Annotated in this window: 72 protein-coding genes and 3 tRNA genes (2 of these 75 only partly in view); 40 read left to right on the forward strand and 35 right to left on the reverse strand. The window is 63.3% G+C overall.

The window, feature by feature from the left end:
* A protein-coding gene (locus tag IVB13_RS39380) for a hypothetical protein (protein ID WP_018454403.1) crosses the window boundary here: on the forward strand, positions 1 to 40 show its 3' portion. Its footprint begins 131 nt before the window's first position; 40 of the gene's 171 nt are visible here — the last part of the coding sequence; the start codon falls outside the window, past its left edge; the stop codon is at positions 38 to 40.
* 27 nt (positions 41 to 67) lie between these two features.
* Here IVB13_RS39380 and IVB13_RS39385 read toward each other — a convergent pair whose 3' ends face one another.
* Positions 68 to 589 carry a MarR family transcriptional regulator gene (locus IVB13_RS39385; protein WP_018454402.1) on the reverse strand — a complete coding sequence of 174 codons (522 nt, stop codon included), beginning with the start codon at positions 587 to 589 and terminating at the stop codon, positions 68 to 70.
* Positions 590 to 643: 54 nt separating this feature from the next.
* On the opposite strand from IVB13_RS39385, the gene IVB13_RS39390 reads away from it, so the two are divergent.
* Both IVB13_RS39390 and IVB13_RS39395 read left to right on the forward strand, forming a co-directional pair.
* A complete protein-coding gene (locus IVB13_RS39390) occupies positions 644 to 1,123 on the forward strand; it encodes a carboxymuconolactone decarboxylase family protein (RefSeq protein WP_018454401.1) in 480 nt (159 codons plus the stop codon).
* A gap of 21 nt (positions 1,124 to 1,144) precedes the next feature.
* Positions 1,145 to 1,642 (forward strand): cupin domain-containing protein, encoded by a 498-nt coding sequence (locus IVB13_RS39395; RefSeq protein ID WP_026232727.1) that lies wholly within the window; start codon positions 1,145 to 1,147, stop codon positions 1,640 to 1,642.
* A 30-nt stretch (positions 1,643 to 1,672) separates the two neighbouring features.
* Here IVB13_RS39395 and IVB13_RS39400 read toward each other — a convergent pair whose 3' ends face one another.
* From IVB13_RS39400 to efp, 3 genes are all read right to left on the reverse strand, one after another.
* On the reverse strand, positions 1,673 to 2,659 hold the full coding sequence (locus IVB13_RS39400) for a DUF808 domain-containing protein (protein WP_018454399.1): 987 nt from the start codon (positions 2,657 to 2,659) through the stop codon (positions 1,673 to 1,675).
* 83 nt (positions 2,660 to 2,742) lie between these two features.
* Positions 2,743 to 4,365 carry a M23 family peptidase gene (locus tag IVB13_RS39405; RefSeq protein WP_247492736.1) on the reverse strand — a complete coding sequence of 541 codons (1,623 nt, stop codon included), beginning with the start codon at positions 4,363 to 4,365 and terminating at the stop codon, positions 2,743 to 2,745.
* Between the two features lie 23 nt (positions 4,366 to 4,388).
* Positions 4,389 to 4,955 carry an elongation factor P gene (gene efp, locus IVB13_RS39410; protein ID WP_026232726.1) on the reverse strand — a complete coding sequence of 189 codons (567 nt, stop codon included), beginning with the start codon at positions 4,953 to 4,955 and terminating at the stop codon, positions 4,389 to 4,391.
* A 162-nt stretch (positions 4,956 to 5,117) separates the two neighbouring features.
* Between efp and epmA the strand changes: the two genes are divergently transcribed.
* The 3 genes from epmA to IVB13_RS39425 are packed head-to-tail and all read left to right on the forward strand — an operon-like array spanning position 5,118 to position 7,568.
* Positions 5,118 to 6,182, forward strand: a complete 1,065-nt coding sequence (epmA, locus tag IVB13_RS39415; RefSeq protein WP_018454396.1) for an EF-P lysine aminoacylase EpmA — start codon at positions 5,118 to 5,120, stop codon at positions 6,180 to 6,182.
* The gene (locus IVB13_RS39420; protein WP_026232725.1) at positions 6,179 to 7,273 is read left to right on the forward strand and encodes a lysine-2,3-aminomutase-like protein; all 1,095 of its coding nucleotides are present in this window, start codon (positions 6,179 to 6,181) and stop codon (positions 7,271 to 7,273) included. The genes epmA and IVB13_RS39420 overlap by 4 nt, the downstream gene beginning before the upstream one ends.
* Positions 7,274 to 7,316: 43 nt before the next feature.
* A complete protein-coding gene (locus IVB13_RS39425) occupies positions 7,317 to 7,568 on the forward strand; it encodes a hypothetical protein (RefSeq protein ID WP_018454394.1) in 252 nt (83 codons plus the stop codon).
* Between the two features lie 54 nt (positions 7,569 to 7,622).
* On the opposite strand, the gene IVB13_RS39430 is transcribed toward IVB13_RS39425, so the two are convergent.
* The 7 genes from IVB13_RS39430 to IVB13_RS39460 form a co-directional block, all read right to left on the reverse strand.
* Positions 7,623 to 8,708, reverse strand: coding sequence for a 3-deoxy-7-phosphoheptulonate synthase (locus IVB13_RS39430; protein WP_018454393.1), 1,086 nt, complete (start codon positions 8,706 to 8,708; stop codon positions 7,623 to 7,625).
* A gap of 235 nt (positions 8,709 to 8,943) precedes the next feature.
* Entirely contained in the window at positions 8,944 to 9,522 is a 579-nt protein-coding gene (locus tag IVB13_RS39435) for an HdeD family acid-resistance protein (RefSeq protein WP_026232724.1), read from the reverse strand.
* A 74-nt stretch (positions 9,523 to 9,596) separates the two neighbouring features.
* A complete protein-coding gene (locus IVB13_RS39440; RefSeq protein ID WP_018454391.1) occupies positions 9,597 to 10,637 on the reverse strand; it encodes a PrsW family glutamic-type intramembrane protease in 1,041 nt (346 codons plus the stop codon).
* A gap of 570 nt (positions 10,638 to 11,207) precedes the next feature.
* Positions 11,208 to 11,480, reverse strand: a complete 273-nt coding sequence (locus IVB13_RS39445; RefSeq protein WP_018454389.1) for a hypothetical protein — start codon at positions 11,478 to 11,480, stop codon at positions 11,208 to 11,210.
* 104 nt (positions 11,481 to 11,584) lie between these two features.
* Positions 11,585 to 12,211 carry a pilus assembly protein PilZ gene (locus tag IVB13_RS39450; RefSeq protein ID WP_018454388.1) on the reverse strand — a complete coding sequence of 209 codons (627 nt, stop codon included), beginning with the start codon at positions 12,209 to 12,211 and terminating at the stop codon, positions 11,585 to 11,587.
* A 165-nt stretch (positions 12,212 to 12,376) separates the two neighbouring features.
* Positions 12,377 to 13,024 carry a hypothetical protein gene (locus tag IVB13_RS39455; RefSeq protein WP_018454387.1) on the reverse strand — a complete coding sequence of 216 codons (648 nt, stop codon included), beginning with the start codon at positions 13,022 to 13,024 and terminating at the stop codon, positions 12,377 to 12,379.
* Between the two features lie 99 nt (positions 13,025 to 13,123).
* Positions 13,124 to 13,198 (reverse strand) — tRNA-Glu (locus IVB13_RS39460).
* 224 nt (positions 13,199 to 13,422) lie between these two features.
* Here IVB13_RS39460 and IVB13_RS39465 point away from each other — a divergent pair.
* The 3 genes from IVB13_RS39465 to IVB13_RS39475 are packed head-to-tail and all read left to right on the forward strand — an operon-like array spanning position 13,423 to position 14,155.
* On the forward strand, positions 13,423 to 13,677 hold the full coding sequence (locus IVB13_RS39465) for a PilZ domain-containing protein (protein ID WP_007591415.1): 255 nt from the start codon (positions 13,423 to 13,425) through the stop codon (positions 13,675 to 13,677).
* A 58-nt stretch (positions 13,678 to 13,735) separates the two neighbouring features.
* Positions 13,736 to 13,981, forward strand: coding sequence for a hypothetical protein (locus IVB13_RS39470; protein ID WP_018454386.1), 246 nt, complete (start codon positions 13,736 to 13,738; stop codon positions 13,979 to 13,981).
* Between the two features lie 6 nt (positions 13,982 to 13,987).
* Positions 13,988 to 14,155 (forward strand): hypothetical protein, encoded by a 168-nt coding sequence (locus IVB13_RS39475; protein WP_018454385.1) that lies wholly within the window; start codon positions 13,988 to 13,990, stop codon positions 14,153 to 14,155.
* Between the two features lie 109 nt (positions 14,156 to 14,264).
* Here IVB13_RS39475 and IVB13_RS39480 read toward each other — a convergent pair whose 3' ends face one another.
* The 3 genes from IVB13_RS39480 to IVB13_RS39490 all read right to left on the reverse strand — a co-directional run bounded on the left by IVB13_RS39480 (position 14,265) and on the right by IVB13_RS39490 (position 16,276).
* Entirely contained in the window at positions 14,265 to 14,903 is a 639-nt protein-coding gene (locus IVB13_RS39480; protein WP_247338025.1) for a glutathione S-transferase, read from the reverse strand.
* Positions 14,904 to 15,196: 293 nt separating this feature from the next.
* A complete protein-coding gene (locus IVB13_RS39485) occupies positions 15,197 to 15,649 on the reverse strand; it encodes a VOC family protein (RefSeq protein ID WP_247338024.1) in 453 nt (150 codons plus the stop codon).
* A gap of 228 nt (positions 15,650 to 15,877) precedes the next feature.
* Positions 15,878 to 16,276, reverse strand: coding sequence for a VOC family protein (locus IVB13_RS39490; protein WP_018454382.1), 399 nt, complete (start codon positions 16,274 to 16,276; stop codon positions 15,878 to 15,880).
* Positions 16,277 to 16,564: 288 nt separating this feature from the next.
* On the opposite strand from IVB13_RS39490, the gene IVB13_RS39495 reads away from it, so the two are divergent.
* The gene (locus IVB13_RS39495) at positions 16,565 to 16,765 is read left to right on the forward strand and encodes a hypothetical protein (protein WP_018454381.1); all 201 of its coding nucleotides are present in this window, start codon (positions 16,565 to 16,567) and stop codon (positions 16,763 to 16,765) included.
* Positions 16,766 to 16,770: 5 nt separating this feature from the next.
* The gene (locus tag IVB13_RS39500; RefSeq protein ID WP_018454380.1) at positions 16,771 to 17,040 is read left to right on the forward strand and encodes a hypothetical protein; all 270 of its coding nucleotides are present in this window, start codon (positions 16,771 to 16,773) and stop codon (positions 17,038 to 17,040) included.
* Between the two features lie 628 nt (positions 17,041 to 17,668).
* On the opposite strand, the gene IVB13_RS39505 is transcribed toward IVB13_RS39500, so the two are convergent.
* Entirely contained in the window at positions 17,669 to 17,884 is a 216-nt protein-coding gene (locus IVB13_RS39505; RefSeq protein ID WP_026232720.1) for a DUF3072 domain-containing protein, read from the reverse strand.
* A gap of 160 nt (positions 17,885 to 18,044) precedes the next feature.
* On the opposite strand from IVB13_RS39505, the gene IVB13_RS39510 reads away from it, so the two are divergent.
* The gene (locus IVB13_RS39510) at positions 18,045 to 18,260 is read left to right on the forward strand and encodes a hypothetical protein (RefSeq protein ID WP_018454377.1); all 216 of its coding nucleotides are present in this window, start codon (positions 18,045 to 18,047) and stop codon (positions 18,258 to 18,260) included.
* A gap of 168 nt (positions 18,261 to 18,428) precedes the next feature.
* Positions 18,429 to 18,809 (forward strand): hypothetical protein, encoded by a 381-nt coding sequence (locus tag IVB13_RS39515; RefSeq protein WP_018454376.1) that lies wholly within the window; start codon positions 18,429 to 18,431, stop codon positions 18,807 to 18,809.
* A gap of 22 nt (positions 18,810 to 18,831) precedes the next feature.
* Here IVB13_RS39515 and IVB13_RS39520 read toward each other — a convergent pair whose 3' ends face one another.
* From IVB13_RS39520 to IVB13_RS39540, 5 genes are all read right to left on the reverse strand, one after another.
* Positions 18,832 to 19,341, reverse strand: a complete 510-nt coding sequence (locus tag IVB13_RS39520; protein WP_018454375.1) for a hypothetical protein — start codon at positions 19,339 to 19,341, stop codon at positions 18,832 to 18,834.
* 220 nt (positions 19,342 to 19,561) lie between these two features.
* On the reverse strand, positions 19,562 to 19,738 hold the full coding sequence (locus tag IVB13_RS39525) for a hypothetical protein (protein ID WP_007610124.1): 177 nt from the start codon (positions 19,736 to 19,738) through the stop codon (positions 19,562 to 19,564).
* 169 nt (positions 19,739 to 19,907) lie between these two features.
* Positions 19,908 to 20,180, reverse strand: a complete 273-nt coding sequence (locus tag IVB13_RS39530) for a hypothetical protein (RefSeq protein ID WP_247338023.1) — start codon at positions 20,178 to 20,180, stop codon at positions 19,908 to 19,910.
* A 176-nt stretch (positions 20,181 to 20,356) separates the two neighbouring features.
* Entirely contained in the window at positions 20,357 to 20,659 is a 303-nt protein-coding gene (locus IVB13_RS39535) for a hypothetical protein (protein WP_018454373.1), read from the reverse strand.
* 245 nt (positions 20,660 to 20,904) lie between these two features.
* Positions 20,905 to 21,090: a hypothetical protein gene (locus tag IVB13_RS39540; RefSeq protein WP_007591378.1), complete on the reverse strand. Its 186-nt coding sequence runs from the start codon at positions 21,088 to 21,090 to the stop codon at positions 20,905 to 20,907.
* Between the two features lie 408 nt (positions 21,091 to 21,498).
* On the opposite strand from IVB13_RS39540, the gene IVB13_RS39545 reads away from it, so the two are divergent.
* Together IVB13_RS39545 and IVB13_RS39550 are read left to right on the forward strand one after the other, a co-directional pair.
* Entirely contained in the window at positions 21,499 to 21,795 is a 297-nt protein-coding gene (locus IVB13_RS39545; RefSeq protein WP_007591377.1) for an HU family DNA-binding protein, read from the forward strand.
* A gap of 136 nt (positions 21,796 to 21,931) precedes the next feature.
* Complete coding sequence (locus tag IVB13_RS39550; RefSeq protein ID WP_018454372.1) at positions 21,932 to 22,108, forward strand: DUF2934 domain-containing protein; 177 nt, start codon at positions 21,932 to 21,934, stop codon at positions 22,106 to 22,108.
* A gap of 252 nt (positions 22,109 to 22,360) precedes the next feature.
* Here the strand turns inward: IVB13_RS39550 and IVB13_RS39555 are convergent, their stop codons facing one another.
* Positions 22,361 to 22,588, reverse strand: coding sequence for a hypothetical protein (locus IVB13_RS39555; protein WP_018454371.1), 228 nt, complete (start codon positions 22,586 to 22,588; stop codon positions 22,361 to 22,363).
* A 287-nt stretch (positions 22,589 to 22,875) separates the two neighbouring features.
* Here IVB13_RS39555 and IVB13_RS39560 point away from each other — a divergent pair, with 287 nt between their 5' ends.
* From IVB13_RS39560 to IVB13_RS39570, 4 genes are all read left to right on the forward strand, one after another.
* Entirely contained in the window at positions 22,876 to 23,025 is a 150-nt protein-coding gene (locus IVB13_RS39560) for a hypothetical protein (RefSeq protein ID WP_018454370.1), read from the forward strand.
* Between the two features lie 250 nt (positions 23,026 to 23,275).
* On the forward strand, positions 23,276 to 23,404 hold the full coding sequence (locus IVB13_RS40285; protein WP_018454369.1) for a hypothetical protein: 129 nt from the start codon (positions 23,276 to 23,278) through the stop codon (positions 23,402 to 23,404).
* A gap of 211 nt (positions 23,405 to 23,615) precedes the next feature.
* Positions 23,616 to 23,996 carry a hypothetical protein gene (locus IVB13_RS39565; protein ID WP_018454367.1) on the forward strand — a complete coding sequence of 127 codons (381 nt, stop codon included), beginning with the start codon at positions 23,616 to 23,618 and terminating at the stop codon, positions 23,994 to 23,996.
* Between the two features lie 195 nt (positions 23,997 to 24,191).
* Positions 24,192 to 24,389: a hypothetical protein gene (locus IVB13_RS39570; RefSeq protein ID WP_247405207.1), complete on the forward strand. Its 198-nt coding sequence runs from the start codon at positions 24,192 to 24,194 to the stop codon at positions 24,387 to 24,389.
* On the opposite strand, the gene IVB13_RS40290 is transcribed toward IVB13_RS39570, so the two are convergent.
* A complete protein-coding gene (locus IVB13_RS40290) occupies positions 24,386 to 24,511 on the reverse strand; it encodes a hypothetical protein (protein WP_256464728.1) in 126 nt (41 codons plus the stop codon). The two genes, IVB13_RS39570 and IVB13_RS40290, sit on opposite strands and share 4 nt — an antisense overlap.
* Positions 24,512 to 24,589: 78 nt before the next feature.
* Positions 24,590 to 24,820, reverse strand: coding sequence for a hypothetical protein (locus IVB13_RS39575; RefSeq protein WP_026233438.1), 231 nt, complete (start codon positions 24,818 to 24,820; stop codon positions 24,590 to 24,592).
* A gap of 277 nt (positions 24,821 to 25,097) precedes the next feature.
* On the opposite strand from IVB13_RS39575, the gene IVB13_RS39580 reads away from it, so the two are divergent.
* Positions 25,098 to 25,391 (forward strand): hypothetical protein, encoded by a 294-nt coding sequence (locus IVB13_RS39580; RefSeq protein WP_026233439.1) that lies wholly within the window; start codon positions 25,098 to 25,100, stop codon positions 25,389 to 25,391.
* 67 nt (positions 25,392 to 25,458) lie between these two features.
* Here IVB13_RS39580 and IVB13_RS39585 read toward each other — a convergent pair whose 3' ends face one another.
* Complete coding sequence (locus IVB13_RS39585; protein WP_018457755.1) at positions 25,459 to 25,623, reverse strand: hypothetical protein; 165 nt, start codon at positions 25,621 to 25,623, stop codon at positions 25,459 to 25,461.
* Positions 25,624 to 25,897: 274 nt separating this feature from the next.
* On the opposite strand from IVB13_RS39585, the gene IVB13_RS39590 reads away from it, so the two are divergent.
* The 4 genes from IVB13_RS39590 to IVB13_RS39605 all read left to right on the forward strand — a co-directional run bounded on the left by IVB13_RS39590 (position 25,898) and on the right by IVB13_RS39605 (position 28,275).
* Positions 25,898 to 26,659 (forward strand): NAD-dependent protein deacetylase, encoded by a 762-nt coding sequence (locus IVB13_RS39590; protein WP_018457756.1) that lies wholly within the window; start codon positions 25,898 to 25,900, stop codon positions 26,657 to 26,659.
* 198 nt (positions 26,660 to 26,857) lie between these two features.
* Positions 26,858 to 27,490 carry a cold-shock protein gene (locus IVB13_RS39595; protein WP_018457757.1) on the forward strand — a complete coding sequence of 211 codons (633 nt, stop codon included), beginning with the start codon at positions 26,858 to 26,860 and terminating at the stop codon, positions 27,488 to 27,490.
* A gap of 111 nt (positions 27,491 to 27,601) precedes the next feature.
* A complete protein-coding gene (locus tag IVB13_RS39600; RefSeq protein ID WP_018457758.1) occupies positions 27,602 to 28,087 on the forward strand; it encodes a DUF192 domain-containing protein in 486 nt (161 codons plus the stop codon).
* 111 nt (positions 28,088 to 28,198) lie between these two features.
* Positions 28,199 to 28,275: transfer RNA gene (locus IVB13_RS39605), tRNA-Pro, on the forward strand.
* 336 nt (positions 28,276 to 28,611) lie between these two features.
* Here IVB13_RS39605 and IVB13_RS39610 read toward each other — a convergent pair.
* Positions 28,612 to 28,770 (reverse strand): hypothetical protein, encoded by a 159-nt coding sequence (locus IVB13_RS39610; protein ID WP_018457759.1) that lies wholly within the window; start codon positions 28,768 to 28,770, stop codon positions 28,612 to 28,614.
* A 308-nt stretch (positions 28,771 to 29,078) separates the two neighbouring features.
* Here IVB13_RS39610 and IVB13_RS39615 point away from each other — a divergent pair, with 308 nt between their 5' ends.
* Positions 29,079 to 29,273 (forward strand): hypothetical protein, encoded by a 195-nt coding sequence (locus tag IVB13_RS39615; RefSeq protein WP_018457760.1) that lies wholly within the window; start codon positions 29,079 to 29,081, stop codon positions 29,271 to 29,273.
* A 40-nt stretch (positions 29,274 to 29,313) separates the two neighbouring features.
* Here the strand turns inward: IVB13_RS39615 and IVB13_RS39620 are convergent, their stop codons facing one another.
* Entirely contained in the window at positions 29,314 to 30,483 is a 1,170-nt protein-coding gene (locus tag IVB13_RS39620) for an OpgC domain-containing protein (RefSeq protein WP_018457761.1), read from the reverse strand.
* Between the two features lie 260 nt (positions 30,484 to 30,743).
* On the opposite strand from IVB13_RS39620, the gene IVB13_RS39625 reads away from it, so the two are divergent.
* The 3 genes from IVB13_RS39625 (at position 30,744) to IVB13_RS39635 (ending at position 32,301) form a co-directional block, all read left to right on the forward strand.
* Positions 30,744 to 31,049 carry an ETC complex I subunit gene (locus tag IVB13_RS39625; RefSeq protein ID WP_007591346.1) on the forward strand — a complete coding sequence of 102 codons (306 nt, stop codon included), beginning with the start codon at positions 30,744 to 30,746 and terminating at the stop codon, positions 31,047 to 31,049.
* Positions 31,050 to 31,242: 193 nt separating this feature from the next.
* Positions 31,243 to 31,728, forward strand: coding sequence for an Lrp/AsnC family transcriptional regulator (locus IVB13_RS39630; protein ID WP_007591345.1), 486 nt, complete (start codon positions 31,243 to 31,245; stop codon positions 31,726 to 31,728).
* 273 nt (positions 31,729 to 32,001) lie between these two features.
* Positions 32,002 to 32,301: a DUF3551 domain-containing protein gene (locus tag IVB13_RS39635; RefSeq protein WP_018457763.1), complete on the forward strand. Its 300-nt coding sequence runs from the start codon at positions 32,002 to 32,004 to the stop codon at positions 32,299 to 32,301.
* A 72-nt stretch (positions 32,302 to 32,373) separates the two neighbouring features.
* Here the strand turns inward: IVB13_RS39635 and IVB13_RS39640 are convergent, their stop codons facing one another.
* On the reverse strand, positions 32,374 to 33,402 hold the full coding sequence (locus IVB13_RS39640) for an AraC family transcriptional regulator (protein WP_018457764.1): 1,029 nt from the start codon (positions 33,400 to 33,402) through the stop codon (positions 32,374 to 32,376).
* 113 nt (positions 33,403 to 33,515) lie between these two features.
* Here IVB13_RS39640 and IVB13_RS39645 point away from each other — a divergent pair, with 113 nt between their 5' ends.
* From IVB13_RS39645 to IVB13_RS39660, 4 genes are read left to right on the forward strand one after another with little or no spacing between them, the layout of a single operon-like run.
* Positions 33,516 to 34,688, forward strand: coding sequence for an isovaleryl-CoA dehydrogenase (locus IVB13_RS39645; protein ID WP_018457765.1), 1,173 nt, complete (start codon positions 33,516 to 33,518; stop codon positions 34,686 to 34,688).
* A gap of 24 nt (positions 34,689 to 34,712) precedes the next feature.
* On the forward strand, positions 34,713 to 36,317 hold the full coding sequence (locus IVB13_RS39650; RefSeq protein WP_018457766.1) for a carboxyl transferase domain-containing protein: 1,605 nt from the start codon (positions 34,713 to 34,715) through the stop codon (positions 36,315 to 36,317).
* A 4-nt stretch (positions 36,318 to 36,321) separates the two neighbouring features.
* A complete protein-coding gene (locus tag IVB13_RS39655) occupies positions 36,322 to 38,325 on the forward strand; it encodes an acetyl/propionyl/methylcrotonyl-CoA carboxylase subunit alpha (protein ID WP_247405212.1) in 2,004 nt (667 codons plus the stop codon).
* 1 nt (position 38,326) lies between these two features.
* Positions 38,327 to 39,238 carry a hydroxymethylglutaryl-CoA lyase gene (locus tag IVB13_RS39660; RefSeq protein ID WP_018457768.1) on the forward strand — a complete coding sequence of 304 codons (912 nt, stop codon included), beginning with the start codon at positions 38,327 to 38,329 and terminating at the stop codon, positions 39,236 to 39,238.
* 45 nt (positions 39,239 to 39,283) lie between these two features.
* Here IVB13_RS39660 and IVB13_RS39665 read toward each other — a convergent pair whose 3' ends face one another.
* Genes IVB13_RS39665 through dctP form a run of 3 tightly spaced genes read right to left on the reverse strand, consistent with a single transcriptional unit; the run spans position 39,284 to position 42,212 of the window.
* A complete protein-coding gene (locus tag IVB13_RS39665; protein WP_007591317.1) occupies positions 39,284 to 40,642 on the reverse strand; it encodes a TRAP transporter large permease in 1,359 nt (452 codons plus the stop codon).
* The gene (locus IVB13_RS39670; RefSeq protein ID WP_247296812.1) at positions 40,639 to 41,193 is read right to left on the reverse strand and encodes a TRAP transporter small permease; all 555 of its coding nucleotides are present in this window, start codon (positions 41,191 to 41,193) and stop codon (positions 40,639 to 40,641) included. Before IVB13_RS39670 ends, IVB13_RS39665 begins: the two co-directional genes overlap by 4 nt.
* Positions 41,190 to 42,212, reverse strand: a complete 1,023-nt coding sequence (gene dctP, locus IVB13_RS39675; RefSeq protein WP_247338018.1) for a TRAP transporter substrate-binding protein DctP — start codon at positions 42,210 to 42,212, stop codon at positions 41,190 to 41,192. Before dctP ends, IVB13_RS39670 begins: the two co-directional genes overlap by 4 nt.
* A 319-nt stretch (positions 42,213 to 42,531) precedes the next feature.
* On the opposite strand from dctP, the gene IVB13_RS39680 reads away from it, so the two are divergent.
* Positions 42,532 to 42,774 (forward strand): pentapeptide MXKDX repeat protein, encoded by a 243-nt coding sequence (locus IVB13_RS39680; protein WP_007591301.1) that lies wholly within the window; start codon positions 42,532 to 42,534, stop codon positions 42,772 to 42,774.
* 139 nt (positions 42,775 to 42,913) lie between these two features.
* Here IVB13_RS39680 and IVB13_RS39685 read toward each other — a convergent pair whose 3' ends face one another.
* On the reverse strand, positions 42,914 to 43,261 hold the full coding sequence (locus tag IVB13_RS39685) for a DUF6481 family protein (protein WP_018457771.1): 348 nt from the start codon (positions 43,259 to 43,261) through the stop codon (positions 42,914 to 42,916).
* A gap of 267 nt (positions 43,262 to 43,528) precedes the next feature.
* On the opposite strand from IVB13_RS39685, the gene IVB13_RS39690 reads away from it, so the two are divergent.
* The 3 genes from IVB13_RS39690 to IVB13_RS39700 all read left to right on the forward strand — a co-directional run bounded on the left by IVB13_RS39690 (position 43,529) and on the right by IVB13_RS39700 (position 45,081).
* Entirely contained in the window at positions 43,529 to 43,765 is a 237-nt protein-coding gene (locus IVB13_RS39690) for a hypothetical protein (RefSeq protein ID WP_018457772.1), read from the forward strand.
* A 76-nt stretch (positions 43,766 to 43,841) separates the two neighbouring features.
* Positions 43,842 to 44,090 (forward strand): hypothetical protein, encoded by a 249-nt coding sequence (locus IVB13_RS39695; RefSeq protein WP_018457773.1) that lies wholly within the window; start codon positions 43,842 to 43,844, stop codon positions 44,088 to 44,090.
* Between the two features lie 184 nt (positions 44,091 to 44,274).
* A complete protein-coding gene (locus IVB13_RS39700) occupies positions 44,275 to 45,081 on the forward strand; it encodes a hypothetical protein (RefSeq protein WP_247338017.1) in 807 nt (268 codons plus the stop codon).
* Between the two features lie 109 nt (positions 45,082 to 45,190).
* Here IVB13_RS39700 and IVB13_RS39705 read toward each other — a convergent pair whose 3' ends face one another.
* Entirely contained in the window at positions 45,191 to 45,352 is a 162-nt protein-coding gene (locus IVB13_RS39705; protein ID WP_018457775.1) for a hypothetical protein, read from the reverse strand.
* Positions 45,353 to 45,596: 244 nt separating this feature from the next.
* Between IVB13_RS39705 and IVB13_RS39710 the strand changes: the two genes are divergently transcribed.
* On the forward strand, positions 45,597 to 45,746 hold the full coding sequence (locus tag IVB13_RS39710) for a hypothetical protein (RefSeq protein ID WP_018457776.1): 150 nt from the start codon (positions 45,597 to 45,599) through the stop codon (positions 45,744 to 45,746).
* Between the two features lie 334 nt (positions 45,747 to 46,080).
* Here IVB13_RS39710 and IVB13_RS39715 read toward each other — a convergent pair whose 3' ends face one another.
* Positions 46,081 to 46,308 (reverse strand): DUF2171 domain-containing protein, encoded by a 228-nt coding sequence (locus IVB13_RS39715; protein ID WP_018457777.1) that lies wholly within the window; start codon positions 46,306 to 46,308, stop codon positions 46,081 to 46,083.
* 148 nt (positions 46,309 to 46,456) lie between these two features.
* Between IVB13_RS39715 and IVB13_RS39720 the strand changes: the two genes are divergently transcribed.
* Complete coding sequence (locus IVB13_RS39720) at positions 46,457 to 47,740, forward strand: hypothetical protein (RefSeq protein WP_026233440.1); 1,284 nt, start codon at positions 46,457 to 46,459, stop codon at positions 47,738 to 47,740.
* Between the two features lie 15 nt (positions 47,741 to 47,755).
* Positions 47,756 to 48,121 carry a hypothetical protein gene (locus tag IVB13_RS39725; RefSeq protein WP_247338016.1) on the forward strand — a complete coding sequence of 122 codons (366 nt, stop codon included), beginning with the start codon at positions 47,756 to 47,758 and terminating at the stop codon, positions 48,119 to 48,121.
* 63 nt (positions 48,122 to 48,184) lie between these two features.
* On the opposite strand, the gene IVB13_RS39730 is transcribed toward IVB13_RS39725, so the two are convergent.
* Together IVB13_RS39730 and IVB13_RS39735 are read right to left on the reverse strand one after the other, a co-directional pair.
* Entirely contained in the window at positions 48,185 to 48,403 is a 219-nt protein-coding gene (locus tag IVB13_RS39730) for a hypothetical protein (protein WP_018457780.1), read from the reverse strand.
* Between the two features lie 179 nt (positions 48,404 to 48,582).
* A tRNA-Arg gene (locus tag IVB13_RS39735) sits at positions 48,583 to 48,659 on the reverse strand.
* 402 nt (positions 48,660 to 49,061) lie between these two features.
* Between IVB13_RS39735 and IVB13_RS39740 the strand changes: the two genes are divergently transcribed.
* Positions 49,062 to 50,695 carry the start of an alpha-2-macroglobulin gene (locus tag IVB13_RS39740; RefSeq protein WP_247405220.1) on the forward strand. 3,571 nt of this gene lie beyond the right edge of the window, so the window shows 1,634 of its 5,205 coding nt (coding positions 1–1,634); it begins with the start codon at positions 49,062 to 49,064; its stop codon lies off the right edge, out of view.

Raw genomic sequence — 50,695 nt, forward strand, 5'->3', positions numbered from 1 at the left:
CCCGGATTCGGACGGTGGCGACGGCGGAGGCGGCGACTAGGTCCCGCCAGCGGCAAGCGCGCTTCGCCTAGTCCTCCTGCAAATCGGCCGCGATGCCTGCGAGCCAGCGGCGAATGCTTGCCTCGGCCTTGACATCGAGCCCGGCGGCCAGCCGCTTCTCCAACGCAATCACCCTTTCCCGGCACGCTTTCAAAAGCGCCGTGCCGCGCGGAGTCAGCGTCCATTGCTGGATGCGGCCGTGGACGGGATGCGGCGTCATCACAATCGCGCCGTCACGCTCGAGATTGCGGATGATGACGCCGACGGTCTGGGGCGTCAGAAAGGTGAGGCGGGCAACGTCGGCGCCCGAGAGGCCCGGATAGGCGTTGAGCATGGTCAGCACCGCGAATTGCGGTGAGGTGACACCGAGATCGGCGAGCGACCGCTCCATCGTCAGACGGACTGCGGCGTGGGCCTGGCGCAAGAGATAGCCGAGATAGCCTTGCTCGCCGCGCTTGCCTTCCCCTGGGGCTGGCACGCGCACGGCGTCAGGCTTGGCAGTCTTGCGCCGGGATTTCGATCTCGTGATACTGGGCGACTTGCGCAACATGTAAGTGCTCTTATAAGATGTAAGCGGTCTTACAATACCACGAGGTGAACGGCAATGTCACACGCCCGCAGCGAATACGAGGATTTCAAGAAGATCGCGCCGGATGCGTATGAGCTGGTGCTGGCGCTCGGCCAGGTGGCGGCCAAGGCCGGTCTCGACAAGCAGCTTCTCGAACTGGTCAAGCTCCGGGCATCGCAGATCAACGGCTGCGCCTTCTGCGTGCAGCATCACATCCTGCTTTCGGAGCGGATCGGCGTGCCCGTCGACAAGCTCAATTTGGTCGTGGTCTGGCGCGAGGCGCCGATCTTTTCCGCGCGCGAACGTGCCGCGCTGGCCTGGACCGAGGCGCTGACCTGCCTGCCCGACGGAGTCGGCGAGGGCGTGTATGCCGAGGCGAGCCGTGAATTCTCCGAGACCGAACTGACTTACCTGACCTCTGCGGTTGCCTCGATCAACGTCTGGAATCGTTTCGGTGCGGCGTTTCGCTGGACACCGGCGAAGCGACCGGTCGCAGCGAATGCGGCGGCATCCTGATTGCAACGAAGGGAGATCGTGATGACGGTAGTAAGTTTGCCCACCACATTGGCGCCATCGCGTTCGATGGCGATCGCCGTCGTCGGCGGGCTTGCGTGCGCGCTTGCGATCGGCAAGGCGTTGCCGGTGACGATGGACACCATTTCCGGCGCACTCGCGCCGCTCTGCGCCACCGCCGCCGAAAGCTCGCCGCTGGACAAGGTCGAGCCGATCGACTCCTACGCGCTGCCGAACGTGCCGGGCAAGCGCGTCACCATCGTGCGCGTGTTCTACGGCCCTGGCGGGTTCTCGCGGCCGCATCGTCACGCAGGATCCGTCACCGCCTACATAACCAAGGGCAAGATCCGCTCCCAGCTCGGCGGCGGCCCGGTCGAGACGTTCGGCCTCGGCCAGTCCTTCTTCGAGCCGCCCGGCTCGACGCATCTGGTCTCGGCCAATGCCAGCACCACGGAGCCGGCGGAATTGATTGCCGTGTTCGTGGCGGACGAGGGCGCGCAACTCACGACGTTGCTGGAGTAGCCGGCACCCGCAATCTGCAGCCGCTTTTGTTCAGGTCGGCTGCGATCGCTTCAGACGTTTCCATAGCGGTGAAAGACCGTATGTGACGGCCGGTATCGCAACTGCGCCGACAAGGAGCCCAATAACGCCTGAAATGGCTGCCTCGACCGCCCATCCGACGGTGCCGGCAATGGAGGGAAGGCGGTGCGCGGCAGCCTCGGTCGCGGCATGAACCGTATGGCCGACTACCGGTGGGCCGTATTGTTCGATGCCGTGCAGGATGATGCCGCCACCGACCCAGATCATCGCGGCGGTGCCGATGGTGCTCAGCACCGCCAGGAAGACAGGCATGCCGCGGACCAGCGCACGTCCAAGCAATCGGATTGCGCCGCCAACAAGCGAGGCGCCGTCATACCGCGCAAGGGCCAGGCCGACATCGTCCGCCTTCACGATCAAGGCGACCACGCCGTAGACTCCAACAGTGATGAAAATGGCGACGAGTGCGAGCACGAGCGCCTGGGTCCAGATGCTGCCCGCCGGGACGGCCGCCAGCGTGATCGCCATGATCTCCGCCGACAGGATGAAATCCGTTTTGATGGCGCTTGCGACTTTCTTGTCCTCGACCGACCGCGCGTTCAATGCAATTGGCTGGGGCTGGGCTTCGTGGTGGCGCGCATCATGCGGCATCGCGGCTTCGAGCACCTTCTCGGTGCCCTCATAGCACAGAAAGGCGCCGCCCAGCATGAGCAGCGGCGTGACCGCGGCGGGAAGGAAATAACCAAGCAACAGGGCAATGGGCAGCAGGATCAGCAATTTATTGCGCAGCGACCCAACCGCAATCTTGCCTACGATCGGCAGTTCGCGTTTCGAGGCAAAGCCGATCACGTAGTTCGGCGTGACGGCTGCGTCATCGATGACCACGCCAGCCGCCTTTGCTCCCGCCTTGGCCGTTTGGCCCGCGACATCGTCGAGCGAGGCTGCCGCCACCTTTGCGATCGCTGCGATATCGTCGAGAAGACCAATCAGTCCGACACTCATCAACCCAGTTCCTTCGGCCTTCCATCGGGCGGTGTGTGCGACAACACGCTTTTGCACTGCCTGGCAATGGAAGGAGCAAGCCGTTAGTTCTCGTCGCCGCCCGATCCCTCGCGCAGGTCCGGCTTGAGCACGTCCTCCGGCAGCGCATGCGCCACAGGCTGTGGCGTGCCGGCGATCTCCGGGCCGACCTCGCGGCCGCGGGCGTGGATCAGGCGCTCATAGGCGGAGACCAGCGTGACGTAAGGACTGACCCAGATCCAGCCGTCGCGGGTGAACACTTGCACGTCGAAATGCAGGTGCATCGAGGTGCCGGCGGGATGGTCGAGATAGTTCGAGACCACGCCGATCTTCTCGCCCTCCGATACGATGCGGCCATTGAGCAGGCCATCGGCGTTCAGCGCCTGCGGGTTCATATGCATGTAGCGGAAGCGAATGTGCTCGCTCCGGCTGTTGATTTGCAGCGTCACAGCCTGGTCCTTGGAAGCGCGTATAACCCTCGCATCCCGCACGGCGACGACGGCGCGCTGCTTGGGATCACAGGCTTGGCGGCCTTCACCAGGCGGTGGGCACTCGGCCGCGCGGATGTCCTCGCCCTGATGGCCATAGCCGCCGCCGCATTGCCAGACCTCGAAACTCCGGGATTCGCAGAAATTGTCGCGCCAGGGATAGGCGGTCGTGCTCTCGATCTTGTCGCGCTTGGCATAGGATTGCGAGTGCACGAACGCGGGCGCCTTCTCGAGAGGAAACCGGATCTGTGCGTAGGCCATCACGTCGGGATGGCCGCCCTGCTTGCGATAGCCGGTGTTCGGGATGATGTCGCCGCTCGGCCTGTAGGTGAAGTCCGGGGAGCGTACCGTGGGACGATCGAGAATGTTGGAAGCGATGTCCGTGAGCGGCCGCATGCGCTGGCCGCCCGCCACGCGCAGCGCCTTCAGGAAGCGCTCGGCGATCGGATAGGCCTCCTTGCAGGCAAGCCGCCGCGGCTTGGCAACGCTGTCGAGGCATTGGATCGACACCACATAGGCGACGCCGAAACGGGTGAAAGCGTAGCGCATATAGCCTTCCCGGATGAACTTGCGCAGGTCCGGGTAGAGCGCCGCGAGCGGTTTGACCGGCTCGCCCTTGCCGCCCGAGGGATCGGCAATGTCATAGACCAGCGCCGAGCCCGTGATCTGCACCTCGACCGGCCTTGCGAAGACCCGGCTCGGCATGCCGTCTCCGGTACCAGGCTCGAACGAAAAGGTCGCGCTGTAGCCGGCGGGACCTGCATCGAACAGGTCGACGGAATTGAAGTCAGCCTGGTAGCGCGACAGCGCGACGGTCGCCGGCGCGCCATTGAGCCGAGCTTCGAGATACGCGGCAGCGTCGAACGGCAGCAGCACGGGCACGGAGCTGCGGGCGATGCCGGTGAAGAATTGCGAGGAGATCGCGTTGAGCTGCACCAGCGCCGGCATCGCGCGCGGATCGTAGCGCGGCACCGAACGACGGGGTGCGAAGATGAAGTCTTCCGCGGCCCGGGGATGGACGTTGATTTCGGTGCGGAGCTGGTCAAGCGCCGCGCGCCAATCGACGCGCAGCGCCGTGAGTGAGGGGCTGCGGAACTCATCCGCAGCAAGTGGAGAGGCAATGAGGAGCGAAAGCGACGCCAGAAGTTGCGAGACGAAGCGGAAACTTTTCCCAACCACTGTCTCGCCCCCCGGCGGCACCTGTTGCGCTCGCTTTGGTCCCGTCAGTCCTTGGCACGCTCGGAGTAGGAGCCGTCTTCGGTCATCACGACGATTCGGGTGCCGACGGCGATGTGCGGCGGCACCGTGGTGCGAACGCCATTCGAGAGCACGGCGGGCTTGTAGGACGAGGAGGCGGTCTGCCCCTTGGTCACGGGCTCGGTCTCGATCACTTCCAGCGTCACGCGCTGCGGCAGGGCGATCGATACCGGGTTGGAACCGTGCAGCGATAGCTTGACCGTCATGCTCTCCTGAAGATAGGCCGCCGCATCGCCGATCACATCCTTGGACACCTGGACCTGGTCATAGGTCTCCGGGTTCATGAAGTGATAGCCGTCACCATCTTCATACAGGAAGGTGTAGTTGCGCTCTTCGATTGTGGCCTTCTCGACCTGATCGGTGGTCTTGTAGCGCTCGGAGATCTTTACCCCGTCCGAGATTCGGCGCATTTCGATCTGGCTGACCGGGGTGCCCTTGCCGGGATGGATGTTCTCGGCGGTCACGACGACATATAGCTTGCCGTCTTGCTCGATCACGTTGCCCTTGCGAATAGAACTGGCGATGACTCTCAAAGCTGTATTTCCTGCTTGCTTGGCCCGGCTCGGGCCAGGACGTGGTCAAATTGATGGGGGACCTGGGGCCCCAAATCAGACCGCGGCACCCGTTTCGGGCCGCAACATACTGGTTTTGCCGTTGGATGCCAGCATTTTGCTGGCTTGCGGGACAGCCGGTTAATGGCTGGGGACAAGCCGATGTCGCCGTTCTGGTCCCCCTCGCGGCATCTCGACCGCCGGCCCTTCTTGCAGGCCAGGGGAGCCATCACTGGGGCTCTACGGGGATTTTTCGTCGAGCAGGGCTTCGTCGAGGTCGAAACCTCCGTTCTCCAGGTCTCCCCGGGCAACGAGACCCACCTGCACGCCCCCCGGACCGAGATCATGCGGCCCGACGGCAGCCGTGTGAGCCGATATTTGCGGACCTCGCCGGAATTCGCCTGCAAGAAGCTGCTGGCGGCCGGGGAGACCCGGATTTTCGAGTTCGCCCGGGTGTTCCGGGACCGTGAGCGCGGCGACCTGCATTTGCCCGAATTCACCATGCTGGAATGGTACCGGGCAGGCGCGCCCTATGACGCCATCATGGCCGACTGCGTCGTCCTCATCGCCCGCGCGGCCCAGGCGACCGGTATCGGCGCCTTCACCTTCCGCGGCCGGACCGCAGATCCTTTCGCCGAGCCGGAGCTTGTGACGGTTGCCAGCGCCTTCGAGCAGTTTGCGGGAATCGACCTGCTTGCGACCATTTCCGGCGGCGAGGGCGACCGCGCCGCGCTCGCGCGGTCAGTTGCCGGCAAGGTCCGCGTGGCCGAGGATGACACCTGGTCCGACATCTTCAGCAAGGTTCTGGTCGAGCATGTCGAGCCGCATCTGGGGCAGGGCCGTTTGACCATTCTGTTCGAATACCCATCTCCAGAGGCGGCACTGGCGCGCGTGAAGGCGGGCGATCCCCGAGTCGCCGAGCGGTTCGAGGTCTATGCCTGCGGTGTCGAGCTCGCCAACGGTTTTGGCGAACTGACCGACGCCGAGGAGCAGCGCAAGCGCTTCACGCAATCCATGGCAGAGAAGCAACGCCGCTACTGCGAAGCCTATCCGCTGGACGAGGACTTTCTGGCCGCGGTCGCGGCGATGCCGGAGGCGAGCGGCGTCGCGCTCGGATTCGACCGCCTGGTAATGCTGGCGAGCGGCGCATCGCGAATTGATCAGGTGGTGTGGACGCCGCCTGCAAATGAAACGTTGAGCGAGACATGATGAAGAGCAATCTTGCGCGCACATTGCGCGAGCCGGCCGAACTTGTGGCCGAGCAGCTGGTGTCAGCCACAGCGCTGCCGGTGCTCGATCGCATTGCCGCACGCTATGCGGTTGCGATCACGCCGGCGCTGGTCGATCTGATCGACAGGTCCGATCCCGACGATCCCATTGCGCGCCAATTCGTTCCGACTGCCGCAGAGCTGGAGATGCAGCCGGGCGAGAATGCAGATCCGATCGGCGATCATTCGCACTCGCCGGTTCCCGGGATCGTGCATCGTTATCCCGACCGCGTGCTGTTCAAGCTCGTTCACGTCTGCGCGGTCTATTGCCGCTTCTGCTTCCGCCGCGAGATGGTCGGACCCGGCAAGGAGAACGCGCTCTCGGACGCCGCCTATCGCGCGGCGATCGACTACATCCGCGCGCACAGCGAGATCTGGGAGGTGATCCTGACCGGGGGGGATCCCCTGATGTTGTCGCCTCGGCGGATGGGCGAGATCATGGCCGATCTGGCCGGAATCGATCACGTCAAGATCATCCGCCTTCACACCCGCGTGCCGGCGGCCGATCCCGCGCGCATCAGCGACGAGATGGTGGCGGCGCTCAAGGCCGAAGGCGCCACCACCTGGGTGGCGCTGCATGCCAACCATGCGCGCGAACTGACGGGGCCCGCGCGTGCCGCCTGCGCGCGGCTGGTCGATGCCGGAATTCCCATGGTAAGCCAGTCCGTGCTTTTGCGCGGCGTCAATGACAACGCAATCGCTCTTTCGGATTTGATGCGAGCTTTCGTCGAATGCCGGATCAAGCCCTATTATCTGCATCACGGTGATCTCGCGCCCGGCACGGCGCATCTGCGAACGACACTCGCCGAGGGGCAGCATTTGATGCGGCAGCTGCGCGGACGGGTGTCAGGACTGTGTCAGCCCGACTATGTCATCGACATCCCCGGCGGTGCCGGCAAGTCGCCGGTGGGGCCGAATTACGTGTTGCCGATGCAAAATACCGCACCTGATGCGGGTGATGCGGCATCGGAAACGCGCTATCGTATCGTGGATTATTGCGGCGACGTTCACCTCTATCCGCCCGAGACCTGATTGGTCGTGATGGAGATGCTGGCCCGAGGAATGGAGAAGCAAAATGAGAAGCATCATCCTAGCACTGTCGCTTCTGACGGTGTTCGGCAGCGCCGGCTTCGCGCAAACGGGAAGCAAGGGATCGACGACCTCGGGACAATCGGCGGGTTCTTTGCCGCCTGCGCCCGTCGGTCATCGGCAGCCGCGCGCTGGCGACGTGCCAAGTGAGAAGAACCTGAGCGACCCGAACGATCCCCTCAGCAAGGAAAATCAGGCGCTCGACAAGAAGATCAAGAGCATCTGCCGCGGCTGCTAGGCGCCGGGAAAGCGGGCAGGGTGCGACAGCCTCACCCCGCCCGCAATCGTTTGGTCAGGCGGAGCGCTCGTGCAGCCCTGCGCGCTTGATGTTGCGCCGGATCTCGACCGCGTTAGCGAGCTGCTTGAGCACGGTTGCCGTGGTCGCCCAGTCGATGCAGCCGTCCGTGATGCTCTGGCCATAGGTGAGCGGCTTGCCCGGCACCACGTCCTGGCGTCCGGCGACGAGATTGCTCTCGACCATCACCCCCATGATGCGGTTCTCGCCGCCAGAAATTTGCCCGGCGATGTCGGCCGTCACGAGCGGCTGGTTTTCCGGCTTCTTGCTCGAATTAGCGTGGCTCACATCGACCATCACGAGCGGTGCGACGCTTGCTTTCGCCAGATCGTTGCAGGCCGCCGCGACGCTTGCCGCATCGTAGTTCGGCGTGCTGCCGCCGCGCAGGATGATGTGACAATCCTCGTTGCCCGCGGTTGAGGCGATCGCCGAGCGGCCGAGCTTGGTCACCGCCATGAAATGATGCGGATTCGAGGCCGACTTCACAGCGTCCGCCGCAATTTGCACATTGCCGTCGGTGCCGTTCTTGAACCCGACCGGGCAGGACAGCCCCGAGGCCAACTCGCGATGGATCTGGCTTTCGGTCGTGCGCGCGCCGATTGCGGCCCAGGACACGAGGTCCGCAATGTATTGCGGCGTCGTCATGTCGAGGAATTCGGTGCCGGCGGGCAGGCCGACATTATTTACCGCCGAGAGCACGTTGCGCGCCAGCCGCAGGCCCTTGTTGATGTCGAAGCTGCCGTCCAGATCAGGATCGTTGATCAGGCCCTTCCAGCCGACCGTGGTGCGCGGCTTCTCGAAATAGACCCGCATCACGATCTCGAGTTGGTCGGCAAGCTCTTCGCGCAAGCTCGCGAGGCGCTCGGCGTATTCGAGCGCGGCCCTGGGATCATGCACCGAGCAGGGGCCGACCACGACCAGAAGCCGGTCGTCCTGGCCATTGAGAATCGCATGGATGGCGTTGCGTGCGGCCATCACCACGCGCGTCGCGGTGAGCGTGCGCGGGACTTCCCGCATCACCTCTTCGGGCGTGCTCAGCTCTTTCAGTTCGCGGATACGAAGATCGTCGGTCGTGCTCAGCACGGCGGGCTCCTGTCATTTTGAGACCCTGCCGGCCAATAAAAAAGCCGCCAGGGTCTGGCGGCTTGTTCGGACGTTTGCTGCAATGTTTCAGATTGAGCGCGATCCTCCTGCCGCCAGCGAGCTGTCGTAGCTAAAGTACCAAATATAGCTGGTGACGAGGGTGATCATCGCCCGTCATATAGCGTGCGATCGGCGGCTTGTCACCCCCCAATAGACGTGACGGCCACGCGGCGCCTCAACTGTTGCTTTTGCGTGCCGCCAGCGCCATGCCGATCAGGGTGGCGCCGCCGAACAGCAGGTTGATGCCGACGAGGATACCGATCGCCCATTCCGCCGAGCTCGGCAGTCCCGTGATCACCATGAACGAGATCGCGATGTCGACGAGGCCCGAGATCAGGAGCCACGACCAGCGGCCGCCCGGCTCGCGGCGATGCTCCAGCGCGTACATGATGGTGGCGACGCCCTCGGCGAGGAAATAGGCGCCGAGCACGATGGTCAGCGTCAGCACGGCCTGGATCGGCCGCGCCAGCAGCAGCATGCCTGCAAGCACGGCCAGCGCGGCCGAGATCAGCGACCACCAGAAGCCCGGCGTGCTGCGCGCCCAATAGGTGGCGATCAATCCGCCGATGCCGCTGATCAGGAACATCCAGCCGAGGAAGATCGCAATCGCAAGGCTTGCGAGCGGCGGCAGGATCAGCGCGGCGACGCCAAGCACCGCAAGCAGGATGCCTTCGAACAGAAAGGCCTTCCAATGTGCCTTGACCGTCCCGCTCATGGCGGATTGCAGCCGGGAAAAATCCTCAGGCGATGTCATGGGCAGGCTCCGGATCGAGAGGTGTGTCCTCAATCTAGTCTAGTACGTGCACACCGCGCTTGCCATCCCGCGGCTCAGCCGCCGCCGTGCGCCGACGAAAAACCTTCGCCGCTGGTGCGGATGCGGTTGCGGCCGAGAACATAGATCGCGGTCGTGACGATCAGAAGTGCGAGGCCGAGCAGGATCGAGACCAGGCCGATCGGGATCAGGGCCAGCGTCAGATTGCGCTCGGGATTGATGAGCCAGTGATGGATCGAGGTCAGCACGAAGGCGAGCCCGAGAAAGCCGACGCCGCCACCGGCAAGCAGCAGCGCCCACATCCGGCGGAGCTGGCTGAGGCGCTCGCGCGCGACGTCGGTTCGGGGCGCGTGATGGCGCGCGACGCGCCGTACCAGGCGGATAGCGAAGGCGATCGAGCTGAAGCCGATCAGCAGGCTCGCGCCGCCCAACCACATCCGCAGCGCCGGATCGAGATCCGGCATGCGCTGAAGCGTGAGCAGGGGGAAGTCGAAGGCCGAATGCAGGGCGAGCGGACCTGCGAAGATCAGCAGCCGGCTGGAGAGACGAGCCCAGTCGCGATGATGGCGGTTGGCACCCAGCGCCGTGCCGGCGCGCGCGATGGTCAGATAGGCGCCGGCGATGATGCCGAGCGCGCCGTGGAACGGCACGGTCAGCACGCTGCGCAAGGCGGCCAGCGAGCGCCACATCTCGGCGTGCTGGACGAGATAGGCGAGGTTCTCGTAGGCGGCGAAGCCCAGGCCAACCGCGGCGCCATAGACCACGGTGTCCATCGGATTGGCGAAGGTCCGCCGCTTGGTCGAGGCGACCAGCACGATCGCGATCACCTTGACCGCTTCCTCCGGCAGCGCGACGCCGAAGATCGAATGCATGGCCAGTGCCGCCCACGGGTTGTCCGGGGCCGCAACCATCTTGGCGAAAGGGGCGCGGGCCAGGCCCAGCAGCGAAATGCTGGCCGCGCCGAGCAGGAAAGCGGTCCAGACCTGGGCCGGCGGTCCGGGGCGTTCCTCGGCGGCAATGACGAGCCACAGCATCAGCAGCGCCGGGGCAATGGCGGCCGTTCCGATGACGGTGGGTAACGCTTCAATCAGGTACATCGGCGCCGAAAATAGGTTCCCTTGATCCGCTTATCTACATTCCCTGATGCGACCTTGTGTCATGCGCTTGCTGTCGCGTCTCTTAACAAGCGTGACAGCCTGCGTTCATCAGGACAGTCGCCGAGGTGCAGAATAACGAGCGCAATCAATTGCATGACAGAACCACCTCGTCATCCCATGACAACGGTCGCGCGCCCGTCATCGGATCGCGATTGGTAAGTCAGATCAAGGCAATGTGCAGGTTTCTTCGATTGACGATGCACGTGTCGCCGCGGCAAGTCCAGAGCCGGGATTGCCCCGTCCGGGCTACGCACGGCCGGCCGAGCCGGTCTAGTCACGCTTGATCGCGCGGGATGGGGACGCGGTGCGGCGGCCCCGGAGTTGCTCCACCTCCCAGAAGGCGCGGATAAGGCACGTACCAAGGCAGAGCACGATGAGCAACAGCAGAAAGGCCTGATCGAAGGCGGGGATGTGAGTCATGGCAATGATAAAGCAACGGGCGTGCCACGCGTTCCCGCCACGCGCCCTGCCGCGGCGGCTGGCTGCCGATCGTAGCCCGCTTTGACTGTCTCAATGCGTGGTGAGCGGCGGCGGCGCGTCGGGCGCGACGTCGAAGGCGCCGAGATGGAACTCCTCGCCGGTGGACGCGTCCGGCTCGGAATGCTGCGCCATCAGCGTGAACGCGGCCTGCGGGTATTGCTTCCAGATATCGAGATCGTCGGCGGTGATGGTGAGCCAGCCGAACGTGTACATGTAGCGTCCGGGCTCGGTGACCCGGCCGACCCTGTCCCAGGTGATCTTGTCGACTCTGACCTTATCGACTGTAATTTTCTCGACTGCCATTCGGTCCCCCGATCGCAAGTCTGCAAATGACGTCCGGAACGAGGCGCGGACCTTCAAAAGCTTATCTCGAAATAGGGCTGCGATAGGGCAGCGCGGCCGGAGGATCAGGCCGATTGCAGCATGGCCGTGCGGACGATCAGCCGGACGACGTCGTCCCGCGACTGCTTTTCGGCGAATTTGACAGCAAAGCCGTTTTCGAATTTGCGGATCACGCGCCCGACGCAAGCGCCGACCGCAAGCGGGGTTCCCACTGGCGGATCGTATTCGCAGGATATCGCGACACCGGCCGTGGAGACGTCGATGATGAAGCAGGCATGGGTGCTGCCGTCGGCGAGCGTCAGGAAGGTGTGCGCGACCTGCGGAACGAAGCGCGCGTCATTCCGCAGCTCCTGGACGCTGGCGTCCTTTTGCTTCTTCTCGAGCCAGGTCAGCTTTTCCGACATCCAGGCGCGCCGGGCCCGCGTCATGTCGAGCTCCATCAGGAAGCCCGATTTCAGCGTCGCGCTGATGGTGCATTGGAATTCGCCAAAATCCTGGAAGTAGGAGGTCACGCGCTCGCCGACCTTTCCGACTACGGGAACGTCGACCATCATGCGGAACGGTGAAACGCGGCTGGTGCGGCAGGCGAAGGTACGGAGCTTGCCCTCGCAATCGTACCAACGCGGCAGCGAGTAGCTGCCACTCACGGTGACATGCACGGCACGCTGTCTGAGGAACTCTGCGACGGACATGGGCGCCAATCGTGTTTCGGAGGTTTTCCGTAATTCCACGATAGCAATCAAATTCTAAGCAAATGATACCGGCGCTCACGAGCAGGGGTAAATTTCCGGTAAATGCGCAGATCGGGGCGGGCGGCATAGCGCCGCGATTGTCAGGCCCGTGACCTCACGATCGCGTCATCCGAGCAGCACCAGCAGAGCCAGCACGCCAAGGGCCATAGCGAGCTTGATCGTCGCGCAGGCCAGGCCGCTCGGTCGCCTCTCAAATCCGAACCACGGCAATGCATGCTGCATCGCGCGCGTTGCGAATGCTTCGACGATGGCGAACAAAAGAGCGATTCCGGCGAGCAAGGACCACGATGTGTCTGGAAGCATCCATGTCGCGAGCCAGGCGGGGACGGACGCTTTCAGCGATGCCAGCAGCGCGAACCATCCGAACAGGGATACGAAGCCCTTGATGATGTCGGGCCCGATCGTACCAAGCTCGAGACGGATGCCGATCTTTGCAAGAGCGAGTTCGATGCGCTCGCCATCGGTGAAGAAGAGAAACGCGCCGAGGTAGAGAGGAACGCGCGACTGAAACAGCAGCGCGATGATGCCGAACAGGACGGCGTAGCCGCAGGCGTCAGCGAGAATGGTCGTGCCTGCCGTATGCGACGGCTCCGACGCAGTCGTTGCCCGAGGCCGCGATCTGGCGCGCGCCATGTGCTCCAGCATTCTGGCGCGCCGCTCCGGCACGTAGGCTGCCGTGCGGTGGATCCATGGCGGAGGCGTCGGCGAGGCAATCCCGGCCTGGTCGTCCGAGGGAGATTTGTGCTGCGCCATCGGCCTGCATCCAGTTCCATCTGGACCTTGGTCGGAGGCGAGGGGCGGGGAGGTTCATGCGGGGCGGCAGATTTCGCCCTGTCATCCAACGGCGGATGATGGCGCTCCCTAGCGGAATCGAACCGCTCTCTCCACCGTGAAAGGGTGGCGTCCTAACCGATAGACGAAGGGAGCAAACCCAGGGCCCCGCCGCTTTTCGCGGCACGGCCGCTGGCCGCCCGAGTCATGCCCGGCGGCTGCAGCGGGCGAACCTATAATGGCCTTTGGCGCCCTGGGCAAGCCGTTCGGGAACGGTCTTTTGGCACCGGTGGATAGCATCCCACCCAAGGATCGGTCGGCCGAATTCAACGGTTTCTTAGGTTCCCTGAGCTAGCGCTGGACTGGGAGAATTTAAGCCGATGCCACCGCCCAAGAAGCGCGCAGCCCGCAAGTCGCTGTCGCAGCATGCCTGGATCACGCTCGACGGCGGATTCGCAGCGCGGCAATGCCTGGTCCAGGACATCTCCGCCACGGGCGCCAAGATCACGCTGGACGAGGATGCGAGCCAGCTCCCGGGCGTGATCCGGATGGCGTTCGCGCGCGATGCGCGGACCGGGCGGAGCTGCCAGGTGGTGTGGCGCCGCGGCAAATCGGCCGGCATCAAGTTCATCTGATCCCCGGGCAAAGCGACCCCGATGGCGCGCGACGCCGGTCCGGGCTAGAACGGCCTGCATGCGTGCGCCGCTCCTCATCCTGATCTCGTTGCTGACGACGGCCGCGGCCGCGGCGGAAGCCTTGCGTCTGCCGCCTCCGGAGCGCCCACAGGCCGGCAAGGCCTTGCCGCTGAACGGTGCCGGCGGGAGCGCGAAAGCGGGCTCCTGCGCCGCCTATGGCCGCGGCTTCCATCTGGTCGAGAGCACCGGCACCTGCGTCAAGATCGGCGGCTCGATCAGCGTCGAGACCACGGTCAGGCGCTGAGCCCCCATGCCGCCGGACATCATGCGGCCCGAGATCATCGTCCCGTTCGTGATGTATTGCGCGCTGCTGTGGTGGGTCGGCCGCGGCCTGAGCTGGACTGCGCGGCTGGGCACCGCGGCGGTCACGCTCGTGCTGATTTTCTGCGTGCTGCTGTTCGAGCGCGGCTGGCCCTAAACAAAAAAACGCGAAAACAACCCCATGCACAGTAGCCGCCATCTCCCGGCGCCGCGCGGCAAAATGCCGATTCATCGTGCTCGTAACGGACTTTAAGCCGCGCCACCGCTCACGACATCGGCGGTGCCACAAATTGCGCAAAACCGGGCCGTTTGCCGAGTTCGGCGAGCCAGCGCGTCAGATGCGGCTGCGCGGGCCGGGTGATGCCCTCGACGCCGAGCCAGCGCCGCGCATAGGCGCCAACCGCGATGTCGGCGAGCGTGAACGCATCGCCGTCCATGAACGGACGCGTGGAGAGCAGGCGGTCCGCGATGGCCCAGACCTCGGCGGCGGCATCGGCATCCTTTTGCACCTGGATCATCTCGCGCTCGGCGGGCGGCGTGCGCACGATGCCCCAGAACACCGGGCGGTCGACCGGCTGCACCATCGACAGCGTCCAGTCGAGCCAGCGGTCGACGCTGGCGCGCAGCCTCGGCGCCTCGGGATAGATCGGCGTGCCGCGCCCATGCGCGAGGCAGAAATAGCGCATGATCGAATTGGATTCCCACAGCGTGAAGTCGCCCTCAACCAGCGTCGGGATCCGCGCATTGGGGTTCATCGCGAGATAGTCGGCCTCGCGGGTCTTGCCGAACGCCATGCCGGCGTCGATGCGCTCGTAAGCCAGGCCGAGCTCGGCGAGGCACCACAGCACCTTCTGCACGTTGACCGAATTGGCGCGGCCCCAGATCGTCAGCTTTTGGTCCGGCACGTCATCCTCCCCAGGCGTTTCTTTCGGCGCAGGTGATAGCGGAATCCACTGCGGCGGGCGACGCGCGATTGCGCCGATCCTCGCATGCAAAAAGCTCCGCCCGAGGCGGAGCTTTCATTGCAAGGCAAAGCCTGGTCAGGCGATCAGCGGCCGAAGAACAGCCACAGCAAGATGATCACCGGGATCGGCACGCCCAGCATCCACAACAAAATTCCGCGTCCCATCGCGTCCTCCTCCAATTGCATTGTCGAAGAGAGAACGCTTAGGAGAGGGGCTGGTTCCGGCAAAAAGGCCTACCAATGGCCGATGTTGGGCATCGACGACCACGGCTCCTGCGGCGGCTTCGGATCGCCCTTCTGCAACAGCTCGATCGAGTGCAAATCCGGCGAGCGGACGAAGGCCATGTTGCCGTCGCGCGGCGGACGGTTGATGGTGACGTCGGCCTTCATCAGCTTCTCGCAGGTCGCGTAGATGTCGTCGACTTCATAGGCGAGATGGCCGAAGAAGCGATCCTCGCCGTATTTTTCCTCGTCCCAATTCCAGGTGAGCTCGACCAGCGGCGCGCCGCGCGTCTGCGGCTGCTTCTTCAGCGCCTCGAGATCGTCCGACGAGCACAGGAACACCAGCGTGAAACGCCCCTTGTCGTTCTCGATCCGCCGAACCTCCTTCAGCCCCAGCGCATCCTGGTAAAACTTCAGCGCGACATCGAGATTGCGCACGCGCAGCATGGTGTGGAGGTATCGCATGGTTGTTGCTCCCTGGGTGGATGGAGGGTTTTTGGTTCGGCCGAGCCGAAGGGAGTAGGAGATAGCAGGAAAATCCGGGGAGGGGCAGGGGGCGGGTGCACATGTGCATGAGGGTGAAGCCGGCTGATGAAGTAAATCAGCCGGCGAAATTTCAATGCACTCTCACCGAAAATCCAGTGCCGCACACGCGCCATTGGCTGTGTGTGCGGGGCGGTCTGCTGCCGCGACCTATTGCGCCGCGAGGCGGTGTCCGGCCTGCTCGATCGGCGGCATGAAGAGCGATACCGCCGTGCCTTCGGGGTCGCGAAACTGGAACGTCCTGTTGCCCCATGGCATCGTTTTCAACTCGTGCACCAGCGTAACCTTGTCTTTCAGGCGCTGATAATCCGCATCGATGTCTTCAACCTGAAACTCGATCACGGCGGTGCGGTTCGCGCCGGGCTCGGCACTGTTTTCTTTCCAGAGCGTGACCGTCTCGGCTGCGCCGATTGCGAGGTTGGCGCCCGGCGTCACGATCTTGGCGAACACCGGCGCGAGCCATTCGGCGGAACATCCGGTCACCATTTCGTAGAACGAAACCATGATTTTGATGTCAGTAGCGATCAGGCGAGTGGAGGCGAACTTCATGGCATGTCCTTTGGTTGACCGCAGATTTGAGCGGCATCGCGGGGCTCGTCGCACACCGCTGCTGCCACCCTGATGTCAGCAGTCACGATGCCGCGCCGAGCGCGCCGTGAATGGCGATGGCATTGCTCAAGCGCTAGAAAACGAGCCCTTCACGAAGCCCCACAGCGCTAACCGGGTCCTCAGAACGTGACGCAAATCGCAGAACTGGGCCACCTCACTCACGGGGGACACGGGGTTGTTTAGCCGTTGGCAGATGAACTCCCCGCGGAACTGACGCGACTAACCGCTATGGCCAATATTCTAGGCGAGCTTCTGTTTGCACTTATCCGCTCGATTGTTGCCGGATGGGCGTATGCGCTCTGGGTCAAACTGGCGACATGGCTCGAGCCGAAAATTCAACGGCGTTGGGTGAAGATTGCCGTAGGAGGCCTCCTCGGCCTGGCAGCCTTTTTTATGATTCCGATCGTGATGGCGCTGTTGGGCCTTTGAAGACAATGAAATCCGTTCTCACCGTCGCACTGGCAATCGGGGCCCTCGTCTCGACGGTGCTGCTCGTCATGGAGCAGCTAACCGACTACTCCACCCCTGTGATGGCATGGGAGATGCCGGGTATATCCGCAGCTTACCTTTTCTGGGGAGCTGTCGGCAGTTCCGTTTTCTTGGGCGTCGCCATCACTTGGGCCGTGAACGCCATCGTTTACGGGGCGCCCGCTTTCGTTGTCCTTACAGTCATCAAGCTGGCAATCCGCGATCTGCCGAAGTGACAGAACTGAGCTCGGCGCGGAGCCGATGCTCAGCGCGCTCAAGAAAATGAGCGGCAGCAGGTCATGCAAGGCGCCTGACGCGCCTTGCATGATCGTCTGAAATTTCGCCTGCCGGCGAGCGGCCGGACGGCCGACATCATGAACCACGACGGAGTTCGAGGCGACGAATGCCCGTAAACGAAGGTCTCTCGTCGTGAAATGGTTTAGACGATACGCAGTTGGCTGCCTGATCGCGGTGCTCCTGTTCTCGGGCCGAGACAGTTACAAACGGCCCGGCGAAGACATGCGCTACGGGGCCATCCTTATGGTAGCCGCCGGTTGGCCTGTTGTTGCCGCGATTGTCGTGGGAAGCACCATCGGTGACATCGTACATGACGTGAAGCAAGGCAAAGCAGGATGAGTGCCCGGCTCGCAAAGCGACAGGCCGCGATCCCGGCATTGAAGTTGTGGAATCGACATTGCGGGATCGTGCGCTCAATCGACGCTGTCTGTGCCCGACGAAATGCAGCGCGCTCAACGTTTGTGAATGCAGCGTTGGCCGAACGCCTGCAACCTTCCCGCGACACTTCTGATCATCGGTGAGTCATGTTCTTCCGTCTCGCAGGGGCGGGGCGTACATGCCCGCTGTCTACTTCTCGAGCCCGGCCTTTTGCCGCATCGTGTCGATCAGCTCTGACGCCTCTGCCTTGGTCAGATCCTTCTTGGGGAGGGGCTTGTGCGCCTGCTCGGCGAGGGTCTTGAGGTAGGATTCCTGGGCGCCGGTCATCGGGTCGTCGCCGGAAACCCAATCCTTCGGATCCTTTTGTGTGTTGTCCCCGGTGTTGTCAGCTGTCTTGTCAGCCATCGCGATCTCTCCTTTTCCACCTAACGTCGGCGCGCGCTTGTCGTTCCTCATTTGTTCGTCAGTCGAAAACGTGCGGAAATTGAACGTCTCGAGATCTGCCATGAAGAACCGACCTACTGGCCAGCGCGGAACAAGCGCTCCCGCCAAGCGTAGGTTCTGCATGAGCGAGAACCTGTCCCATCTCATCGAACATTCCGTGCAGATCGCCTGGGATTATCTGGAGCGCACCGGACAAGTCAGCGACGCGCCGTTCACCAGCCGCTTTCTCTCGGCCGCCGTCGAAGAGATGGTCCGCAAGGGCGAGCACAGACGCCTCATGCTGGCCAACCGGGCCATCACGGCGTTCGAGCGGCTTTCCAATAGGCAAGCTGCATAGATCGGTCCCCGGCCTTCGGTCGTCACTGCGCGGCGGTCCTGCAGTTCTCCGAGTGCAATTTGTTGAACCCCGGCGAAGCCCGGCGCGACCAACCGCCATGCTGCAAAGCCTGCTCGGCATCGGAATTGGCTTCGCGGCCTATGTGCTGAGACACCAAAGAGGAAAGTCGTGAAGGCGATCACACTGCTCGCGGTGGCGGCCATGCTGCTGGTGGAAATCTTCGGGTCGAAGGCGAGCGTCGGCGGCTCGATGAGCTTCATGCTGGTCTTTGTGCTCGTGATGCTGGCTGTCGCGATCTACGAGGCTTGGTCGAACGAGCGCGGCGCGATCGGATGGATCGTCAACCTGTTCGCTTCGGCGGTTGGCGGGCTGGTTGCGGTTGCCCTGATCGGGATGGCCGTGGAGGCGATGCTGCCATACCTTCACCTCGAAGGTTCGCTCGCGTCCTCGCAACATCCCCTGAAATACGTCCTAGTCGCAGCCATTGCGATCTGCATGGTGCTGGGATCATGGCTGCCGCTGTTGGCCGTCAACCGGTTTCGTCACTGAAGGGCACCCGGCGTCGCGCTCCCTAGCGCTTTGCTTCCTGCTTGCCACGCCTGATTTCCTCAGCCTCGTCCACCAGCTTCAAGGCGGCGCCGTCGTAGCTCAGCTTGAGCCCACGGCCGACAGTCCATATCCATCCGTCCCGGGAGTCCCTGGTTGGCTGGGCGTTGAACTGGTCGGAGATCGATTTGACGGCAGCGTCTTGGGGACCCGGATTGTTCAACTCCGCAATGACGCGCCAGATGCGATGTTTGGGATCAGGATTCCCAGGGTCAACGTCGTCGGCAAAGATCGTGACCTTGGCGCCGTCGACTGCGCACTCCAGGACGTAGGAATCGCGAATCTGACGGCAGCGGTAGCGACGTTGCGTGACGAGCTTGTTGGTTTCGTCGAATGTCATCCCTGGCGAAAAGCCGAGGATGTCGGACTTCTTCACGAGTGCCATAGACGCAGGCTTTAGAAAGCCGGGCTGTACCGCCACGAGAACGGCGGCAACAACAACGATCAAGCCGGCGACAACAATGGCAATCTTCATCAGCCCCTCACAAGAAACGTTCGACCATACAACAGCCGGAGCGTTCTACCAGCCATCGCCCTGCATGCTTCGAGCCTCCGGCTATTTTTGTAGGACTGCACCTTCGGAGGATCACAGCTTCGGAAGATCGCATGGGCACGTATCGGCTGGTCATGAACGTGAAAAACCGCCCCTGACATGACCAGGGGCGGCTTTCACCAAACGGGGTTTCGAACGCGATCTAGTGACCGGTGCCCGGCTTCGTCGTCTTCGGCGGCTTGCCGTCTTCGATCCGGCCTTCGTTGCGCAAGTCGCGACCTTCCTGGGCCTTCTTCTGGCTCTCGGGGGACTTGCCGTGTTCGTTCATCTCTTCTTTGATGAATCCGGCGCCTTCCTTCACTTTACCTTCAACGCTCATGACGATCTCCTTGCTGGAGATGGGGCAACTCGCGGCAAGACCTGACCGTTCCGGTGCGCGCACGATTGTGAGGAGTGCATTCGACAGGTTCCAAAGACCCTTCTCATGAAATGGCCGCGCCGCTTGTGGAAGCGACGCGGCCGGGAAGCGAGCCGTACAGGAAACCGGCTTACTTCTTGTTGCTGCGGGTCTTGGTACCGCCCTGGTCGCTGCCCGGGCCGGAGCCGCCCTGGCCGGAGGCGTCGGGCCTCACCATTTCGCCCTTGCTCATGCCGTCATGGCTCACGCCGGTCGTGCCGCTGCTCATCGTGCCCTTGTCCGTGTTGGTCATGCCGGGCTTCTGCATGTTGTCGGACTGCGCGGCGGGGCCGGTCTGGGTCTGGGCCAAGGCAGAGCCGCACATGAGGCCGAGGGCGGCGGTCGCAATGACGAGCTTCTTCATCTCAAACTCCTGGTTGGTTGTGTGGGCCAACGGGAGCGCAGAAACCGTGTTCCTAAAAACAAGGCGTTCTGGAGTGCAAAAATTCTCGTCTGCAACGAGGCGTTGTCGGTTCTGCTTGAATCAGAACTGCTCCAGATTGTTGTGACGCGTTTTCGTCCCGCGAATTTGAAAACGCTCTAAGCCGCAAGCCGCTGATCGGCCGGGCCCGTCAGGTGCTTGAGCACTTCCGCGTGCTCCAGGTCGGGAACCGCAATGGCTGTGTGGCTGTAGCTCGTATTGGTTCGTGAGTTTGCAATCCTGTCCAGGATCTCGCCGCCCTTGATGACGTGGAGACCCATGCCCTCTCCCGACGGGAAGATCGCGAGCACCACGTCATAGGCTGTGATGACGGCGCGAAGCGCTTCGGCCTTGTCTTCGGCAATGTCGACGAACACGCGAACATCGGCCGCGAGTTCACGCAGCTCGTTAAAATCCAGCACTGTGGGGTACTCCAACGCAACGATACTAAGAGGAGCTTGGAGGCGTTAGGTTACCGAAGTCTCAACGGCGCATGCCCAGCCAAAGGTTTATCGACCAGGCGCTCCCGTCCAGCCGATAGGACGCGCGGGCGTTGCCGCTTGCTCGGCAAGGCGCCGGCACGGAAAGAACCTATGGAGCGGGAGGGACGGAGCGCGCCTCATACCCATACGGGCGTCACGCGATACGCGCGTGACTCATGTGCGGTTTACTTGGCGTATCCCTGGGAGCGGAGCCACGCGATCTTGCGGTCGCCATTGATCCAGTCGTCGGCGTCTGCCTTGCTGGTGAAGCCCTTGATTTCGCGCTGTTCGCTGTCCGGGTAATCCGCCAGGATTTTCCAGTCGTTGTCTGCAATGCGGACGGTTTTGAAGGTCACTTTTGTTTTTGCCATGCCGCATTATGCAGGAGATGGCCGAAAAAGAGAACCTGCCTTGTGACGGTCACCGGGGTGGCCGGGCGCAGACCTCGGGGGCCAGCCTGATCGGCAGTGCGGGGCCGGGTCCAGGCAAAGACGAAAGCCCCGCCTGGGGGAAGCGGGGCTCTCTGATGGGGGGTGAAGCTTGGGGACTTCAAAGAGTTAGACGCCTCGGGGAGAAAATGGTTCAACGCGAAAACGGCGGAAGCTGCGGCATCTTTGCCGGGGCGTCCGGCCCTCCGCAGAACCCCTGCTTGCGTTTTGGGCGTCGATGGGTTCTAAGCCCCGTCACTTCATGAAAGTTGGCATGAAACAGAAGCGCGTTGCGCGGTCGGACCGCGTCCTGAGCAAAGCCTGCTCGCGCGCACAGAAGGAAATTCAGACATGGCGAAGATGACGAAGACTCAGTTGATCGATGCAATTGCCGAGGGCACGCAGCTGTCGAAGAACGACGTGAAGTCGGTCATCGAGTACATGGCGACGGTCGGCTACAAGGAGCTCAACGAGTCCGGCGAGTTCGTCATTCCCGGCTTCGTGAAGATGTCGGTGGTGAACAAGCCGGCGACCGAAGCCCGCATGGGCGTCAATCCCTTCACCAAGGAGCCGATGCAGTTCGCCGCGAAGCCGGCGAGCAAGTCGGTGAAGGCCTCGCCGCTGAAGGTGGCCAAAGACTCCGTCTAAGGGCTCGCGTTTTCGTTGCGGAGGCTTCTTTTCGCGGAGCGCTGCAATGATTGCTTGCTTGTGCTGAACCAATGAGGAACTCTCTTAAGGAACTCTAGGGCGTCGTCAGGCTTTGCTTCCGAAAGGGAGAAATCACATGACTGGTCTCAGCGAAGAAGAGATTCGAAATCGGGCCTATCACCTCTGGAAGGAGGCTGGCGAGCCCGCAGGCACGATGGACACCTTCTGGTATGAGGCCGAAAAGGAGCTTCTCGCCGAGCGGACCAAGCAAGGCGAAGTCCCACCCGGCATGACCGACAATTTGTCGGTCTGACTTTGCTGGTCTAACAGGCGGACAGGGGCGAGCGTCGACAGTTCTCAAAGCAGCCACCCGGCATAACACCCGGGTGGCTGCTTTGCTGTTCGGGCCCTCGTTCGAATCGAGTCGCCTCCGTGCGGCCGCCTCAAAGAAAAGCCCCGGTCTTGGGGACCGGGGCTCTTCAAGCTGGTCGGCCGCGTTGCGACATGCCGCCAGCACCACCGAATTCGACCTGACAACGCGGGCCGGGAAAACTCGTTCCGGCCGCTAGTCCGGCGATACGGACACGTCGATGATCGCCGGCGTATCGACCTGGCGCTCGCGCCAGACGATGAGATCGCATTTGGGATTGAGCCACTGATATTCGGAGCCGCGCGCCTTCAGGTGCGCGAGCGCTGCATCATGTGCGGCGGTCTGATCCGGCGCTTCGACCATGATCTCCACGGTCTCTTCGATCTGACGCACCACTTCGACGGCGTAGTATTTTCTGGTCACGATCCCTCGCTCCGGAATGACTAACGGGGAGGGCGGTGGCGCGTTCCCCAAAAGAAAAACCCCGCGCTTTCGCACGGGGCCTTCTTGGCTGGCGGGGAAGGGATTTCAGCGCCTAGCCGCCGCGCCGTGGCTCGAACTTAAGGTTGAAAACCTAAAAAGCAACCGTCGGCGCGCGGAAGGCTCAAGGCGATGTGCCCGGCGAATTTCACGGGAGGGGCTGGACTTGTTGTTCCCATTTTGTTCTAGTGAGGCATCTCTTTTGGCAGCGACATTCTTTGGAGGTGCCCATGACTGTCGAGAAACAACGCGAAGTGATCAGGCTCTGGAATCAGCTCAGGAAGCTTGATGGTCCGGCCGCGGAAGAACTCCGCATCCAGATCCTCGAATGCTTTTCGGAGAAGGCTCTATCGAAGGATACGGCGAAGCGAGCGGCGTGATGAGCATCGCACTATCTCGATGACAACAGGCAATCGCGCGCGCCTTCACCGATCGTTAGGGATCGTTTTGCGCTGGTTTTTCGACTCTGATTCGTTCCTTACGAACGAAATGGAGTCGGATGCAGAACAAGTCGTGGCTTCTGTGTCGATGCGGGACACGCCTTTCGTGACCAAGCCGGCGTGATGCTTCGCACAGTCCCGTTCGCCTGTCCTCGCTACGAGTGAGGCGAGGGAGACGCGACATGGATGCGTGCTGTTGCTCGAGATGTTCGCCGAGATCGCAAAAGTGTTTTGGTACGACCGGCACCCGCGCTTGCGCAACGACAGGCCCTCGGTGCCGCAGGTGCCACCGCGGTCGAAGTCCGAAGACGCCATGTGAGCGCGCGATCGTTGGCGACGGCGCTCGTTTGCATGCGAACAATATATTAAGACTTGCTTCCTGCCGGTTTCTGCGATTCCGATTCGTTCTCCGAGAACGAAAGGCAGGCGAAGCTGGAACAAAGCCGGACGACGGATCACCACAAGCTTCGCTTCACCGTCTCGACGCTCTCCGTCGCCGGCGCTATCGTTGCTCCAGCGGCGGACGCAACATGAAGAACGGGCTTTATTCCATCCACATCCACATGCTCGACGGCGTGAAGGGCCGCGACAGCGGCGTGCTGATCCTGCGTGACGGCGTTCTGCTCGGCGGCGGGCCGTATTTCTGGTCGCGCGGCGCCTACACGATCCGGAACGGCAATTCGGACAACGGCCCTTCGGAGCACGGGACCTGGAAGGGCGAGCTTGTCACCAACCAGCATACGCCGTTTGCGGATGGCTTCGCCCGGCCGCTGTTCGGCGGAGTGGAGGCAACGAGCGGCTTCTCCGGGACGTTCAGCGACGACACGGCCGAGGTGTTCGGCACCGTGCTGGTCGCAGGCCATCGCAGCCTCGGTTTTCGCGCGAGCCTGAAGCGGCTCGCCGAGTTCTGAAGACGCTTGTTCTGAAGAGGCTTGGCGAACTCCTAACGGAAGCTTGCCGCGAAGCCGATAACCCTATTCGGTTAGGTTAAAAGCGCAATCGCGTTGCACTTGCCGCCACTTGCGATAGGTGTCTGGCGAAGACGCGATCCGACTTTGGCCAACAAGCGACTTTGGCCAACAAGCAATTTTGCCAAGAACGAATTCATGACACCTTTTTCAGAACCGTCCTTTTATCAGGGCGACCCCCACACCTACCGGCGCATCGCCATCGTCGGCACGCTCTTTTGTCTGGCTTTCGTGGTGATCAGCGTCTCGCTGCGGCCACAGCTCGAGGACACGCGTGTCGCGGTCAAAGCCGACAGGCTGATGCGTACGGCGGGCCAGCTACCGCACACGAATTAACGGTCGTCGGTGGAGGTCTGATGGTCGGCGCAATTGCTTGGGCACGCGGTGCCGTGTGAGGCGAGCGCCACGAAGCCGGCATAGCCGGACAGGTTGAGCAGGATTTCGAGCCAAACGGGCATGTCGGCCTCCTTTCTCCTTGAAGGCTACGCCAACGTGCGCGCGAAGCGCATGTTCCCGGACAAAGGCGGACCGGCGCCTCAAAGTGGGGTGGTGGGGTCGAGCCGCCGGCCGAGGGCGCCTACGGACTCGCTCGACGGCTGTTCCTTAAGGAACTCGGCAATCGCCCGCGCCAGTTCGCCGTCGCTCATCGGGGTCGGCGGCGGGCGCAGCGTACCGACACCGAAACTGCGGACGATCTCGTCGTAATGCTGATCTCCGGATCTGGGAACGAGCCTGCGGATACGGGCCAGCAACGTGGATATCGGCACTTTATCCTCCTCGGCTCCCCGCTGGCAGCAATTGTGGCGCATTGCCAATGCTGTGCGTGGAACTGAAAACCCCGCCAGCATCGGTGATGCTGACGGGGTCTTCGTGCTGTTGCCTCAACCGGAAGGCGGAGGCTTCCGCACTTGAGCAAACAATTCGCGGAACGCGTGCCCGTTCCATGCTGGCCGGATTTATTCCGAACTCGGTTCCACAGGCTTGCGCGCAACCATAGCAACGCGCCGGCGTTGTCTGCGCGAGATACGAAGGAGGAGATTCATGATGAGGAAGACACTGGCAGTTCTGGCTACCGTCGCGGCCGTTGGCGTGACCGCGGTCGCGGCGCCTTCGCCTGCCGAGGCGCGCGGCCGCGGCATCGGTCCGGGCCTCGCGTTCGGTCTTGCCGCCGGCGCCATCACCGCGGGCGCCGTCGCCGCGTCGCATCCTTACGGCTATGGCTACGGCCCGCGGTATGGCTACTATGGCGGCCCCGCTTATGCCTACGGCCCTGGTCCCTACGCTTATTACGGTGATGGACCATACTACCGCCGCCACCATTATTACCGTCACTGGTAACGGCTGAACAAACGAAAAGCCCGGAGCAATGCTCCGGGCTTTTTTCATGCTCGGTGATCCGGTGTCGTTACGGCCAGAGCGAGGGCCGTTCCGCCTTGCGCGCGTTGTCGAGCGTCGACACGAAATACTCTTCACGTTCGCGCTTGAATTTTTCCTGGGTGGCACGGAAGGCGGCGACACGGGCGGCGATCTCTTCGCGTTCGCGGATTTTGCGTTGTTCGTCCTCGGTCATGTTAAATCCCCTCTGCACGTGAGTATGTGTCCTACTGAACCCAAGCACTGCCGCCGCAATCACGTTGAGTCGCGTCAACACATGCATTGGCGCTTCTGATTGGGGCGTCAATGGGGAGGAGGCATTGCAGGATTGTGATAAGCGAGGGTCGGAAAAAATTGCCGACCATGTCTTGCGTGGCGGTGGAGAACAGCGTCAATAATCTTGTCGCTTGCGCATGTTGCAGCTAGCGCAAAAACAAATCAGTAAAACAAAAGCAAAACGGGAGGCGGCGTTGATTGCATCGGATCTTCGCAGCGGCGTCGAGCGTCTTGGCGACATGATCGCCGAAGCCAAACGGATCGTGCCGTTCACCGGCGCCGGCATCTCGACCGAATGCGGCATCCCCGACTTTCGCTCGCCGGGCGGAATTTGGACGCGCAACCGCCCGATCCCGTTCGACGAGTTCGTCGCCAGCCAGGAGGCGCGCGACGAATCTTGGCGCCGGCGCTTCGCCATGAAGGAGGTCTTTGCGGCGGCCAAGCCCGGCCGCGGCCATCGCGCGCTCGCCTCACTCTACCGCGCCGGCAAGGTTCCCGCGATCATCACCCAGAACATCGACAATCTGCATCAGGCCTCCGGCGTCGCAAGCGATCACGTGATCGAACTTCACGGCAACACCACGTATGCGCGCTGCATTGGATGCGGGCAGGCCTATCCGCTTGATTGGGTGAAGCGCCGCTTCGACGAGGAGGGCGCCGCGCCCAACTGTACCGTGTGCGACGAGCCGGTGAAGACCGCCACGATCTCCTTCGGCCAGACAATGCCCGAGGACGAGATGCAGCGCGCGACGGCGCTGTCGCAAGCCTGCGATCTCTTCATCGCGATCGGTTCCTCGCTGGTGGTATGGCCGGCCGCGGGCTTTCCGATGATGGCGAAGGAATCAGGTGCACGCCTGGTGATCGTCAATCGCGAGCCAACCGAGCAGGACGACATCGCCGACCTTGTGATCCGCCACGACATCGGCGAAACGCTGGGGCCCTTTGTCGGTAATTGAGGCAGCAATTTGATTCGCGGCTGTGCAAGCTGTTCATAGGTTCCGCCGAATCTCTTTTTTGTCTATGCGTCGCAACCGGGAGTGTTATCTTTTGAGTCGAAAGATTCGCGTCGCGTCGAGTTGAGAAGATTCTCTAAAGACGCGTGATTCGGCGCCGCCATTCAGGCGGGTTGCATGGCATGTGTGGGGTCCGGGGTTATGGGGTCGTCGGACGGATTTGAGTCCAAGAAGGTCGGAGTTCCCGCGGTGGGCGAACACGGCGGTGGCGGTCGCGACAGTGCACTCAGTCCGTTCACCGGACTTGGTGAGAGCAGCGCCAACCTCGTCGAGGTTCACGGCGTCATCAAATGGTTCGACGCCTCAAAAGGCTACGGCTTCATCGTTCCCGACAATGGCTGGCCCGACGTGCTCCTGCACGTCACCGTGCTTAGGCGCGACGGCTTCCAGACCGCCTACGAGGGCGCCCGCATCGTCGTCGAGTGCATCCAGCGCGCCAAGGGCTACCAGGCGTTCCGCGTGGTCTCGATGGACGAGTCGACTGCGATCCATCCGGCGCAGATGCTGCCGCCGCGCACCCATGTCACGGTGACGGCGACCAGCGGGCTGGAGCGGGCTCAGGTCAAATGGTTCAACCGGCTGCGCGGTTTCGGTTTCCTGACCTGCGGCGAGGGCACCCCCGACATCTTCGTGCACATGGAGACGCTGCGCCGCTTCGGCATGACCGAGTTGCGGCCCGGCCAGTATGTCCTGGTCCGGTTCGGGCCCGGCTCCAAGGGCATGATGGCGGCCGAGATCCATCCCGAGACGGGATCGCCGGTTTCGTCCCACTAATTCCATTCCCGCGATCGTGAGCAGAGGCGCGCTGGCTGGCCGGCGCGCCTCTGGCTTTTCCGGTGACCGCCACGTAAGGACTGGTCCAGTCCCACGCCTCGAGAGCCATCCATGAATTTCGATCGAAAGGCCGTCTTCGCCCTTGCGAAGGGCTGGCTTGCCGCCATCCTTGTCATCGCCGGCTGTGCCGTCGCGAGCGCACCCGTGCGCGCCGCCAGCTTCCAGCCCCTCGAGATCGTCACCAGGAACGGCGTGCAGGTGTTCTCGGTCGAGGTCGCGACGACGGAGGAAGAGAAGCAGACTGGCCTGATGTACCGTAAGGAACTGGCGGACGGCAAAGGCATGCTGTTCGACTTTAATCCCGAGCAGGAGGTGTCGATGTGGATGAAGAACACCTACGTCTCGCTCGACATGATCTTCATTCGCGCCGACGGCCGAATTCTGCGCATCGCCGAAAATACCGAGCCGATGTCGACAAAGATCATCTCATCCAGGGGGCCCGCGCGGGCTGTTCTGGAGGTGGTGGCAGGCACGGCGCAGAAATATGGCATCCGCGCCGGCGACCGCGTGGGCCACCCGCTGTTCGGCAGCAAGTAGGCGGGAGGGCTTATTGCCCCGTCCTGGCGGTCTTTTGGGAAGCTTGCTCGCGCCTTTGGAAGGCTTGCTGGCGCTTTGGGAAGCGTGTATCGACGGGGCTCGCCGGACATTCGGGGTATAGCGCAGCCTGGTAGCGCGGCAGTTTTGGGTACTGCAGGTCGTTGGTTCGAATCCAGCTGCCCCGACCAGTCCGAGGTGGGCCAGACCCGCGCCTCAGAACAATAGCCAATCGGCGAGGCGCCAGGCGAGCGCAGCTCCAGCCGTGCATGGCGCGCGTTCGATGCCGATGCCCGCAGCCGCCAAAGCCTTCCTAACCCTCGGCGCTCATTCCCTGCGCAACGCGACTTTCCGCGCGACATTTCAAGGCATTGGGGCGGGTCGGGCGGCGCGGAATGCGTAAAACTTTGTCGAACCTTTAGGCGTCGTCCTAGACATATTGGTGTTGGGGATTTCAGCGCCCAATGCCTAGCGGACGCCGCCAAGCGATGATATTCCGCTTGCGCGGCGTTACGCTTTTCCAACCATCAGTTCGTCGCGTACCAGCCGAACGGAAACGGCAGGAATGGCCAGGCCAGCTGATTGTCGTTGGCGACCTTCCGCGGCTCCTGCTCCGGCGTCTTCGCGGGCAGAGCAGGCGGCGTCGAATGCAGCGCCAAGCGCAGACATGCACATTGCAAATTCATCGTGGTGGCCCCCGCCCATCAATCGTTTTCAAAAATTCGCGTCAGGCTGGAAATCAACGCGCGTCCTCAAAACGACGCGCTCATTCTCAAATCGCACACAGTCTAGGAAAATCGGCGGCCGCTTTCAACCGGTCTCGCCACGCGCTCACAGGAGGTAAGGTTGATCGGTTAGGTTAAGAGCGAGCGGTTGTTGCGGGCGCCTTCGCGACTGTTATCAGATCGGTTCGGCTTGCGACGGTCTGCCTGAAATTCGTGCTCACACGACATCACAGTTCGTCGCAGCGCTCGTATCCTGTGAGTTCTGTATCATGTCTCTCGATCGCAACGTCCGAACCGTCGGTCCGCAGGCGAGCTGGACCGAGATCTGGCACCTCTGGACCGTGTTCGTGCCGCGACGCTCGATCAACGGGCAGCTCGTTTACGGCAAGGTCTGGCGCCGCCACGACGGCCGTGACTGGATCTACAAGAAGTTTACCGAGTACGACAGCGAAGCGGCGGCCTGAAGCGGCGGCGCTGTCGTCCGGCGGGATCGGAGCTGCCCGTTCAAGCGGCCTTTGCGGCCGCAGTCTTGGGCGGCGGCGGCTTCAGCGGCTTGTCCTGCTTCTTCGACCAGGAGATGTAATAGGCCACCGTCGTCATGATCGCGATCCCGGCGACGCTGACGAAGATCTGCGCGAACAGCGAGCCCGAGCTCATCGACAGCTCGAAATGACCGACGAAGGACAGGAACACGCCGACGCAGAACACGGCGAGCGACTGCTGGCCGCACACGATGATGGGGTCGAACCCTTTCCATTCCAGGCCCGGCCAGTCCTTGGGAACGAAGCGGATCACCAGGATCACGATCACGACGAAGTGGATAAAGCGGTAGGGCGCGAGGTTGGTCTTGTCGTTCGGGTTGAACGCCGAGAACAGCCATTCCGGGAACATGCCGCCGAGGGTCGGGAAGCGGCCGGCCATGGTCATGACCAGCGCAAACAGCATGTAACCAAGACAGAGCCACAGCGTGACCGGTGCGTTGATCAGCGTCATCGAGCGCCGCGCGCCGCCCATGGCGCACCAGGCGCCGAACACGAACAGCACCTGCCAGCAATACGGGTTGAAGTACCACTGTCCGGCCGGATAGGCGTTCAGGTTCAGGCCGAAATGGCGCGCGGTCAGCCACAGCACGATGGACAATGCCATCGTCAGGTCCGGCTTGCGCAGCATGAACCAGAGCACGGGCGGAAACAGCCCCATCAGCACGATGTAGAGCGGCAGCACGTCGAGATTGAGCGGCTTGAAGCGCAGGAACAGGCCCTGGCGCAGCGTCTCGGTGGCGTTGTCCACCAGGCCGGCGACGTTGAACTCGTTGATCATCTCGGAATCGCCGAAGCGCAGCGCCAGATAGCTGATCGAGGCGATGTAGATCACGAACAGGATGATGTGGGCGACGTAGAGCTGCCAGACCCGCTTGGTCAGCCTCGTAGCACCGACCAGGAAGCCGCGCTCGAGCATCATCCGCGCATAGACGAAGGAGGCGGTGTAGCCGGAGATGAAGACGAACAAATCCGCGGCGTCGGAAAAGCCGTAGTTGCGGGTGGTGATCCAGTTCACCACGTTGTCGGGGATATGGTCGAGGAAGATCGCCCAGTTCGCAATGCCGCGAAACAGGTCGAGCCTGAGGTCACGGCCCTTCTCGGGGAGCGTGGCGTTGATGTTCAGGAAGGACATGCGACGGGAGCTTTCGGAGGGGACGGACAGGTAGATGTCAACGAAGCAGGGCCACCGGGCGAGACCCCGGCGCGGAAGGCGGGTACGCAATTGTCACGATGCAGCATAATGATTATACCCATCGGCGAGCCATCCCGGGGGGCCGGAATCACCGATCAGTTCCCTAAAGGTGTCTCTATACTATGCCCGCGGTTTCCACCAACTGCTACCGTGACGCATCGAAATCGAACGAAAAGACGAACAAGAGGCCCGGACCGTCCATGACCGCACGCATTTTCAAGCCCGCCAAGAACGCGATGCAATCCGGCCGGTCGAAGACCAAGGAATGGCAGCTCGACTACGAGCCCGAGCAGCCGCGCGCGGTCGAGCCGCTGATGGGCTGGACCTCGTCCGGCGACATGAAGCAGCAGATCACGCTGCACTTCCACAGCAAGGAAGAGGCGGTCGCCTATTGCGAGCGCAAGGGCATCGCCTACCAGGTGATCGAGCCAAAGGAATCGGTGCGCCGTCCGGTCGCCTATGCGGACAATTTCTCGTTCCGCCGCGGCGAGCCGTGGACGCATTGAGGGCGGGCAACGAAACTCTGGTCATGCCCGGGCTTGTCCCGGGCATCCACGTTTTAGCGTCCACGTAAAAAGCCCGCGGTTGGCCGGGACAAGCTCGGCCAACCACGCCGGTTCTTCCCATCGTCCTGCCCTTGGCAGCCATTCCGCCCCGTGCTTCGCTGTCTCGCATGATGCGACCATGACGAGGTGGGCTATGGCGGGGCGTGACCAGCTCGACGGCGTCGATCTGAAAATACTCTCCGAGTTGCAGCAGGACGGGCGGGTTCGCAATAACGAGCTGGCGCTGCGCGTCGGGGTGTCCGGGCCCAACTGCGTGAGGCGGCTGAAATCGCTGTTCAGCCGCGGCGTGATCCGGGCGGTGCGCGCCGTTATCGACGAGCGGCTGCTCGGCTACGAGGTGGTGTCGTTCGTCTCGATCCAGCTCGGCAGCCAAGCCCAGCCGGTGCTGGCGGCATTCGAGAGCTCGATCGCCGCGATCCCGCGCATCCAGCAGTGCTGGCGGATTTCGGGAGACACCGACTATCTTCTCAAATGCGTGGCCCCGAGCGTCGAGAGCATGCGCCAGCAGCTCCTGCATTTCGCCGCGATGCCGAACGTGAAGAACGTCCGCAGCTTTCCGGTGCTGGGCGTGGCGAAGGACGTGCCGCTGCCATTGCAGGAGATCGCGGCGGCAGGATAGTTCGGCGGCGACGGGTCCCAAAACGTAGCTCGCGTAACGACGTCCAAACATCCGAAGGCGCGGGAGTGACTCCCTTACCGGGATACAGGTTCGGATAAGGCGGATATAAACATAAGTAACTCACCTAACTGTGACATGTGATTTGCGAAGTTCTGCAATGCGCCGAAGCGTGATTGCCGGTTCCTGGTGCTGGCCTACATGCGAGGTGTGAACCTCAGCCTGCGTCGCATGCCGAGGCCTCTTTTGTGGGACCCTGAAGCAGGAAAAGACAACATGACCTCGATCTCGAAGACGTTCGTCGCATCCGCTGCGACGCTGTTTGCATCTGCGTTTCTCATGATGACCGCGCCGGCTGCCCAGGCAGAAGACTACTGCATCACCAATGGTGCCCAGGCCGCGCATGGCTGCGGCTATCCGACGATGGAGGCCTGCCGGGCCGCGGCCGGCGGCATCGGCGGCTCGTGCTCACAGAGCGGCGGCGCGAAGACGTCGGCCGACGCGCTGGCCTTCCAGCCGAAGCAGACGCACTCGCGCACCAAGCTGCGCCCGGGCGGGCAGACCAACTCGAACTGAGCGAGACCGTTTGGAAATGTTGCGGCCTCCAAGTTGGATCTCGGAGGCCGCAACAGCATGACAACCCGCGCTTCAGCGATACCTGCCGCGAAACTCGCGCGGGGAGGCGCCGGCCCAGGTGCGGAAGGCGCGAGAAAAGCTCTTCTCGTTGCGGAAGCCGGCGATCTCCGCGATCCGCTTGATCGGGCTGCGACCGCGCATCAACTCCTGCTTGGCGAGCTCGAATTTTGCCTCTTCCTTGAGATCCCGCAGTGAGGTCGCTTCATCGCGCAGGCGCCGATGCATGGTGCGGGTGGAGAGTGCCAGCTCGCTTGCGACATCCTCGGCGCCGAGACTGCGTCCGCGCGCATTGCGGAGTACGCGGCGAACGCGCTCGACCAGCAGCCGGTCGCGCCGATAGGGCAGTACGGTCAGCCGCAGCGCGCCCTTGAGCATGTTGTCGAGGTCCGCCGCGCTCCGGGTGAGCGGCAGCGACAGGTAATGCTTGTCGAAGGTGATGGAAGCGCGGTCCGCACCGAAGCGGATGTTTCGGCAAAAGATGGTCGGATAGACCGAGACGTGGCCGGGCTCGGGGTACGGAAATTCCGCGGCGCGGAGCGCGATTTGCGAATCCACCGCCCAGCAGGAGAAGCCGAGAACATAGCGGAGCAGGGTGACCAGGCAGAATTCGCGTAGAGGTCCGAGGTCGGCCAGTTCGCGGATGGACACGACCGCGGTCTCCTCGCCGACGGCGAGATCGAGCAGCACGTCCTCGGTGAGCAGACGATGGTGCCGGCACCAGCGCTTGAGCGCGACCTCCAGCGTCGGGGCGGTGATCGAGGCGCGGCACAGCATGCCGTAGGTGCCAAAGGGCAGCCGCCGCGAGAACCAGCCGAGCGCCTCGTCATCGAGTTCGCGCATGGCATGGCCCGCCAGCGCCTCGAACTGGCCGGCCGTGACCCGCCCATCCGGAGAATTGACAAGGTCCGGCGTTACCTGACCCCGGCTCAGCGCCTCGGTCGGATCGCGGCCGTAGCGTTCGTAAGCGGCAACGACGCCGCGGACGAAGGCGGCAGGGGTCACGGCACGGCGCGGGATCGCGGTTGCGACTTGAAAAGGCATCGGAAAATCCTCTGGGAAAATCCTCGCCAAGTTTGGCGGAAAATGCAACCTTTTCGACCGCAGAAGGGCCCCGATGCCGCTAGGTTCGGTCCCCAAAATAGGGAGGAATCGCCTTGAATATCCCGAGCATCGATTTCGATCTGGGCGAAGACATCAGCATGCTGCGCGACACGCTGCGCGCCTTCGTGGAGGCGGAGATCGCCCCGCGTGCCGCCGATATCGAGAAGGCCAATCTATTCCCGGCGGACCTCTGGAAGCGCCTTGGCGACCTCGGCCTGCTCGGCATGACCGCGCCGGAGCAATATGGCGGCTCCAACATGGGCTATCTCGCCCATATCGTCGCGATGGAGGAGATTTCGCGCGGCTCGGCCGCGGTCGGCCTCTCCTATGGCGCCCACTCAAATCTCTGCGTCAACCAGATCCGCCGCAACGGCAATGATGCGCAGCGCGAGCGCTATCTGCCAAAGTTGATCTCCGGCGAGTATGTCGGCGCGCTCGCGATGTCCGAGCCCGGCGCCGGCTCAGACGTCGTCTCGATGAAACTGCGCGCCGACAAACGCGGCGACCGCTACGTGCTCAACGGCTCGAAGATGTGGATCACCAATGGCGGCGATGCCGACGTGCTGGTGGTCTATGCCAAGACCGATCCGGAAGCGGGCCCGCGCGGCATGACCGCCTTCCTGGTCGAGAAGGGGACGAAGGGCTTCAGCCACGGCCAGCATCTCGACAAGCTCGGCATGCGCGGCTCCAACACGTATCCGCTGTTCTTCGACGAATGCGAGGTGCCGGAGGAGAACGTGCTTGGCAAGGTCGGCGAGGGCGTCAAGGTGCTGATGTCCGGCCTCGACTATGAGCGTACGGTCCTCTCGGGTGGACCACTCGGGATCATGGCGGCCTGCATGGACGCGGTGGTGCCCTATATGCACGAGCGCAAGCAGTTCGGGCAGCCGATCGGCGACTTCCAGCTCATGCAGGGCAAGCTCGCCGACATGTACGCGACCTGGCAGGCCACGCGCGCCTATGTCTATGCGGTGGGGCGTGCCTGCGACCGCGCCGATCACGCGCGCAGCTTGCGCAAGGACGCCGCCGCTGCGATCCTCTATTCCGCCGAGAAAGCGACGTGGATGGCGGGTGAGGCGATCCAGGCGCTTGGCGGGGTCGGCTACACCTCCGAATTTCCGGTCGGACGCCTGTGGCGCGATGCAAAGCTCTACGAGATCGGCGCCGGCACCTCGGAGGTCCGGCGCATGCTGATCGGTCGCGAATTGATGGCTGAGACGGCTTAAAACCTTCACGCAATTGGAACCAACATGCCGCTCCATTCCAGCATCGATACGTCTTCTTCGGACTTTGCGCGCAATTCCGAGGCCATGCGCACCCTCGTCGCGGATCTGCGCGAAAAGCTGAGCCAGGTTGCGGGCGGCGGCGGCGAGGTCTCGCGCAACCGCCACACCTCGCGTGGCAAGATGCTGGCGCGCGAGCGCGTCGACCTGCTGGTCGATCCCGGCACCGCGTTCATGGAGCTGTCGCCGCTCGCGGCCTATGGCCTTTACGGCGGCGACGTGCATTCGGCGAGCGTCGTCACCGGGGTCGGGCGCATCGCGGGCCGCGAATGCGTGATCGTCGCCAACGACGCCACCATCAAAGGCGGCACCTATTATCCCATGACCGTGAAGAAGCATCTGCGCGCGCAGGACGTGGCGCGGCAGAACAATCTTCCCTGCATCTATATGGTCGATTCCGGCGGCGCCTTCCTGCCGCTGCAGGACGAGATCTTTCCCGACGAGCGGCATTTCGGCCGCATCTTCTACAACCAGGCGCAGATGTCCTCGCAAGGAATCCCGCAGATTGCCATCGTGATGGGTTCCTGCACAGCCGGCGGCGCCTATGTCCCCGCGATGTCGGACGAGAGCATCATCGTGCGCAACCAGGGCACGATCTTCCTCGGCGGGCCGCCGCTGGTGAAGGCCGCGACAGGCGAAGTGGTGACCGCGGAGGAGCTTGGTGGCGCCGACGTGCATTCGCGGCAATCGGGTGTGACCGATCATTATGCCCAGAACGACGCACACGCGATCGGCATCGCCCGCCGCATCGTCGGCACGCTGAAGCCGTCGGTACGACCAAACCTCAACATGCATCCGCCGCGTGATCCCTTGTTCGCGGCGGAGGAGATCTACGGCGTGGTGCCCGTCGACGGGCGCAAGCCGTTCGACGTGCGCGACATCATTGCGCGCGTCGTCGATGGTTCCGAGTTCGACGAGTTCAAGAAGCTCTACGGCACGACGCTGGTGTGCGGCTTCGCCCACATCTGGGGTTTTCCGGTCGGCATCATTGCCAACAACGGCATCCTGTTCAGCGAGAGCTCGCTGAAGGGGGCGCATTTCATCGAGCTGTGCTGCCAGCGCGGCATTCCGCTGGTGTTCCTGCAGAACATCACCGGCTTCATGGTCGGCAAGAAATACGAAGCCGGCGGCATTGCGCGTGACGGCGCCAAGCTGGTGACGGCGGTCGCGACCGCGTCGGTGCCGAAATTCACCGTGGTGATCGGCGGGTCCTACGGCGCCGGCAATTACGGCATGTGCGGCCGCGCCTACTCCCCGCGCTTCCTGTGGATGTGGCCTAACGCGCGCATCTCGGTGATGGGCGGCGAGCAGGCCTCGATGGTGCTGAGCCAGGTCCGCCGCGACAATATCGAGGCCAAGGGCGACAGCTGGTCGAAAGAAGACGAAGATAAATTCCGCGAGCCGATCCGCGCGCAATATGAGAGCCAGGGGCACCCGTATTACGCGACCGCGCGGCTTTGGGACGACGGCGTGATCGACCCGGCCGATACAAGGCTGGTGCTCGGCCTCGGCCTCTCGGCGGCGTCGAATGCGCCGATCGAGCCGACGAAATTCGGCCTGTTCAGGATGTGATGCGATGGACCGCTCAAAGCTCTACCGCCGTTTTCGCACCCTCCTGATCGCCAACCGCGGTGAGATCGCCTGCCGCGTGATCCGCACCGCGCGCGCCATGGGCCTGCGCACGGTCGCGGTCTATTCCGAGGCGGATCGCGACGCAATGCATGTCGCGCTCGCCGACGAGGCCGTGCTGCTTGGGCCTGCGCGTGCCCGCGACAGCTATCTCAATCCCGAACGGCTGATCGAGGCCGCGCGCAAGACCGGCGCGGAGGCGATCCATCCCGGCTATGGCTTCCTGTCGGAGAATGCCGAATTCGCCCAGGCGTGTTTCGACGCCGGCCTGGTCTTCGTCGGCCCGACAGCGGCAATGATGACTGCCATGGGCTCGAAGTCCGGCTCCAAGGCGCGGATGGAGAAGGCCGGCGTCCCGCTGGTGCCCGGCTATCACGGCGAGGCGCAGGACGATGCGACGTTGGCGAAGGCGGCCGAGAAGGTCGGTTTCCCGATTCTGGTGAAGGCGTCCGCCGGCGGCGGCGGCCGTGGTATGCGCATCGTTCGCTCCGCGGATGAACTGGCGCCTGCGATCGTCAGCGCGAAGCGCGAGGCCAAGGCCGCGTTCGGCGACGACCGCATGCTGATCGAAAAATATGTCGATAACCCCCGGCATATCGAGGTGCAGGTGATCGGCGACAGCCACGGCAATCTGCTCTCGCTGTTCGAGCGCGAATGCACCCTGCAGCGCCGCCACCAGAAGGTGATCGAGGAGGCACCGTCGCCGACGCTCAATCCCGCCCAGCGCGAGGCGGTCTGTGCCGCCGCGCGAAAGGCCGCGGGGGCCGTCAACTATGTCGGCGCCGGCACCATCGAGTTCGTCTCCGACGGCAAGGACGTGTTCTTCATCGAGATGAACACTCGTCTCCAGGTCGAGCATCCCGTGACCGAGCTGATCACGGGGATCGACCTGGTCGAGTGGCAGTTGCGCGTCGCTTTCGGCGAGGCGTTGCCGCTGAAGCAGGACGAGATCAAGCTTCATGGCCACGCCGTGGAGGCGCGGGTCTATGCGGAGAACCCGACCAAGAACTTCATGCCGTCGGTGGGCAAGATATCAACCTGGCGTCTGCCCGCTGAAACGGGGGGGCTGCGCATCGACTCCGGCTATCGGGAAGGCGATACGGTCTCGCCATACTACGATGCGATGCTGGCAAAAATGATCGCATGGGCGCCGACGCGGGATGTCGCGATCGAGCGGCTGAACCGCGGGCTGGAAGAGTCCGACGTCCGCGGCATCGTCACCAACATCCCGTTCCTGTCGGCGCTGATGACGCATCCGAAGGTGAGGGCGAACGCGATCGACACCGGCTTCATCGAGCGCGAGCTGGCGGTCCTGACGCAGGCGTCGCCGGCACCAGGCGAGCTCGAGCTGTGTGCCGCGGTCGCCGCTGTGATCAACAACGAGCGGCAGGCTGCACAGGCGGACGCGAATTCGCCCTGGCAGACCTTTGGCTGGATGCCGGTCGGCCGCCGTCGGCGCGGCTTTGCTTTCCGCGTTGGACACGGGCCGGAGCAGAAGGTTGTGCTGAACTATGGCAGCGGCCCGTCGACGCTCGTGATCGGCGAGCGCGAGCTGGCGTTTACGATGGTAGCGAAGGACGGCGGCTTCGATCTGACCCTCGACGGCGTCAAAACGTCGGTCGCGGCCGTGATCGACGGCCATGAGCTGTATTTGCGCACGCGCAACGGCCGCTTCGATCTGCATTGGGTTGATCCGTTCGGCGGCGAGACCGAGGAGCAGGTCGGCGCGGACAAGATCGCAGCGCCCTTGCCGGGCACGGTCGTCGCCGTGCTGGCGGAGGAGGGCGCCAAGCTCGAGAAGGGGGCGCCGATCCTCACCCTGGAAGTGATGAAGATGGAGCAGACGCTGCGCGCCCCCTATGCCGGCGTGCTGAAATCCATCAAATGCAAGGTCGGCGACATCGTCCAGGAGGGCGTCGAGCTCGCCGTGGTCGATCCTTCCGGAGAATGAGATGAGCGATAAGGTCCGCATCATCGAAATGGGGCCGCGTGACGGCCTCCAGAACGAGAAGACGGCGGTCAGTGTCGAGGCCCGGATCGCCTTCATCGAGGCGCTGGTCGCGGCCGGCCTCAATACAGTCGAGGTCGGCGCCTTCGTCTCGCCCAAGGCGATCCCGCAGATGGCGAGCTCGGACGCCGTGCTGCGCGGCGTTAGCCATTTGACCAGTGCCGAATTCCACGTGCTAGTGCCGAACGAGAAGGGCTATGACGCCGCGTGCGCGGCCGGCGCAAAGATCGTCTCGGTGTTCGCCGCGGCCTCCGAGGGCTTTTCGCGGGCCAACATCAATTGCACGGTCGCGGAGTCCATCGAACGGTTTAAGCCGGTGCTGGCGCGCGCCAGGGACGATGGTGTCAAGGTCCGCGGCTATATCTCCTGCGTGCTGGGCTGTCCGTTCGACGGTGAGATCCAGCCGAAAGCGGTCGCCGATCTCGCCACCACGCTGTGGGAGCTCGGCTGCTACGAGATCTCGCTCGGCGACACGATCGGTGTCGGTACGCCTGCCAAAGCCAAAGAGATGCTGCGGGCGGTCAGCGCCAACATCCCTCCCGCCAATCTCGCGATGCATTTTCACGACACCTACGGCCAGGCGCTCGCCAATCTCTATGCGGGGCTGGAGGAAGGCGTCCGCGTCATCGACGCCGCCGCCGGCGGCCTCGGCGGCTGCCCCTACGCGCCGGGCGCGACCGGCAACGTCGCGACCGAGGACGTCGTCTATATGCTCGGTGGCATGGGGATTAGGACGGGTGTCGATATGGACCGGTTGCTGGCGGCAACCAACGAGATGAGCGGCGTGCTGGGCAAGCCGCCGGTGAGCCGCGTGGCCTCCGCACTGAACGCGAAGAGGAAGCGCGCCAGCTCCTAGTTCTCCGTTATTGCGAGCGCAGCGAAGCAATGATGGTGGACGCAGCTACCTGCTCCCGTCCGGCCCCATCACCAGGTCCGGCAGTGCGGTCGAGATGCCCGGCACGAAGCAGAGCAGCAGCACCGCGAGCATCATCAAAAGCACGAACGGCAGCGTGCCCCAGATCACCTCGCGCAGGGGAATATCCGGCGCGACGTTGCGGATGACGAAGATGTTGAGGCCGACGGGTGGATGGATCAGTCCCATCTCCATCACGATGGTCATGACGACGCCGAACCAGATGATGTCGAAATTGGCGGCGCGGAGCGGCGGCAGGATGATTGGCGCGGTCATGAGAATAATCGAGACCGGCGGCAGGAAGAAACCGAGCACGACGACCATGACGAGGATCGCGAACAAGAGGCCCCAGCGGGGCAAATGCATCGCGACGACGGATTCGGCGGCCGATTGCGAGATGTGCAGATAGCTCATCACGTAGGAATAGAGCAGCGACATGCCGATGATCATCATCAGCATGGTCGATTCCCGGATCGTCGATTTCAGGATCGGGGCAAGGTCGCTCGGCCGCCACACGCTGTAGATCGCCGCGATCAATGCCAGCGCCAAGAGGCCGCCGAGGCCGGCAGTCTCTGATGGCGTGGCGTAACCGCCATAGAGGGCGATCATGACGCCGGTGAGCAGCAGCACGAACGGGATCACGCGCGGCAGTACGCTGAAGCGTTCCGCGAGCGTGTACTCGTCGCGGGCGAGGATCGCAGCTTCCGGGCCGCCGTTCTTGTAGATCGCTTCGGCCGCGGCGTATTCCTGGCGGAAGCGAATCACGGCGTAAACGCCGAACAGCGAGACCAGCAGCAGGCCGGGCCCGATACCGGCGAGGAACAGCCGTCCTAGCGATTTTTCGGCGGCGACCGCAAACAGGATCATGGTGATCGACGGCGGCAACAGAATGCCGAGCGTGCCGCCGGCGGCGATGATCCCCGCGGCAAAGCCGCCGGAATAGCCGCGCTTGCGCATCTCGGGGATGCCGGCCGAGCCGATTGCCGAGCAGGTCGCGGGCGAGGAGCCCGCCATCGCCGCAAACAGCGCGCAGGCGAACACATTGGCGACGCCGAGCCCGCCGGGGACGCGGTGCAGCCAAGCGTGCAGGGCCGAGTAGAGATCCTGGCCGGCGCGCGACTTGCCGATCGCGGCGCCCTTCAGGATGAAGAGCGGGATCGACAGCAGCGTGATCGAGGCCATTTCCTCGTAGACATTCTGCGTCACCGTGTCGAGAGAGGCGGCGGGCATGTAGATGCCCATGAACACGACTGCGACCGCGCCGAGCGCGAACGCGATCGGCATGCCCGAAAACATCACGACAAGCGTCGCGATCCCGTAGGCGAGGCCGATACCGAAAACGCTCATGAACGCCTGGCTCCAGCGAAAGGCAGCGCAAGCTGCACGAGGATCTGGACGCAGAGCAGACTCATGCCGAACGCCATTAGCGAATAGGGGATGGCCAGCGGCGGCGACCACATCGAGTTCGAGACCTGGCCATCGACATAGGCTTCATGCGCCAGTGTCCAGGACTTCCAGGCGAAGAAAGCGCAGAACAGAAGCGTCACGGCATCGACCAGCCAGAGCCTGATCCGGTTCGCCAGTGGTGAGAGCAGGCCGACGAAGGCCTCGATGCCGATGTGACCGCGGTTCTGCTGCACGTAGGCGGCCGTCATGAAGGTCGCGCCGACCAGCAGGAACACCGCGGCCTCGTCCTGCCAGTAATTGGCAGCCTTGAACAAGGCGCGGCTGAGCACGCTGTAGCTCAGGATGGCGCAGGCGGCGATCAGCGCAATCGCGGCGAACACGACGATGATGTTGTTGAGGATGGCGAGACCGCGATCGATCGCTGCCGCAAGGCCGGTCCTTGCGGCAGCGTTTACCTGGCCGTCACGATCCGGAAGCGGACCGTGGCTCATGCGGCGACGTCGGTCGCGAGCTTGAGCAGGTTGGCAGATGTCGCGGTCTTGGCGCCGTAGTCCTTCCATGCGGTGTCGCGGGCGATGTCACGCCACTTGCCGACGGTCGCGGCATCGAGCGCCGAGACCTTGGCGCCGGCCTTCTCGTAGACCTTGGCGACCTCGACATCGTCGTCCTGCGCGCCCTTGCGGCCGAAGGCTTCGAGCTCGGTGCCGACCGCGAGCAGGATGTCCTGCTGGTTCTTCGGCAGCTTGTCGAAGATCGCCTTCGACATCATCAGCGGCTCGAGCATGAACCAATAGGACGCGCCTGCGCCCGAGGTCAGCGATTTCGCGACCTCCTCAAGCCGGAACGAGATCAGGCTGGTCGAGGAGGTGATGCCGGCATCACACGCCCCCGTCTGCATCGCTGCGTAGATTTCGTTCGAGGGCACCGACAGCACGGATGCGCCGGCAGTCTGCAGCACCATGTCCATCTCGCGCGAGCCGCCGCGCACCTTGAGACCCTTGGCATCTTCGGGGGCCACGATCGGCTTGGAGCGGCTGGCGACGCCGCCGGCCTGCCACACCCAGCTGAGCAGGATGATGCCCTTGTCGGCGAGGAAGTCGGTCAAGGCCTTGCCGACCGGCTCCTTCTTCCAGCGCATGCCCTGGTCGTAGGTGGTGACGAGGCCCGGCATCAGGCCGATATTGGTTTCCGGCAATTCGCCGCCGGCATAGGGCATCGGATAGAGGCTGATGTCGAGCGCGCCCTTGCGCATCGCGGAGAACTGCGCGTTGGTCTTGATCAGCGAGGAGTTCGGATAGATCTCGGCGGCGATGTCGCCGTTGCTGCGCTTGCTGACTTCGGCGGCGAACACGCGACAGAGCCGGTCGCGGAAATCGCCCTTGTCGACGGTGCCGCCCGGGAATTGATGCGAGATCTTCAGCGTGGTCGCGGCATGCGCGGTGCCGGTGCTGAAACGGAGAATGGCGGGTGCGGCGACGGCGGTCGCGATCAGGTGGCGGCGCGTGAACATGGCGTGATTCCCTTGGACGGTTCTTGGAAGGTTCTTGTTTGCTTTGCCGTGATTTTGGGCCGGTCTTGGAGACCGCGCTGAGGCCCATCCTAGCCGGTCTTTCAGACAATGTTCTCTAGTCTGATAGTTCGAGACCGAATGCCGCGGCAAGCGTCGGTGATGCTGCATTGCACACTCCCGATCTCCTACATCCGCAGAACCTAGGATGGGCTCGCGGAAATTTATCGGCGGCCGCGTAACAACGCCCCGTGGCAATCCGTCGAGATCAGATAGCGGCGTCCGTCGCTGACCAACATCCATCTCGAAGGGAAGACCAGTCATGACCATTCGTACCCGCATCGCGCTCGGCGTTTCGGCGGCCGTTCTCTCGCTCGGCCTCGCGCTGTCGCCTGCCGCCTTTGCCCAGGACAAGATGGGCAAGGATGACGGCATGATGAAAAAGGACACGATGTCCAAGGACGGCATGAAGAAGGACACCATGTCCAAGGACGACGGCATGAAGAAGGACACGATGTCGAAGGACGGGATGAAGAAAGACGACGGGATGATGAAGAAGCACTGATCTTCCAACGTCGAGGAGGCGCTTGCGACAGGCAGACGCGCGCCAAAAATCCGGGGGCGGTCACGTAGACCGCCCCCAGAGCATTTGTTTCAGTCCAAATTCAATTGAACGTGACTTGCGCGCGTTAGACTTGCAAACGTTACTTGCGCTTCGCCTTGCGGGCGGCGTAGCGGGCGTCCCGCTTGGCTTTTTGCTCGGCCTCGGCTTCGGCCGCCTTCGCGACGGCTTCTTCGGCCTCGCGGGCGATCCGCGCGGCCTCGAGCGCGGCAGCTTCTTCTTGAAGGCGCTTCTGCTCGGCCTTTTCCGTGTCGCGCGCAGCCTTTGCTTCGGCGCGCTTGGCCGCAAGGGCCTCGCGCTCCGCACGCTTCGCCACAACCGCGGGATCATCCGGCCCCGGCTGCGACTTGAATTTGTTCAAAAGGTTCTTGCGTGCTTCCTGTGCCGCCTTTTGCCGGTCGGAGAAGCCTGGTTCCCTAAATCCACTCATCGGCGAACCTTGTCATCCTCGCTTTCGATCCTACATCACTGCCTGTTGGTACGTCGGCTGGGCATAGCGGGCGCCGCGCGACGCAGATGCGTGTACATCGGCGCGCGCCGTGATGCCACCTATAATCGCAGCCGATCAGGTAGACGAAAATCGCCGCCCCCGACGATCTCTCGTAGCCCGGAAAAACTGCCGAATTGTGATGTCCCTCATAAGGGGGCACCAGGGCGGTGCCTAGCGTCCGCCTGGTATGAGACGCGGAGCACGGGTATGACGATCTCACGACTGAGCCTGAAGGCGCTCGCAATCGCGGTCGTGGTGGCAACCCTGGCCGGTGCCACGCTGCTGCTCGCCCGTCCGCAGCCGATCGAAAGTGCCGTCCTGGGCACAGATTGGGAATGCACCCAGACCGCGTTTGTGCTTACGACCTGCGCTCCGCGCGTCCAGCAGGCGATCCCGGCGGCCGAAACCTCCCGCAAGGAAGCGATCCGGCCGACCCGAGGCTAACCGGGAGAAGCTGGACGGGATGTGACGCCACGCCGCAGAGGTGATAAAGCCCGCTCGCCCCCGTGATCGGTCAGCCATGTCCAAGCCCGAAGCCAGTTCCGAAGCCAACTCCGAACCTAAGCCCGAACCGGGCGCGAAGCCGAAATCCACTCCAAAACCTCAATCCGGTGACAACCGCCGCGGCGCCATCGCTGGCTTGATCATCGCGATCCTGATCCTCGGCGTCGGCTGGTGGCTCGCCCGCGATCTCACCTCCGCGAGCAAGATGCAGGACTGCCTGATGTCCGGGCGAAGCAACTGCAATGTGATCGAGCCGGCCCGCTAGAGGCATGCCAGAGCGACCCGCGCGGACGAAAAAATGTCGTGATCTTAATCATTTGTAACGGGACTTAGCCGACCAAAGCAGGTCAGTCATGTCAGCCGGCATCAGCTCAGCGCGAGCCGAATCGTCTATCGCGCCAGGCATCACGGCGGTTGACGGCAATCGAAAGAGTAGGGGGCAAGCACGCATGAGTGTGTCCAGTCGCATCAAGATCATCATTCCCTTGGTTTCGGCGATGTCATTGCTCGCCGTCCCGGCGCAGGCTCAGGACGCCAGACCGCCGAGAGACGCCGCCCAGCCATCGGCCGGGCCAGGCGCCGGCGCGCCGCCGCAGAACATGCGAAAGGGGCCGCCGCCGCAGCAGGCTGCCCGGCCGGCGCCACAGGCCGGCGTCCAGCCCTACGCCGGCGGTCTTGGTCATGCTGGTCCGGGTCCAAATCCTGCTCTCGCGAGTCCAGGTCCTGGCCCTCGCAATGCCGGCGGTCCGCCGCCCGGACGCAATTACGCCAGGGGTCCCGCACCGGCGCGCGACTGGGGCGGACACACCTATCGCGGCCATCTCGCCTGGGATGGCGGACGCTGGCGCCACGAAGTCCACAACGGCCGCTCTGGCTGGTGGTGGGATGTGGGCGGCGCGCGGTATTATTATCCGCAGCGGATGGACGGGCCTCCGGCCTATATCTCGGAGGATTATTACGACGACGTCCCCGTGGCCTATGCTCCGCCCGTCGCCTACGAACCGCCGCCGCCGCCGCCAGCGGCCGATCCCGGCGCGAGCGCGCTTGGCGGCGCTATCGTCGGCGGCGTGCTGGGCGGCCTGATCTCGGGCAACGCCTCGGGTGCGGCCGCAGGCGCTGTGATCGGCGGTGCCACCGGCGCGATCGCCGGCGCGACGGCTGCTTCGCGCCCCGGCTACTATCTGGCCCAAGGCAACTGCTACTACCGCTATCCGAGCGGCCAGTACGTGCAGGCTGATCCACGGGCTTGTTACTGAGCACGCCAGGCGAGGGCTGAAGCGAAGAGGCGGCGAAAAGCCGCCTCTTTTCGTTTTGGCGCTGGCCCTCAGCTGGCCGGGAATTGATTCAAGGGGATCGCCCCGCGCGTCAGGACACTACCCAGTTGAAGAACGCGATCGCGGCCCAGACCAGGCCTGCGATCCAGGCCAGCATCACGATGCCGATGGTCGCAAGATAAGCGATGCCGAGCGGGTCGGATCTTTCGCCTCGCGCCGGGACGGGAATTTCGGCTGCGGCTTCTTGCGTCATGACGGGAATATCTCCCAAGCCTTCTCGCTCTCTGGGAGCGCTGAGGACTGTTTAGCGGAGGCGCCGTGCGCCGGCTGTGACGCACTTCACAGATCGGTACGCATCAAGCCCCCAATCGGGGCGGGTCGTTCGACAGATGCGTGAATTGGATTGCGTCGCAAATCCGCGAGGACGGCATTACCCCGCAATCATACGGACGAAATTGCCACGCGCTTGTCCAGATCGTCCGGCTAGAATTGGCTTCATGTGTACCAAGTACGATCCACAGCATGAAGCCGAGACGGCGATGAAGCGCGCCGTGGCGGCCGAAGGTCCTGACCGGCAACGTCTCATCGAGCTGGCCCTGGCCTGGCATCAACTCGCCCGCGACCGGCGCGAAGAGCGGACGGACTGAGCTCTCTCTTTACGAGAGAACTGGTATTCACAGAAAAACCCCGTGCTCGGGGGACAAGCACGGGGTTCTCGAGAGCCGATCGGGGCTGGCAAATCGGCACCACTGGATTTCGAACGCGCCGATCGCAAGTTCGTTCCGCGCCCCCTTCAATTCATTTCGCGCGAGAACGCCGCCATCGGCGCCTATGCTCGTGACACTCGACGCCTGACGCGAGCCGCCGAAACGCTACGTTAAGACTCGTTCGGACGACGATTTTCCGATCGCGATTCGTTTCGGGGAACGAAGCGGAGCAGGATCGTGAACAAACAAAAAGTCCCCGAAGGGCTGCACTGTGTCAGGCAGCTTCCGACTTCGGCACTGCGTCGGCATTGACCGAAAGCTTGACGACATCGCCTTCGACGGCACCGACATATTTCGTGTCGATGTAATGATGATGGTCCTTGTGACCTTCCGGGTTGTCCTTCCGCGTCAGCTTGATACGGTTGCCCTCGACGCGGTCGACGGTGCCGACATGTGCGCCGTCCTTGCCGACGATCTTCATGTGCTCTCTGATCTCGCTCATGATGTTCTCCTTGTGCCGTGTCAACGGCGAGGACCGGTCTTCGTTGCAAGGATAGGCGGGCCCGGCTGTTGGAGCCAATGCGCTCGCCGGACGTTGAATGGCAGTCGCAATTGCCAAGATCCGCATCAAGACGCTCATCAAGATCCGCATGGAGACCTCCGAAGCCTATCTCGATCGAAAGCACAGGGAAATCGGGCTGCTGAACGATTGCCTGAGGAGCCCGCTGCATTTGGCTCGGCCGCAATCGGTCGACGAGGTTGTGGTCTCCAAGTTTCAGCTCGCCGCCGCACTACGCGCGGAACATGCGCTGCAGGACTGGAGAGCGACGGAGACGGCCTGGTCGCATGCGGCGTCTCCCAGCAGCGGTCCGTTCGTGTTCAGCTACGACTATCAGCGCGCGGACCTCAAGGTGAGTGGTCCCTCGTTCTATGAACTCGAGCGGGGCTGCAGGAGCGATGCGATCTATACCGCCTCCGGCATGGCCGCGATCTCCGCGCTGCTGCTCGCGTCCGCACGGATCATCGGCAAAGCAGACGTCGTGGTGCTGCCGGGCACTTACGGCGAGACACTGGAGCTGATCGAGAGCCTCGTCCCCCATTTGCGGCTTGTCATCGCCAGCCTCCCGCTGGGCGAAGCGTTCGCTGCGGCAGCCTTGCCACGCTTGCTCCTGCTCGATTCATGCGCCCCTGCCCGGGCGTTCGAGGCAGCTCTGCGTTGTGACGGTTCGGGGCTCGATCTGTTGATTTTCGACACGACATGTTTCGCCGGCAGATCGGCGCGCATCCGGCGTGTCTTGAGATGGGCCGCGCGATGGGACATTCCCGTCGTGTTGGTGCGAAGCCACAACAAGCTGGATTCGCTCGGGGTGGAATACGGCCGGCTCGGCTCTGCCGTGTTCGTGCATTGGAGCCGGAAGGACCTCAAGGCGGGCCAGCTGCTGTCCGAAAGCCTGGCGGCGGAAACCCGCAATGCCGTCCGGCTTCTCGGTGGCGCGGCGTTGCCGGCGCACTTCCCGCCATTCGTGGGCTCTGTGGCCTATTGGGCCCTGACGAAAACGCGCGTCGCTGCGATTCTGCGCAACGGTCGCCACGCGGCGCGATATTTCGCCGCCGAGCTCGCTTCGCTCTCGGCCGAGCTGCATTTCACCCACGGCCTCTATGTCACGCTTCGCGGCAGGCGCGCCCTCGATGAGGCGACCGCGCGGCAGGCCGCCGAGGACATGAGCCGCGACCTGAGCGGCAAAGGCTTCCCCATTCGCCACGCCGGCAGTTTTGGTTTCGATTTCGCGGCGACCGAGTGGTTTCACGACGCGACGACGGATCGGTACAGCGTCCGGGTGGCGGTGCCGGATTTGCCGACTGAGTTGTGGAAGGATCTAGCAGCGGCGATTGCCGGGTGGTGGGCGCGACATCAAGGCGACACTGAAGGGTGAGTGCGGTGCAAGGCCATGACAGAGCGACCGAAAGCGTTTCCTTACAGGGAATGCACGTGGCATGTTTCAGACGAACAGTCCCGGCAATGGCTTACGGTGCTTGAAAAGACGGGTGCAGCCAACGTCCGAGCGCGCCTTGCCCAGACCGTCGCGGCATCCGCAGGAGCGATCGCGATCGGAACCGCGCCCGTCATGACGATCGGGTTCGCCCAGGAATGGCTGAACTGGAAAGATAATCAAAAATCCGAGGCGGATATCGAACGGCACGAGCGGCAGATCTGGTGGACTCGGACCGCGGCAATCGCCGCATCGGTCGCCGCCTTGAGCGCACTGCTCGGCTGGATTTGGACGATCTTCATCCGGGGGAATAACGGCCTATAACAAACATGATTGTTACGTTGCGCATACATCCGCCAGACGAGAGGGGCGACAAACTGCGCTGTTTCAATCGATCGCCAGGCATTCTTCCACGGCCGGCTTCTGGTGGCCGCGACGCGCCCACGCTTGAACGGCGAAGGCGAGTTGGTGCTGACTCGCTGCCGCGTCCGCGATGGTGGCCCGGGCCGTCGCGATCGGCTTTGTGACCACACCGGAGTTCACGACTCCCGCGTCAACTGCCAAAAACGATATTGCTACAACCGCCACCGCCGACGCGATCGCCATTCTTGTCAAGTCGGATAGTGGCATCGAAGTCCTTATCGGGCGCACGTCGCCCGGCGAATAGATAGGGCTCGTTTGCCCGGATCAAAGGCCGGAGCGAGGCGGCCCACGCGTTCGTGAAGGACGGATTCTGCAGGTGCGCGCCGTAGATCTGGCTCACGATGAACGGATGAGACCGAAATTGGCGATCCCGGCAGGAATCGAACCTGCAACCCTCAGAGTAGAAATCTGATGCTCTATCCAGTTGAGCTACGGGACCGTCTTGAGCCGCCCTGGTTGGGGGCCGCTGTTCATCTACTATGCCATTATGAAAAATATCGTCTTTCGCCAAGCCTGAACCGAACCGTTTTCGTCGAAGCCGCGACAAAGCGGAACGGTGGGGTGTCAGGGTGCCGGGTTGAGCGGCAGCAGACTGGACGATGGATCACATCGCCGGGAACGCTGATCAGCTTCCGGGACACGGCCGCCGGACGACTGGTCGGATATTGCTGCGCCATCAGGACGGCGTGCGCGGCGGTAGCTTGATCGGTCTCCTCTGGGCGTGCCTTGTCATGGCGAATGCGACGGTTTGCACCTTTGGTTCCATCGCCTTGAGTCCGTCACCTTTCCGCGCATTTCATGCGACAAGCGGCGTTCGTCCGCGATTTCCGGGAGTCCATCCATGATCGGTCTTGTTCGCGCCGTCACACTCTGCGCCACGCTGGCGTTCGGCCTTAGCGTCGCGCAGGCCGCCGACAAAGCCTTCAAGCGGGACGACCTCGCCGATTCCGCGATCAAGCTGGAGGCGCAGATCAAGGGCGAGGCGGGGCCGGTCGCCAAGACCGGCGCGAGCTTGCGCACCGACGCCGATGTTGCCTTCCGGCGCAACGACTATCGCACCGGCCTGTCGGTGCTCGGCCAGATCGCGGCGACCACGCCGGAGGACGCCGGCAACTGGTTGCGGCTGGCAAAGGTCATCTTCCAGATATCGCCGAAGAGCTCGAGCGAGCAGACGTTCCTGCTGGAGCGCGCCTCGACCGCCGCCTACATCGCCTACCAGCGCGCCGGGAATGCGGGCGAGGAGGCCGACGCGCTCGCGGTGCTCGGCAAGTCTCTTTCCGAACGCAAGCTGTGGCGGCCGGCGCTGGATGCTCTGCGGCTGTCGCTCGACATGCGCGAGGTCGCCGACGTCCGCGGCCAATATGAGAAGATGCGCGACGAGCACGGTTTTCGGCTGCTCGACTACACCGTGGACTCGGACTCCGCCAGTCCGCGCGCCTGCTTCCAGTTCTCGGAGGAGTTGGCAAAACGCACCGATTTCGCGCCGTACCTCGCGCTGGCCGGCCAGGACAAGCCGGCCCTGTCGGCCGAGGCCAAGCAGCTCTGCGTCGACGGGCTGAAGCATGGCGAGCGCTACAACATCAATTTGCGCGCCGGCCTGCCGTCCACCGTGAAGGAAGGCCTTCCGAAATCGGCCGAGTTCAACGTCTATGTGCGCGACCGCAAGCCCTTCGTGCGCTTCACCAGCCGCGCCTATGTGCTGCCGAGGACGGGCCAGCGCGGCATTCCCGTCGTCAGCGTCAACACGCCAGCCGTCAACATCAACGTGTTCCGGATCGGCGACCGCAATTTGATCAACACGGTGGTCGACAGCGATTTCCAGAAGACCCTGTCGAAATACCAGCTCAGCGATCTCGGCGGCGAGCGCGGCGTGAAAGTCTGGACCGGCGAGCTTGCCACCGCGATGACGCTCAACCAGGACGTCACCACGGCATTCCCGGTCGACCAGGCGCTTGGTGAACTCCAGCCCGGCGTCTATGTGATGACGGCCGCGGCCAAGGGGCCGGGCTCGGACGACGACTATCAGCTCGCCACCCAATGGTTCATCGTCTCCGATCTCGGCGTCACGGCCTATTCCGGCAATGACGGCATCCATGTCTTCGTGAATTCGCTGGCCTCGACCGATCCGGTCGGCAAAGCCGAGGTGCGGCTGGTCGCGCGCAACAACGAGATCCTGGCCACCCGCAAGACCGATGAGAGCGGCCATGTGCTGTTCGAGGCGGGGCTTGCGCGCGGCGAGGGCGGCCTGTCGCCGGCGATGCTCACCGTGACCGGCGAGAAGGCCGACTATGCCTTCCTCAGCCTCAAGTCCTCCGCCTTCGACCTGTCGGACCGCGGCGTTTCGGGCAGGGCCGTGCCTGCGGGCGCCGACGCTTTCGTCTATGCCGAGCGCGGCGTCTACCGCTCCAGCGAGACCGTCTATCTCACCGCGCTGTTGCGCGACGGGCAGGGCAACGCCGTCACCGGCGGGCCGAT

The sequence above is a fragment of the Bradyrhizobium sp. 17 genome (assembly GCF_023073515.1).
Lineage (GTDB): Bacteria > Pseudomonadota > Alphaproteobacteria > Rhizobiales > Xanthobacteraceae > Bradyrhizobium > Bradyrhizobium canariense_D.

Bases quoted from the DNA above. Each gene is read 5' to 3' on its own strand.
- IVB13_RS39655 (WP_247405212.1), top strand. From the start codon at position 36,322: ATGGACCGCTCAAAGCTCTACCGCCGTTTTCGCACCCTCCTGATCGCC.
- IVB13_RS39385 (WP_018454402.1), bottom strand. From the start codon at position 589: ATGTTGCGCAAGTCGCCCAGTATCACGAGATCGAAATCCCGGCGCAAG.
- IVB13_RS39395 (WP_026232727.1), top strand. From the start codon at position 1,145: ATGACGGTAGTAAGTTTGCCCACCACATTGGCGCCATCGCGTTCGATG.
- dctP (WP_247338018.1), bottom strand. From the start codon at position 42,212: ATGTTCACGCGCCGCCACCTGATCGCGACCGCCGTCGCCGCACCCGCC.
- IVB13_RS39705 (WP_018457775.1), bottom strand. From the start codon at position 45,352: ATGACGCAAGAAGCCGCAGCCGAAATTCCCGTCCCGGCGCGAGGCGAA.
- IVB13_RS39630 (WP_007591345.1), top strand. From the start codon at position 31,243: ATGGCGGGGCGTGACCAGCTCGACGGCGTCGATCTGAAAATACTCTCC.
- IVB13_RS39670 (WP_247296812.1), bottom strand. From the start codon at position 41,193: ATGAGCCACGGTCCGCTTCCGGATCGTGACGGCCAGGTAAACGCTGCC.
- IVB13_RS39450 (WP_018454388.1), bottom strand. From the start codon at position 12,211: ATGTCCGTCGCAGAGTTCCTCAGACAGCGTGCCGTGCATGTCACCGTG.
- IVB13_RS39510 (WP_018454377.1), top strand. From the start codon at position 18,045: ATGAGCGAGAACCTGTCCCATCTCATCGAACATTCCGTGCAGATCGCC.
- IVB13_RS39445 (WP_018454389.1), bottom strand. From the start codon at position 11,480: ATGGCAGTCGAGAAAATTACAGTCGATAAGGTCAGAGTCGACAAGATC.
- IVB13_RS39610 (WP_018457759.1), bottom strand. From the start codon at position 28,770: ATGAATTTGCAATGTGCATGTCTGCGCTTGGCGCTGCATTCGACGCCG.
- IVB13_RS39545 (WP_007591377.1), top strand. From the start codon at position 21,499: ATGGCGAAGATGACGAAGACTCAGTTGATCGATGCAATTGCCGAGGGC.
- IVB13_RS39485 (WP_247338024.1), bottom strand. From the start codon at position 15,649: ATGCGATACCTCCACACCATGCTGCGCGTGCGCAATCTCGATGTCGCG.
- IVB13_RS39690 (WP_018457772.1), top strand. From the start codon at position 43,529: ATGACGATCTCACGACTGAGCCTGAAGGCGCTCGCAATCGCGGTCGTG.
- IVB13_RS39715 (WP_018457777.1), bottom strand. From the start codon at position 46,308: ATGAGCGAGATCAGAGAGCACATGAAGATCGTCGGCAAGGACGGCGCA.
- IVB13_RS39465 (WP_007591415.1), top strand. From the start codon at position 13,423: ATGCCACCGCCCAAGAAGCGCGCAGCCCGCAAGTCGCTGTCGCAGCAT.
- IVB13_RS39635 (WP_018457763.1), top strand. From the start codon at position 32,002: ATGACCTCGATCTCGAAGACGTTCGTCGCATCCGCTGCGACGCTGTTT.
- IVB13_RS39390 (WP_018454401.1), top strand. From the start codon at position 644: ATGTCACACGCCCGCAGCGAATACGAGGATTTCAAGAAGATCGCGCCG.
- IVB13_RS39720 (WP_026233440.1), top strand. From the start codon at position 46,457: ATGGAGACCTCCGAAGCCTATCTCGATCGAAAGCACAGGGAAATCGGG.
- IVB13_RS39650 (WP_018457766.1), top strand. From the start codon at position 34,713: ATGCCGCTCCATTCCAGCATCGATACGTCTTCTTCGGACTTTGCGCGC.
- IVB13_RS39640 (WP_018457764.1), bottom strand. From the start codon at position 33,402: ATGCCTTTTCAAGTCGCAACCGCGATCCCGCGCCGTGCCGTGACCCCT.
- IVB13_RS39495 (WP_018454381.1), top strand. From the start codon at position 16,565: ATGGCCAATATTCTAGGCGAGCTTCTGTTTGCACTTATCCGCTCGATT.
- IVB13_RS39400 (WP_018454399.1), bottom strand. From the start codon at position 2,659: ATGAGTGTCGGACTGATTGGTCTTCTCGACGATATCGCAGCGATCGCA.
- IVB13_RS39565 (WP_018454367.1), top strand. From the start codon at position 23,616: ATGAAGAACGGGCTTTATTCCATCCACATCCACATGCTCGACGGCGTG.
- IVB13_RS39540 (WP_007591378.1), bottom strand. From the start codon at position 21,090: ATGGCAAAAACAAAAGTGACCTTCAAAACCGTCCGCATTGCAGACAAC.
- IVB13_RS39580 (WP_026233439.1), top strand. From the start codon at position 25,098: ATGAGGAAGACACTGGCAGTTCTGGCTACCGTCGCGGCCGTTGGCGTG.
- epmA (WP_018454396.1), top strand. From the start codon at position 5,118: ATGGCTGGGGACAAGCCGATGTCGCCGTTCTGGTCCCCCTCGCGGCAT.
- IVB13_RS39695 (WP_018457773.1), top strand. From the start codon at position 43,842: ATGTCCAAGCCCGAAGCCAGTTCCGAAGCCAACTCCGAACCTAAGCCC.
- IVB13_RS39455 (WP_018454387.1), bottom strand. From the start codon at position 13,024: ATGGCGCAGCACAAATCTCCCTCGGACGACCAGGCCGGGATTGCCTCG.
- IVB13_RS39620 (WP_018457761.1), bottom strand. From the start codon at position 30,483: ATGTCCTTCCTGAACATCAACGCCACGCTCCCCGAGAAGGGCCGTGAC.
- IVB13_RS39680 (WP_007591301.1), top strand. From the start codon at position 42,532: ATGACCATTCGTACCCGCATCGCGCTCGGCGTTTCGGCGGCCGTTCTC.
- IVB13_RS39700 (WP_247338017.1), top strand. From the start codon at position 44,275: ATGAGTGTGTCCAGTCGCATCAAGATCATCATTCCCTTGGTTTCGGCG.
- IVB13_RS39710 (WP_018457776.1), top strand. From the start codon at position 45,597: ATGTGTACCAAGTACGATCCACAGCATGAAGCCGAGACGGCGATGAAG.
- IVB13_RS39585 (WP_018457755.1), bottom strand. From the start codon at position 25,623: ATGACCGAGGACGAACAACGCAAAATCCGCGAACGCGAAGAGATCGCC.
- IVB13_RS39600 (WP_018457758.1), top strand. From the start codon at position 27,602: ATGAATTTCGATCGAAAGGCCGTCTTCGCCCTTGCGAAGGGCTGGCTT.
- IVB13_RS39665 (WP_007591317.1), bottom strand. From the start codon at position 40,642: ATGAGCGTTTTCGGTATCGGCCTCGCCTACGGGATCGCGACGCTTGTC.
- IVB13_RS39525 (WP_007610124.1), bottom strand. From the start codon at position 19,738: ATGAGCGTTGAAGGTAAAGTGAAGGAAGGCGCCGGATTCATCAAAGAA.
- IVB13_RS39470 (WP_018454386.1), top strand. From the start codon at position 13,736: ATGCGTGCGCCGCTCCTCATCCTGATCTCGTTGCTGACGACGGCCGCG.
- IVB13_RS39530 (WP_247338023.1), bottom strand. From the start codon at position 20,180: ATGAAGAAGCTCGTCATTGCGACCGCCGCCCTCGGCCTCATGTGCGGC.
- IVB13_RS39595 (WP_018457757.1), top strand. From the start codon at position 26,858: ATGGGGTCGTCGGACGGATTTGAGTCCAAGAAGGTCGGAGTTCCCGCG.
- IVB13_RS39625 (WP_007591346.1), top strand. From the start codon at position 30,744: ATGACCGCACGCATTTTCAAGCCCGCCAAGAACGCGATGCAATCCGGC.
- IVB13_RS39520 (WP_018454375.1), bottom strand. From the start codon at position 19,341: ATGAAGATTGCCATTGTTGTCGCCGGCTTGATCGTTGTTGTTGCCGCC.
- IVB13_RS39730 (WP_018457780.1), bottom strand. From the start codon at position 48,403: ATGGCGATCGCGTCGGCGGTGGCGGTTGTAGCAATATCGTTTTTGGCA.
- IVB13_RS39475 (WP_018454385.1), top strand. From the start codon at position 13,988: ATGCCGCCGGACATCATGCGGCCCGAGATCATCGTCCCGTTCGTGATG.
- IVB13_RS39435 (WP_026232724.1), bottom strand. From the start codon at position 9,522: ATGACATCGCCTGAGGATTTTTCCCGGCTGCAATCCGCCATGAGCGGG.
- IVB13_RS39425 (WP_018454394.1), top strand. From the start codon at position 7,317: ATGAGAAGCATCATCCTAGCACTGTCGCTTCTGACGGTGTTCGGCAGC.
- IVB13_RS40290 (WP_256464728.1), bottom strand. From the start codon at position 24,511: ATGCCCGTTTGGCTCGAAATCCTGCTCAACCTGTCCGGCTATGCCGGC.
- IVB13_RS39490 (WP_018454382.1), bottom strand. From the start codon at position 16,276: ATGAAGTTCGCCTCCACTCGCCTGATCGCTACTGACATCAAAATCATG.
- IVB13_RS39550 (WP_018454372.1), top strand. From the start codon at position 21,932: ATGACTGGTCTCAGCGAAGAAGAGATTCGAAATCGGGCCTATCACCTC.
- IVB13_RS39685 (WP_018457771.1), bottom strand. From the start codon at position 43,261: ATGAGTGGATTTAGGGAACCAGGCTTCTCCGACCGGCAAAAGGCGGCA.
- IVB13_RS39725 (WP_247338016.1), top strand. From the start codon at position 47,756: ATGACAGAGCGACCGAAAGCGTTTCCTTACAGGGAATGCACGTGGCAT.
- IVB13_RS39500 (WP_018454380.1), top strand. From the start codon at position 16,771: ATGAAATCCGTTCTCACCGTCGCACTGGCAATCGGGGCCCTCGTCTCG.
- IVB13_RS39420 (WP_026232725.1), top strand. From the start codon at position 6,179: ATGATGAAGAGCAATCTTGCGCGCACATTGCGCGAGCCGGCCGAACTT.
- IVB13_RS39660 (WP_018457768.1), top strand. From the start codon at position 38,327: ATGAGCGATAAGGTCCGCATCATCGAAATGGGGCCGCGTGACGGCCTC.
- IVB13_RS39570 (WP_247405207.1), top strand. From the start codon at position 24,192: ATGACACCTTTTTCAGAACCGTCCTTTTATCAGGGCGACCCCCACACC.
- IVB13_RS39440 (WP_018454391.1), bottom strand. From the start codon at position 10,637: ATGTACCTGATTGAAGCGTTACCCACCGTCATCGGAACGGCCGCCATT.
- IVB13_RS39615 (WP_018457760.1), top strand. From the start codon at position 29,079: ATGTCTCTCGATCGCAACGTCCGAACCGTCGGTCCGCAGGCGAGCTGG.
- IVB13_RS39560 (WP_018454370.1), top strand. From the start codon at position 22,876: ATGACTGTCGAGAAACAACGCGAAGTGATCAGGCTCTGGAATCAGCTC.
- IVB13_RS39505 (WP_026232720.1), bottom strand. From the start codon at position 17,884: ATGGCTGACAAGACAGCTGACAACACCGGGGACAACACACAAAAGGAT.